Genomic DNA, 54,609 nt, shown 5'->3' with positions numbered 1-54,609 from the left:
GCATGTTCACCGACACGTCCAGCGGCTCGCGGCCCGGGCGCAGGGCGGTGAAGAAGGTACGCATGCCTTCCTGGCGCACATTGATGGCACGCACGTCAGCGTCTTCGGCGAAGCCGTAGGTCACGGTCGGACGGGCCACCTGCGGCAGCAGCTCGCGCACCACCGGATCATCCACGCAAAGCACGGCCAAGCCGTAGAACGGCAGGTTGTGCAGGAATTCGATGAAGGTCTTCTTCAGAACATTGAAGTCGCCGCCATAGGTGCTCATGTGGTCGGCGTCGATGTTGGTGACCACCGAGACCATCGGCTGCAGGTGCAGGAAGCTGGCGTCGCTCTCGTCGGCCTCGGCGATCAGGTAACGGCTGCTACCCAGCTGGGCGTTGGTACCAGCGGCGTTCAGGCGGCCGCCGATGACGAAGGTCGGGTCCAGGCCGCCAGCGGCGAATACCGAGGCCAGCAGGCTGGTGGTGGTGGTCTTGCCATGGGTACCGGCCACGGCTACGCCATGGCGGTAGCGCATCAGCTCGGCGAGCATCTCGGCGCGTGGCACCACCGGAATACGGCGCTCCAGGGCAGTGGCGACTTCCGGGTTGGCAGTATTGATCGCGCTGGATACCACCAGCACGTCGGCCTGCTCGGCGTTCTCGGCGCGGTGGCCGATGAAGATGGTGGCGCCGAAGCTTTCCAGGCGCTCGGTCACGGCCGAGGCCTTGAGGTCGGAGCCGGACACTTCGTAGCCGAGGTTCAGCAGCACCTCGGCGATACCGCACATGCCGGCGCCGCCGATACCGACGAAGTGGATGCGGCGGATGCGGCGCATACGGCGGATTTCCGAACGGGCAGCAGCAGGAGACTTAGCCACGGGCCACCTCCAGGCAGATATCGACCACCGTACGGGTGGCGTCCGGTTTGGCCAGGGTGCGCGCGGTGCGGCCCATGGTCTTGAGTTTTTCAGGGTGCATCAGAACCTCGGTCAACTGCGCGGCGAGCTTGTCCGCGTCAGTGGCATGTTGCGGCAGAAGGATGGCGGCGCCCTCCTTCGCCAGATATTCGGCATTGCGGGTCTGGTGATCGTCGATCGCGTGCGGCAGGGGCACGAGGAACGACGGCAGGCCGGCGGCGGCCAGCTCGCTGACGGTCAGCGCGCCGGCGCGGCAGATCACCAGATCGGCCCAGGCGTATGCACGGGCCATGTCCTTGATGAAGGGCGCGACCTCGGCTTCGACCGCGACTTCGCGATAACGCTCCGCGGTGACTTGATCGTGTTGCTTGCCCGCCTGGTGGAACACCTTCGGGCGCAGCTCGGCCGGCACCTTGGCCAGTGCGGCGGGCAACAATTTGTTCAGCGGCTCGGCGCCCAGGCTGCCGCCCAGCACCAGCAGGCGCGGCTGGCGGCCGGCCAGCGTATCGCGCGGGGTTTCCAGGAACAGTTCCTCGCGCACCGGGTTGCCGGTGGTGCGCAGCTTGGCGCGCTTGCCAAAGGTATTCGGGAAGGCCTCGCACACGCGCTTGGCGATCGGTGCCAGGCTGCGGTTGGCGGTGCCGGCCACTGCGTTCTGCTCGTGGATCACCAGCGGCGCGCCATTGAACTTGGCTGCCAGGCCGCCGGGGCCGGTGACGTAGCCGCCCATGCCCAGCACGCACACCGGCTGCAGCTCGCGCATCACCCGACGTGCCTGGAACAGGGCGCGAACCAGCTGGAACGGCGCCTTGAGCAGGGACAGCTTGCTCTTGCCACGCAGGCCGGAGACCTGGATCAGGTGCAGCGGCAGTTCGGCCGCCGGCACCAGTTCGTTCTCGATGCCGCGCGGGGTGCCAAGCCAGTGCACGGCATAGCCGCGCGCCTTGAACTCGCGGGCGCAGGCCAGGGCCGGGAACACGTGACCGCCGGTGCCGCCAGCCATGATCAGGACGTTACCGCGCATGCTTGACCTCCTCGGTGTCGAAGAAGTCCGACTCGGTGAATTCGACTTCCTCACTGCCCAGCGAGGTACGGCGCTCCCATTCGATGCGCAGGAGCATCGCCAGGCTGACGCAGCAGATGATCAGCGAGCTACCGCCGTAGCTGAGGAACGGCAGGGTCAGGCCCTTGGTCGGCAGCAGGCCGACGTTCACGCCGATGTTGATCAGCACCTGGCCGATCCACTGGATGGCGATGCCGTAGGCCACGTAGGCGGAGAAGAACTGCTTGGACTTCTCGGCCCACAGGCCGATGTACAGGGCGCGCACGGCAACGAAGACGAACAGGCCGACGGTGACCAGCGCGCCGACCATGCCCAGCTCCTCGGCCAGCACGGCGAAGACGAAGTCGGTGTGCGCCTCGGGCAGGTAGAACTGCTTCTGGATGCTGTTGCCCAGGCCGACGCCGAACCACTCGCCGCGACCGAAGGCGATCAGCGCCTGGGACAGCTGGTAGCCGGCGCCGTATTGGTCGGCCCAGGGGTCGACGAAGTTGGTCAGGCGTTCCAGGCGATAGGCCTGGCTGGTCATCACGATCGCGCCGAGCACCAGCACGCAGGCGCCCAGCGGGATGAAGCGCACCAGGTTGATGCCACCGAGGAACAGCATGGCGATGCAGGAGCCGACCAGCACCACGGTAGCGCCGAAGTCCGGCTCGGCCAGCAGCAGCACGGCCATCGGGCCGAGCACCAGCATCGGTTTGAGGAAGCCGGAGAGCTTCTCGCGCACCTCGTCCTGGCGACGCACCAGGTAGCCGGCGATGAACACCACGGTGAACAGCTTGGCCAGCTCGGACGGCTGCACGTTGAACATGCCGAAGCCGATCCAGCGCTTGGCGCCGTTCACTTCGCGACCGATGCCGGGGATCAGCACCATGACCAGCAGGGCGAAGGCGATCAGCAGCAGGCTGGCGCCATAGCGCTGCCAGAAGGCCATCGGGATCATCAGGGTGGCGACAGCGGCGCTGATGCCGATGGCCAGGTAAATCAGGTGGCGGATCATGTGGTACAGCGGGTTGCCCGACAGTGCCGCGGCGACTTCCGAGCTGGCCGAGGTGATCATCACCAGGCCCAGGCCGAGCAGGGCCAGGCAACCGGCCAGCAGCGGGAAGTCGAGATCGATGCCGCGGCGGGTGCGCAGCGGCGACGGAGCGGCGAACAGGCGGGCGAGCAGGGTCATTGCAGGCCCTCCGCTGCCTGGGCGAACAGGCGCCCACGCTCTTCGAAGTTCTTGAACATGTCCAGGCTGGCGCAGGCCGGCGACAGCAGCACGGCATCGCCGGACTCGGCCAGGGAAGCAGCGCTCTGCACCGCCTCGTCCAGGGTCTTCACCCGCACCAGCGGCGCGGCGTCGCCCAGGGCCTCGGCGATCTGCTCGGCATCACGACCGAGCAGCACCACGGCGCGGCAGAACTTGGCCACCGGCGCCTTCAGCGCGGAGAAATCGGCGCCCTTGCCGTCGCCACCGGCGATCAGCACCAGCTTGCCGGCGATATCCGCACCCAGGCCTTCGATGGCGGCCAGGGCGGCACCGACGTTGGTGGCCTTGGAGTCGTCGTAGTAACCCACACCACGCAGCTCGCGCACCCACTGGCAGCGGTGTGCCAGGCCGGCGAAGCTGCGCAGGGTCTGCAGCATGGCCTCGAACGGCAGGCCGACAGCGTGGCCGAGGGCCAGGGCCGCCAGGGCGTTGGACTGGTTGTGTGCACCGCGAACCTTCAGTTCGGCGGTCGGCATCAGGGCCTCGAACTGGAAGGCCAGCTGCTTCTCGCCGTTCTCTTCGATGAGGCCGAAGCGCTTGAAGTCTGGCTTGCCCAGGCCGAAGGACCAGCACGGCACCTGGTCGGCGATCAGCGGACGCGACAGGGCGTCGTCGCGATTCACCACCACCTGCTTGGCGCCACGGAAGATGCGGTGCTTGGCCAGGTGGTAGTGCTGCATGCCGTCGTAGCGGTCCATGTGGTCTTCGCTGACGTTCAGGCAGGTGGCCACTTCGGCATTCAGGCGCTCGGTAGTCTCCAGCTGGAAGCTGGACAGTTCCAGCACGTACAGCTCGACGTCATCGCTCAGCAGGTCCAGCGCCGGGGTACCGATATTGCCGCCGACGGCGACCTTGCGCCCTGCGGCATCGGCCATCTCGCCGACCAGGGTGGTGACGGTGCTCTTGGCGTTGGAGCCGGTGATGGCAATGATCGGCGCCTTGGCGTGGCGGGTGAACAGGTCGATATCACCGGACATCTTCACGCCACGGGCGGCCGCCTCACGCAGCGCCGGGGTGGCCAGGGCCAGGCCGGGGCTCACGTAGAGCTCCGAGGCGCGGCAGAGGAAGTCGACGTCCAGCTCGCCGCAGCGCACTTCCACCTGCGGGTAGTCGCGCTGTAGGGTCGCCAGCTCCGGCGGGTTCGCGCGCGTGTCGGCCACGGCGAAGCGCACGCCCTGCTGCGCGAGGAAGCGCACCAGGGACATGCCGCTCTTGCCGAGGCCGACAACGATGCGGAACTGGTCGGAAGCGATCAGCGACACTCTCTATTACCTCAGCTTCAGGGTGGCCAGGCCGACCAGCACCAGGATCACGGTGATGATCCAGAAGCGCACGATCACGCGCGGCTCGGGCCAGCCTTTGAGTTCGAAGTGGTGATGGATCGGCGCCATGCGGAACACGCGCTTGCCGGTCAGCTTGAAGCTGGCGACCTGGATCATCACCGACAGGGTTTCCATGACGAACACGCCGCCCATGATGAACAGCACCACTTCCTGACGGACGATCACGGCGATGGTGCCCAGCGCGGCGCCGAGGGCCAGAGCGCCGACGTCACCCATGAAGACCTGGGCCGGATAGGTGTTGAACCACAGGAAGCCGAGGCCGGCACCGACCAGAGCGGCACAGAACACGATCAGCTCACCGGCGCCCGGCACATAGGGAATCAGCAGGTATTCGGCGAATTTGATGTTGCCCGACAGGTAGCAGAAGATCGCCAGCGCACCGGCCACCATCACGGTCGGCAGGATGGCCAGGCCGTCGAGGCCGTCGGTCAGGTTGACCGCGTTGCTGGTGCCGACGATGACGAAGTAGGTCAGCACCACGAAGCCCACGCCCAGCGGGATGGCCACATCCTTGAGCACTGGCAGGATCAGGGTGGTCTCCACCGGGCTCTGCGCAGTCATATAAAGGAAGATGGCTGCAGCACCGCCGAACACCGACTGCCAGAAATACTTCCAGCGGCTCGGCAGGCCACGCGAGTTCTTCTCGATCACCTTCCGGTAGTCGTCGACCCAGCCGATGGCACCGAACAGCAGGGTCACGGCCAGCACGGTCCACACGTAGCGGTTGGACAGGTCGGCCCAGAGCAGGGTGCTGACGGCGATGGCGGTGAGGATCAGCGCGCCACCCATGGTCGGCGTGCCCTTCTTCGACAGGTGCGACTGCGGGCCATCGTTACGCACGGCCTGGCCGATCTGGCGGATCTGCAGGGTGCGGATCATCCAGGGGCCGAGCCACAGCGACAGGGCCAGGGCGGTAAGCACGCCGAGGATCCCGCGCAGGGTCAGGTACTGGAACACCCCGAAGCCGGTGTAGAACTGTTGCAGGTACTCCGCCAGCAGCAGCAGCATGATTAGTGAGCCTCCCCGGATGCCCGTTGCAGCAACGCGTCGACGACCTTGTCCATCGCCGCGCTGCGCGAGCCTTTAATTAGAATGGTGGTGTCGCCCGACTCGCTGCGAAGCGCTTCGATCAGGCTGGCTTGATCGGCGAAATGACGGCCATTGCCACCGAAGGCCGCAACGGCATGCGCCATCAGCGGACCCACGGCATAGAGGGCATCGACCTTGCCGGCGGCATGGGCGCCGACGTCGCGATGGCCCTGCTCGGCCCACTCGCCCAACTCGCCCATATCTCCCAGCACCAGAACGGTGCGACCGGAGAAGGCGGCGAGTATATCCACTGCCGCACACATGGACAGCGGGTTGGCGTTGTAGCTGTCATCAATCACCCGCACGCCGTTCGGCGCCAGGTCAGCCACGGCGCGGCCCTTGACCGGTTGCAACGCTTCCAGCCCGGCTTTGATCCCGACCAGCGGCACGCCGAGGGCATGCGCGGCGGCGGCGGAAGCCAGGGCATTGGCCACGCTGTGCTCACCGAGCAGGTTGAGCTGGATGCGCGCCGCACCGGCGATGCCGGCCAGGGCGAAACCGGCACAGCCGCGGGCATCGCGCCACAGCTCGGTGGCATGTACATCGGCAGCCTGATCGCGCAGGGCGAAGCTCAGCACCTGACGCCCCTTGGCACGGGCCTGCCAGGTGGCGAAAGCTTTGTCGTCACGGTTGAGCACGGCGATGCCCTGCTCGCTCAGGCCCTCGAGAATCTCGCCCTTGGCCTCGACGATCTTCTCCGGCCCGCCGAACTCGCCGACATGGGCCAGACCGGCGTTGTTGATGATGGCCACGTCCGGGCGGGTCAGGCCGACGGTGTAGGCGATCTCGCCGACATGGTTGGCGCCCAGCTCGATCACCGCGCCGACGTGCTCGGGAGCCAGCTCCAGCAGGGTCAGCGGCGCGCCGAGGTCGTTGTTCAGGTTGCCACGGGTGGCCAGCACCGGACCGTTGAAGCCGGCGCGCAGGATGCTGGCGAGCATTTCCTTGACCGTGGTCTTGCCGCTGGAGCCGGTGACGGCGGCCAGGGGCTTGGCGAAGGCGGCGCGATTCAGCGCACCGAGCTGGCCCAGGGCGACGCGGGTATCGGCCACGACCAGCTGTGGCAGCGGCGCATCGGCCACTTCGCGCTGCACCAGGGCAGCGACGGCGCCCTTGGCGGCCACTTCGGCCAGGTAGTTGTGGCCGTCGAAGTTCGGCCCGACCAGGGCGATGAACAGCTGGCCGGCCTCGATCTTGCGGCTGTCGGTGGAAACGGCGGAGAACGCCAGGTCGGCGCCCGCCACGTAGCCATCCAGCGCCGGGGCCACTTCGCTCAGCAGCAGCGGCTTAAGCATGGGCGGCCTCCCAGGCCTGCAGGGCCTTGGCGGTTTCATCCAGGTCGGAGAAGGCATGACGCACGCCGGCAATCTCCTGGTAATCCTCATGGCCCTTGCCGGCCAGCAGTACCACATCGCCGACCTGCGCGGCGGCGACCAGACGAGCGATAGCATCGCCACGGCCATGCACGAACTCGACGGCCTCCGGCTTGGCGAAGCCGGCGCGGATGTCGGCCACGATCTGCGCCGGGTCTTCGCTGCGCGGATTGTCATCGGTGACCAGCACGGCATCGGCCAGGCGCTCGGCGACTGCAGCCATCAGCGGGCGCTTGCCACGATCACGATCACCACCACAGCCAAACAGGCACAGCAGGCGGCCGGTGACATGTGGGCGCAGGGCTTCCAGTACTTTTTCCAGGGCATCCGGGGTGTGGGCGTAGTCGACCACCACCAGCGGCAGCTGCTGACCACCGAAGCGTTGCATGCGGCCAACCGGGCCCTGCAGCTGCGGCATCACCGAGAGAATTTCGTCCAGCGGGTAGCCGAGGCCAAGCAGCGTGCCGACCACGGCCAGCAGATTGCTCAGGTTGAAGCGACCGAGCAGCGGGCTGCGCAGCAGGCCTTCTCCCTGCGGAGTCATCAGCCGCGCCTGCACGCCATGGTCGCCGAAGCGCGCCTCCTGGCAGTGCAGATAGGCCGATGCATCACTCAGGCTGTAGCCGATCAGGCGCGATTCATGCGGTACGGCAGCCAGCTGGCGACCGAATTCGTCGTCCAGGTTGATCACCCGGCACTTCAGGTCTGGCCAGGCGAACAGCTTGGCCTTGGCAGCACCGTAGGCTTCCATGCTGCCGTGGTAGTCCAGGTGGTCGCGGGACAGGTTGGTGAACACCGCCAGGCCGAAGTCCAACGCGGCTACGCGACCCTGATCCAGGCCGTGGGAGGAAACCTCCATGGCCACGGCGCGCGCGCCGGCCTGCTTGAGGTCGGCCAGGGTAGCCTGCACCGCGATCGGATCGGGCGTGGTGTGGCGACCGCTCTGCAGGGCGTCGTAGAAACCGGTGCCGAGGGTGCCGACGATGCCGCAGCGCTCGCCCAGCAGGTCCAGCGCCTGAGCCACCAGCTGGCTGACACTGGTCTTGCCGTTGGTGCCGGTGACGCCGACCAGACGCAGCGCACGACTCGGCTCGCCATAGAAGCGCCCGGCGATGGCCGACAGCTGCCCAGCCAACCCTTTGATGGCCACCAGCTCAGAGCCCTTGGCACTGACCACGGAGGAGCCTTCGGCCTCGTAGGCCACGGCGGCAGCGCCGCGGGCAATGGCGTCGGCGATATGGGCACGACCGTCCTGGGCCAGGCCAGGTACGGCGAGGAACAGGTCGCCCGGGCGCACCTTGCGGCTGTCCAGGGTCAGTTCGCGGATCAGTACGGCGCTGTTTGCCTGCGCCAGCAGTTGATTAAGGGGCATGGGCATCAGATTCGCCCTCCCGGAGTGCTGGCCGCAGTGGCAGTCTGCGGCTGAGCCGCGGCCGGGTCGACCGGCGGCGGCAGGTTGTCGGGGGTGATGTTCATCAGGCGCAGAGAGCCGGCCATCACCTTGCTGAAGACGGGCGCGGAAACCAGGCCTCCGAAGTAACCGTCCTTGCTCGGCTCATCCACCACCACAAACATGGCGATGCGCGGATTGGAGCTCGGCGCAAAGCCGGCGAACATCGAGCGATAGGCGTTGGCGGTGTAGCCCTTGGTGCCGACACTGGCCTTACGTGCGGTGCCGCTCTTGCCGGAGACGTGATAGCCCGGAACCTGAGCACGGAACACGCCACGCGGCGCCTCGATCACCTGCTGCAGCATGCCCTGCAGGGTCTTGGCCACTTCCGGCGGTACCACCTGGGCGCCGACCGGCTGACGATCGACGCGGGTCATGGACAACGGCAACACCTGCCCGTTGTTGGCCAGGGTGGCGTAGGCATGGGCCATCTGGATGGCAGTCACCGACACGCCGTAGCCGTAGGACAGGGTGGCGGTCTCGGCCTTGCGCCACTCGCGGTAGCTGGGTAGCTCGCCGACGCGCTCGCCGGGGAAGCCCAGGCCGGTGTCCTGGCCGAAGCCGACCTTGCTCATCATGTCGTGGATGGTCTCGCCACCGATATCGAAGGCGACCTTGCTCATGCCGACGTTGGACGAGTTGATCAGGATGCCGGTTAGGTCCAGCACCGGACCCTGGGTCTTGGACACGTCCTTGATGGTGTAGCGACCGATCTGCAGCGAGCCCGGGTAGACCTCGACCTTGTCTTCCGGCTTCCAGCGCCCGGTCTGCAGGGCGGCGGCCATGGAGATCGGCTTCACGGTCGAACCCGGCTCGAACACGTCGATCATGGCGCGGTTGCGCATCGCGGCGGGCTGCAGGTTGCGGCGGTTGTTCGGGTTGTAGGACGGCTGGTTGACCATGGCGAGGATCTCGCCGGTCTTCACGTCGATCATCACCAGGCTGCCGGCCTTGGCGCCCTGCTCGATCAGCGCGTTGCGCAGCTCGCGATGGGCCAGGTACTGCAGGCGCAGGTCAATGGACAGGGCCAGGGTCTTGCCAGCCTTGGCGTTCTGGGCGACCTGCACGTCCTTGATCAGACGGCCGCGGCGATCCTTGAGCACCTGGCGCTTGCCGGGCACACCGGCCAGCCACTCCTCGAAGGCCAGCTCGACGCCTTCGCGGCCACGATCATCGACATCGGTGAAGCCGACCACGTGGGCCGTCACTTCGCCAGCCGGGTAGAAGCGGCGGAACTCCTCCAGGCCGTAAACGCCCGGCACCTTGAGGTCGAGCACACGCTGGCCCTGCTCGGGGGTCAGGCCACGCACCAGGTACATGAATTCGCGTTCCTGAGCCTGACTCAGGCGCTGGGCGAAGGACTTGGACTCCTGCCCGAGTGCCGCAGCCAGGTCGGCCCAGCGATCCTGCGCCTTGAACAGCTCCTTGCCATTGGCCCACAGGGTGGTCACCGGGGTACTGACGGCCAGCGGCTCGCCATTGCGGTCGGTGATCAGGCCACGGTGCGCCGGAATCGGAATGTGCCGCACGCTGCGCGCATCGCCATGGGCCTGAAGGAAATCGTGGTCGATCACGTGCAGGTCGACGATGCGCCAGGCGATGGCACCGACCATCAGCGCCAGCAGGGCCAGCACCAGGCGGAAGCGCCAGGGATAGAGAGCGCCTTCGAGACCGATCATGGCGCCACCATCTGCACTTCGGTCGGCTCGGGGATACGCATCTTCAGCTGGCCGCTGGCCAGGGCTTCGATACGGTTGTGCGCGGTCCAGGTGCTCTGCTCCAGGACCAGACGGCCCCATTCGGCCTGCACCTTGTCACGCACACTGAGCTCGGTATACAGCGCATTGAGCAACTGGCGGTTCCAGTGCGCGCTGTAGGCAACCGCAATCGCCGACAGCAGCACGGAGCCGAACAGCAACGCCAGCAACAGGCTGCCGGGCGGCAACGGCTTGGCGTAAAGGCGACTCAACGCAGCTTCTCCGCTACGCGCATGACCGCGCTGCGCGAGCGCGGGTTGGCCTTGAGTTCAGCCTCGGAGGCGAACTGCGGTTTGCCCAGCAGCTTGAGACGCGGCTCGAAGGCCTTGGGAATGATCGGCAGGTCGCGCGGCAGGTTGTCCGCCTCGCCCTTGGCCTGGCGCTTCATGAACTGTTTGACGATACGGTCTTCCAGCGAGTGGAAGCTGATCACCACCAGGCGACCACCCACGGCCAGCGACTCGAGAGCGGCATCGAGACCGCGCTCCAGATCACCCAGTTCGTTGTTGACGTGGATACGCAGGCCCTGGAAGGCGCGGGTCGCCGGATTCTTGCCCTTCTCCCAGGCCGGATTGGCCTCGGTCAGCACGGCAGCCAGATCAGCGGTGCGCTCGAACGGCTTCTGCTCGCGGCGCTCGACCACGGCGCGGGCCATGCGCTTGGCGAAGCGTTCCTCGCCATATTCCTTGAAGACCCGGGCAATCTCGTCGGCGCTGGCGGTGGCGATGAACTGGGCGGCGCTGATGCCGGCATCCGGATTCATGCGCATGTCCAGCGGGCCGTCGTTGAGGAAGCTGAAGCCGCGCTCGGCATCGTCCAGCTGCGGCGACGATACGCCGAGGTCGAGCAGCAGACCGTCGATCTTGCCGACCAGGCCACGCGCGACCGCCTCTTCACCCAGCTCGGCGAAGCTGCGCTGTACAACGACGAAGCGGCCGTCTTCGGCCGCCAGTGCATTTCCCGTCGCGATTGCTTGTGGATCCTTGTCGAATCCGAGCAGGCGACCGTCTGGCCCGAGCCTTTGCAGAATCAGCCGACTGTGCCCTCCGCGCCCGAAGGTGCCATCGAGGTAGCAGCCGCCTTCGCGCAAGGCGAGGGCATCGACGGCCTCGTCGAGCAGTACGGTGATATGGCGGAAGCTATTGGTCATGGTCACAGGATCAGGTCGCGCAGGTCGTCCGGCAGAGCACCGGGTTGTTTGATGGCCGCCAGATCGGCGTCGGCAAGCGCGTTCCAGGCATCCTCGTTCCACAGTTGGAATTTGTTCAGTTGGCCGACCAGCATCGCGTGCTTGTCCAGACCCGCATGCGCGCGCAGGCGCGGCGGCACGAGGAAACGGCCACTGCCGTCCAGTTCGATGTCCACGGCATTGCCGATCAGCAAGCGCTGCAGGCGGCGGGTTTCTTCACGCAGAGATGGCAGGTCACGGAGCTTGGCTTCGATCAGCTCCCACTCGGGCAGGGGATAAACACACAGGCAGGGATCTACGGCATCGATGGTGACGATGAGCTGGCCAGAACAACGCGAAACGAGCTCGTCGCGATACCGGCTCGGCATCGCGAGTCGCCCTTTGGCGTCGAGACTGATGGCGTTAGCTCCACGAAACAAGGCTGCGCTTCCCCACTGTAATTAGCTTTCCATGCCCTTATGACCCACTTTTTTCCACTTTGTGCCACTTCGACACACTATAGAAACGCACAACCCTTAGCGTCAAGGCGCGCAAACGGGGAAAAATCCTTATGGGACGGTGATTTAGCGAACTAAGAGGGGATTTTTTAGAAGCAAAACGAGGGGTTTTGGCAGGCGAATTTCAGCGAGCTCATGAAGCTAAACTTCGAACTTAAAGTAATTTCTTAAGAGTAAGAATTTTTCGGTATTGAGAGGCGAAGCGGATAGAAGAGAAAGGAGGAGAGTCGATCTGTAAGCCGGGTTCTGTCGAGGACAGTCATTCCTCTACGACGTACATCACTGCACGCCTCTAGCAACCTACCCGGTTCCAGCGCGGGCCACGCCGATGGAACCCTATTTGGTCTTGCTCCGAGTGGGGTTTGCCTAGCCACGAACTGTTACCAGCCGTGCGGTGCGCTCTTACCGCACCTTTTCACCCTTACCGGCGCCGAAGCGCTTAGGCGGTTATTTTCTGTGGCACTTTCCGTAGGCTCGCGCCTCCCAGGCGTTACCTGGCACTCCGCCCTATGGAGCCCGGACTTTCCTCCCCCTTCAATGAAGAAGGCAGCGACTGTCCGATCGACTCTCCGCCGCCAAGGGTAACGACCCGAGCGCCTCAGGACAAGCTCAAGCGCCCTTCTGCCGATCGAGGGCAGCCTGGTACAGCAGGTTCTTGCGCACGCCAGTGATCTCCGCCGCCAGCGCCGCAGCACGCTTGAGCGGTAGTTCGGCCAACAGCAGATCGAGTACGCGCAGTGCCTCGGCACTGACTGCATCTTCGCCCTCCGGCTCCTGCCAGCCGGAAACCAGGATCACGCACTCGCCGCGCTGCTGGTTGCTGTCGGCAGCCACCCAATCGTGCAGCTCGCCCAGCGGCAGTCCCTTGAGGGTCTCGAAGGTCTTTGTCAGCTCGCGCCCCAGCACGGCCATGCGATCGGCACCGAAGATATCGCGCATGTCAGCCAGGGATTCCAGCAGGCGATGCGGAGCCTCGTAATAGATAAGCGTGCGGCCATCCTCTCTAACCTGCTCCAGGCGCGAGCGGCGCCCGACTGTCTTGGCCGGCAGGAAACCCTCGAAACTGAAGCGATCCGAAGGCAGGCCAGCTGCCGATAGCGCCGCGATCAGCGCACAGGCGCCCGGCACCGGCACCACGCGGATGCCCACCGCTCGCGCGGCACGCACCAGATGGAAGCCGGGATCGGAAATCAGCGGCGTACCGGCGTCGGAGATCAGCGCCACGTCTTCGCCAGACTGCAAGCGAGCGAGGAAACGGCCGCCCTGATCGCGCTCGTTGTGCTCATGACAGGCGGCCAGCGGTGTGCCGATCCCGAAGTGCTGCAGTAGGCGAGCTGAATGACGGGTATCTTCGGCGGCGATCAGCGCCACCTCCGCCAGGATGCGCAAAGCGCGCGCAGTGATGTCATCCAGGTTGCCGATCGGCGTGGCAACCACATACAGCGTGCCAGTGGCGGAAGAAACGGCGGAAGCACTCACGGGCACACCTCACTTGCGGAAAGCGCGCATTGTAGCCCGTTTCACGCCCCCGACATCGCGCCTGCCGTGGGGCTTGGGTACAATCCTGCCTTCTTTCTGATCAGTACCAGGACCGTATTCGATGATCGCCTGCCTGCGCCCGCTCTCCGCCCTCTGCCTCGCCGGCCTGCTCGCCGCTTGTGCCAGCTCGCCCTCGTCCAGCCTGGGCGAATTGCCGCGCACGCCGCAGGCCAGTATCGACCAGCTGCTGCAGCAGGCCGGCCAGAGCCAGCCGGAGCAGGCCGCCCTGCTGCGTCTCTCCGCTGCAGACCTGGCCTACCGCCAGCAGGACATCGGCCGCGCCACGCGCATTCTCGATGAAGTATCGATTGAGGGCCTGAAACCGGCCCAGCAGGTGTTCGCCGCCACGCTGCAGGCCGAACTGGCCTTGGCCCGCAACAAGCCGAAGAGTGCCCTCAAGGCTCTGCAGCACCCGAGCCTGGAACGCCTGGCCGAGCTGCCGGTAGAGCAACAAACCCGCACCCAGCTGGTTCGTGCCCGCGCCCTGGAGGCCGATGGCCAGACTCTCGCCGCCGCTCGCGAGCGGGTATTCATCGCCCCGCTGCTGTCCGGCGAAGCCGCACAGAGCAACCACGAAGCCATCTGGGGCCTGGTCTCCAGCCTGCCGCAGAGCCAGCTGATCAGCTCCGGCGACAGCGATCTCGACGGCTGGCTGAGCCTGGCGTTGGCGACCAAGAGCGCCGGCACCCCGGACCAACAATTGGCCGCCATCGACACCTGGAAGAACCAGCACGCCGGCCATCCGGCAGCCGAACAGCTGCCTCAGGCGCTGGGCAAGCTGAAGGAACTGGCCGGCCAGCCACTGCAGAAGATCGCCCTGCTACTGCCGCAGGATGGCCAGCTCGCCTCGGTAGCCCGCGCCCTGCGTGACGGCTTCCTGGCTGCCCACTATCAGGCGCAGCAGGCCGGGCAGAACCCACCGGAAGTGGTCCTGTACGACAGCGCTCACCTGTCCTCGCTGGACGACTTCTACCGCCAGGCCCAGGCCGATGGCGTACAACTGGTGGTCGGCCCGCTGGAGAAACCGCTGGTCAAACAGCTCAGCGAGCGCCCGCAACTGCCGCTGACCACCCTTGCCCTGAACTACAGCGACGCCGGCCGCGAAGCCCCGGCCCAGCTGTTCCAGTTCGGCCTGGCCGCCGAGGACGAGGCCCGCGAAGTGGCCCGCCGCGCCTGGGCCGATGGCATGCGCAGTGCCGTGGCGCTGGTGCCGCGCGGCGAATGGGGCAATCGCGTACTGGCCGCCTTCCAGCAGAGCTGGCAGGCCGCCGGCGGCAACCTGATCGCCGCCGAGCATGTCGACCAGCCGGTGGAGCTGGCTCAGCAGATCGCCGATCTGCTCCAGCTGCGCCAGAGCGAAGCCCGCGCCAAGCGCCTGCAGAGCACCCTGGGTACCCAGCTGGCCGCCCTGCCGTCGCGCCGCCAGGACATCGACTTCATCTTCCTCGCCGCCACTCCGCAGCAGGCCCAGCAGATCAAGCCGACCCTGGCCTTCCAGTACGCCGGCGACCTGCCGGTCTACGCCACCTCGCACCTCTACACCGGAGGCCAGAACCCGGCGCAGTACCAGGACCTGGAAGGCATCCGTTTCTGCGAGACCCCCTGGCTGCTGGACGCCAACGACGCACTGCGCCAGCAGGTCGACCAGCAATGGCCGCAGGCTGCCGGCAGCCTGGGTCGCCTGTACGCCATGGGTGTCGACGCGTTCCGCCTGGCCCCGCGCCTGAGCCAGCTCAAGGCCCTGCCGGATAGCCAGGTAGAAGGCCTCTCCGGCAACCTGAGCCTGAACCAGGCCCAGCGCGTGGAGCGCCAGCTACCCTGGGCCGAGTTCCGCAACGGCCAGGTCCAGCGCCTGCCGGACGCGATCAATTAAGAGCACCCAGGACAGTGGTCGCAGCGCCGAGGCATTGGCGCGCGACCACCTGCAGCAACAGGGCCTGCGCCTGCTAGCGCAGAACTGGAGCTGCCGCGGCGGCGAGCTCGATCTGGTCATGCTCGACGGCGATACAGTAGTATTCGTCGAAGTCCGCTACCGCAAGCACGCCGCCTGGGGCGGCGCACTGGAGAGCGTCGACGGGCGCAAGCGCCAGCGTCTGATTCTCGCCGCAGAACTGTTCCTGCAACGCGAGAACCGCTGGGGCAAGCAGCCCTGCCGCTTCGACGTGGTGGCGATCGGCCCCGGCAGCAGCGGACTCAACTGGCTACGCAACGCTTTCGAAACGTGAATAAGCCCGATCAAGGATTTCTAGTCGACTCGCGGCGGCGCCCTCAGGTAAAAACTTTTTCAGCAAACGCCACGACGACTTCCGACCCGTTCGGCTGTCTCATCAGCCAGCACACCTAAGGTTTCATTCCATGGACATGCAGAACCGCATCCGCCAGATGTTCCAAGCGAGCATCGACACCAAACAGCAGGCCATGGAAGTCCTGGTCCCCTTCATCGAGCACGCCAGCCAGGTGATGGTCAATTCGCTGCTCCACGAGGGCAAGATCCTCGCCTGTGGTAACGGCGGCTCCGCCGGCGACTCGCAGCACTTCTCCTCCGAGCTGCTCAACCGCTTCGAGCGCGAGCGCCCCAGCCTGCCGGCCATCGCCCTGACCACCGACAGCTCGACCATCACCTCGATCGCCAACGACTACAGCTACAACGAGATCTTCTCCAAGCAGATCCGCGCCCTGGGCCAGCCCGGCGACGTGCTGCTGGCGATCTCCACCAGCGGCAACTCGGCCAACGTCATCCAGGCCATCCAGGCCGCGCACGACCGCGAGATGCTGGTCGTGGCCCTGACCGGTCGCGACGGCGGTGGCATGGCCTCGCTGCTGCTGCCGGAAGACGTGGAAATCCGCGTGCCCTCCAAGGTCACTGCACGCATCCAGGAAGTACACCTGCTGGCAATCCACTGCCTGTGCGACCTGATCGACCGCCAACTTTTCGGGAGTGAAGAATGACCCGCAACCCGCTGATCCTCGTTACCCTCGCCCTCGGCCTGGCCCTGGGCGGCTGCAGCAACCGCAGCATCGGCAACAAGATCGACGACCAGTTCCTCGAGCCCAACGTGGCCAGCGCGATCTCTCGCTCGCACGCCGACCTCACCAGCCCGACCTCGCACATCGTGGTGACCTCCTACAACGGCGTGATCCTGCTGGCCGGCCAGGCCCCACGGGCCGACCTCAAGGAAAAGGCCGGCCAGGTCGCCAACGGCGTGCAGGGCGTGAAGAAGCTGCACAACGAGATCCAGGTGCTGCAGCCCACTTCGGGCCTGGCACGCAGCAACGACGCGCTGATCACCAGTAAGATCAAGACCCTGATGCTGGCCGACAGCGCCGTACCGAGCTCCAAGGTCAAGGTGGTGACCGAGAACGGCATCGTCTACCTGCTGGGCCTGGTCACCCGTGCCGAAGGCGCAGCCGCCACCAATGTGGCCTCCGGCGCTTCCGGCGTGCAGAAGATCGTCACGCTGTATCAGTACACCAACTAAGCCAGCGCAGGCCCTCCTGCGCCACGGCAGACATGCAAAAGGCGATCCTCGGATCGCCTTTTTCTTTGCTACTTGACCACCTTGAGACTGGGGCGCCCGCTGGGTCGTGGCGGCTCGTCATCGGATGGACCGTCACCATCGGGCTCCGGACCCTCCTCGTCGTCATCCACCGGCGGCTCCAGCTCGAAGACCATGCCCTGGCCGTTCTCCCGCGCATAGATCGCCAGCATGGCGCCGGACGGGATATACAGCTGATGGGCCACACCGCCGAAGCGGCCCTCGAAACTCACCGCCTCGTTGTCCATGTGCAGGTTGCGCACGGCGCTGGGCGATACGTTGAGCACGATCTGGCCGTCATTGGCGTAACCAGCCGGCACACGCACCTGCGGAAACTCGGCATTGACCAGCAGATGCGGAGTGCAGTCGTTGTCGACGATCCACTCGTAGAGGGCGCGTACCAGATAGGGACGACTGGAGTTCATGTTGGCCTCCTTCGGCTCAGCGCATGTCGCGCTCGACGGTGGACAGACTGGCCTGGAAGGCCTCGCGGGCAAACATACGCTCCATGTAATCCAGCAGCGGCTTGGCCGGGCGCGGCAGCTCGATGCCCAGCCGCGGCAGACGCCACAGGATCGGCAGCAGGCAGCAGTCCACCAGGCTCAGCTCATCGCTGAGGAAGAACGCCTTGTCAGCGAACAGCGGCGACACGCCGGTGAGGCTCTCGCGCAGCTCCTTGCGCGCCACGGCCTTGTCGGCCTCCTTGGTGCGCGAGTCGAGGATCTGATCGACCAGCTTGACCCAGTCACGCTGGATGCGGTGCATCAGCAGACGGCTCTTGGCCCGGTCGACTGGGTAGACCGGCAGCAATGGCGGGTGCGGATAGCGCTCGTCGAGATACTCCATCACCACGGTGGACTCATACAAAGCCAGGTCGCGATCGACCAGGGTCGGTACGCCGCCGTAGGGGTTGGCGTCGGCCAGCTTGGGCGGGCAGCGCCCGGGCAGGACGTCGATGATCTCGGCACTGACACCCTTCTCGGCCAGCACCAGACGCACGCGATGGGAATAGTGGTCGGCAGGGTCGGAATAACAGGCCAGCTTATTGGTCGCGGCCATGGCGTCCCTCCTCGCTTTTCGATATGGCAGAAACAGAAAAACGCACGCGCCCTTGAGGGGCGCGTGCGTCTACAGCGGTAACGCAGTGTATCAGTGCACGTCCTTCCAGTATTCGCGCTTCAGCAGATAGGCGAATACGAAGAGGAAGGCCAGGTACAGCAGCACGTAGGTACCGATGCGCTGGCTCTCCAGCTTGACCGGGTTGGCCGAGTAGGCGAGGAAGGTCACCAGGTTGTGCACCTTCTCATCGAACTCAGCTTCGGTCAGCTTGCCGGTCTTCGGCACGATGGTCAGCTGATCGCAGGCCTCGTGGGTGATCGGCGCGCCGGTCAGCGGGTCGTACTGCTTCTTGCCGTCCTCGACTACCTGAACCTGCTTGCAACCCACTACCTGACGACCCTGCAGGCCGACCAGCACGTTGGGCATGCCGACGTTCGGGAACACCTTGTTGTTGGCGCCCAGCGGACGAGTCGGATCCTCGTAGAAGGTGCGCAGGTAGGTGTACAGCCAGTCGGTGCCGCGCACGCGGGCAACCAGGGTCAGGTCGGGCGGCGCAGCGCCGAACCAGGACTTGGCGTCCTGCGGCTGCATGCCGATCTTCATGTGGTCGCCGATCTTCGCGCCAGTGAACACCAGGTTCTCCAGCATCAGTTCGTGCGGAATGCCGATGTCATCGGCAACGCGCTCGTAGCGCTGGAACTTGGCGCTGTGGCAACCCATGCAGTAGTTGGCGAAGGTACGCGCGCCATCCTGCAGGGCAGCCTTGTCGGTCAGGTCGATGTCGACCTGATCGAGGTGCACGTCATGGCCACCAGCAGCGAAGGACAGTGCCGGCAGTGCGGCGATAACAAATGCAGCAAATAGCTTTTTCATCAGCCAGTCACCCTTTCCGGAACCGGTTTGGTTTTCTCCATCCGGGTGTAGAACGGCATCAGGATGAAGTAGGCGAAATACAGCGCGGTGCAGATCTGCGACAGCAGGGTGCGGCCCGGAGTCGGAGCCAGTACACCCAGCACGCCGAGGATCACGAAGGACACGCAGAACACCACCAGCCAGATCTTGCTCAGCCAGCCCTTGTAGCGCATGGACTTGACCGGGCTACGGTCCAGCCATGGCAGCACGAACAGAACGGCGATGGCAGCGCCCATGGCGATGACGCCCAGCAGCTTGTCCGGAACGGCGCGCAGAATGGCGTAGAACGGGGTGAAGTACCACACCGGAGCGATGTGCTCAGGAGTCTTGAACGGGTTGGCCTGCTCGAAGTTAGGCTTCTCGAGGAAGTAACCGCCCATCTCCGGGAAGAAGAACACCACGGCACAGAACACGAACAGGAAGACCACCACGCCAACGATGTCTTTCACCGAGTAGTACGGGTGGAAAGCGATGCCGTCGAGCGGAATGCCGTTCTCGTCCTTGTGCTTCTTGATGTCCACGCCGTCCGGGTTGTTCGAGCCAACCTCGTGCAGCGCCAGGATGTGCAGCACGACCAGGCCAAGCAGGACGATCGGCAGGGCGATCACGTGCAAGGCGAAGAAGCGGTTCAGGGTGATACCGGAGATCAGGTAGTCACCGCGGATCCACATGGTCAGGTCATCACCGATCACCGGGATGGCACCGAACAGCGAGATGATCACCTGGGCGCCCCAGTAGGACATCTGACCCCACGGCAGCAGGTAGCCCATGAAGGCTTCGGCCATCAGGCACAGGTAGATCAGCATGCCGAAGATCCACACCAGCTCACGCGGCTTCTGGTAGGAGCCGTAGAGCAGACCGCGGAACATGTGCAGGTAGACCACCACGAAGAACGCGGAAGCACCGGTGGAGTGCAGGTAGCGGATGATCCAGCCGAACTCCACGTCGCGCATGATGTACTCGACGGAAGCGAAGGCTTCCTCGGCGGACGGGGTGAAGCTCATGGTCAGCCAGATGCCGGTGAGGATCTGGTTGACCAGTACCAGCAGGGCCAGCGAGCCGAAGAAGTAGAAGAAGTTGAAGTTCTTCGGTGCGTAGTACTTGCTCAGATGGTCTTCCCACATCTTGGTAGCGGGGAAGCGCGCATCGATCCAGGCCATGAATTTTTCCATCATGCTTTCTCCTGGTCCACGCCGACGATGATGACTTCATCGGACTCGTAGGAATGCGGCGGAACCGGCAGGTTCAGCGGCGCGGGCTGGGCCTTGTAGACACGACCGGCGAGGTCGTAGCGGGAGCCGTGGCACGGGCAGAAGTAGCCACCGACCCACTCCGGACCGAGGTCGGCCGGCGCCACTTCCGGACGGAAGGACGGCGAGCAACCCAGGTGGGTGCACAGGCCGACCAGCACCAGGATTTCCGGCTTGATCGAGCGACTGGTCTTGTCGACGTACTCCGGCTGCACAGAGGAAGCGGATTCCGGGTCAGCCATGCGGTCATGGATCTTGCCCAGGTTAGCCAGGATTTCCTCGGTGCGGTGCACGATGAATACCGGCTGGCCGCGCCATTCGGCGACCATTTGTTGGCCAGGCTCGACCTTGGCGATATTCACTTTCACCGGTGCACCGGCCGCCTTGGCCTTGGCACTGGGGAACCATGACCCCACGAACGGGGTCGCAGCCCCCACCGCTCCGGCAGCACCAACCACCGAAGTGGCCGCCACCAGGAAGCGACGCCGGCCTGCATTCACGCCGTCATTGCTCATTCAGTCGTCTCCCATCAGCTTTGTGGCCTGTTGTTCAGGCCTCTACTAAGTAATAAATCGGGCCGCACAAAAATTTGCCGAATGGTAAAGAAAAGCCCCTTTTCTGACAAGGTAATTACCCGATACAAATTGGTCGCAGCCCTTGCAGACCGGGCCTTCCGCTAATGCGACAGGTTGTCGCACAGAAAAATCAAAGCAATAAAAAACGCCCAGTTCCAAAAGGAAGCTGGGCGTCTTTGAACGTAGCAGCGAATTAACGCTTGGAGTACTGCGGACGCTTACGAGCTTTACGCAGACCCACTTTCTTACGCTCGACTTCACGGGCGTCACGAGTGACGTAGCCGGCTTTACGCAGCGGGCTGCGCAGGCTTTCGTCGTACTCGATCAGAGCGCGGGTGATGCCATGACGGATGGCACCGGCTTGACCGCTGACACCACCACCGAGAACGGTGACGTAGATGTCGAACTTCTCGGTGGTCTCGGTCAGCTCCAGCGGCTGACGCACGACCATGCGAGCGGTCTCGCGGCCGAAGAAGTTATCCAGGCTGCGGTTGTTGATGGAGATTTTGCCAGTACCCGGACGCAGGAAAACGCGTGCGGTTGCAGTCTTGCGACGGCCAGTGCCGTAATTTTGAGTCGCCGACATAATGAACTATTCCGTTAAATCTTCAGTTCTTGGGGCTGCTGAGCGGCGTGCGGGTGGTTGGCACCCTTGTACACCTTCAGCTTGCGATACATGTCGCGACCCAGCGGGTTCTTCGGCAGCATGCCCTTGACCGCGGTCTCGATCACGCGCTCGGGGGCCTTGGCGATCAGCTTCTCGAAGCTGATTTCCTTGATGCCACCCGGGAAACCGGAGTGCGAGTAGTACATTTTGTCGGAGGTCTTGGCGCCAGTTACACGCACCTGCTCGGCGTTGATTACGACGATGTAGTCGCCGGTATCAACGTGCGGGGTGTATTCCGGCTTGTGCTTGCCGCGCAGGCGGCTAGCGATTTCGGTGGCCAGACGACCCAGGGTCTGACCTGCAGCGTCGACGACGTACCAGTCGCGCTTAACAGTTTCCGGTTTTGCAGTAAAAGTCTTCATTCGCTATAGCCTCAGGGGCCGCCCTGAAAATAAGACGGCGGATCTTACTGAATAGTGCTTGCTTTGACAAGGTCAAAGACGGCCGGAAACAGACGCTATCGGGGGCTCGGGTCAGCACGTCCGCTACGGCAGGGGTTGTCGGTGGGCTAGGCATCCCCACCTTCCCTCTCGCATTGGCTAGGCGTGCCGTCGAGAGAGCCGCGGAATTATGCCGATTGCAGCGAAAATAGCAACCTGCTTTATGCTTGGCGCTTCTGCCTGAAACCAAGGAACCGCACATGGAATACCGTCAACTGGGCCGCAGCGACCTCAACGTCAGCGCCCTGTGCCTGGGCAGCATGACCTGGGGCGAGCAGAACAACGAAGCCGAGGGCTTCGCCCAGATCGACCGCGCGCGCGCCGCCGGCATCAATTTCCTCGACACTGCCGAGATGTACCCGGTGCCGCCGCGCGGCGAGACCTACGGCGCCACCGAGCGCATCATCGGCAACTACTTCAAGGCCCGCGGCAACCGCGCCGACTGGGTACTGGCGAGCAAGGTGGCCGGCCCCGGCAACGGCATCGACTACATCCGCGGCGGCAACCTGAAGCACAACCGCCGACATATCGCCGAGGCGCTGGATGCCAGCCTGAAGCGCCTGCAGACCGACTGGATCGATCTGTACCAACTGCACTGGCCGGAGCGCAGCACCAATTTCTTCGGCCAACTCGGCTATCGCCACCAGGAACAGGACTTCACGCCGCTGCAGGAGACCCTCGAGGCGCTCGGCGAGCAGGTCAAGGCCGGCAAGATCCGCCACATCGGCCTGTCCAACGAGACGCCCTGGGGCACCATGAAATTCCTCCAGCTGGCCGACAGCCTCGGCCTACCGCGCGCCGTGTCGATCCAGAACCCCTACAACCTGCTCAACCGCAGCTTCGAGGTCGGCCTGGCCGAGGTAGCCATCCGCGAGCAATGCGGCCTGCTGGCCTACTCGCCGCTGGCCTTCGGCATGCTCTCCGGCAAGTACGAGAACGGCGCCCGTCCGGTGAACGCGCGCATCACCCTGTTCAGCCGCTTCGCCCGCTACACCAATCCACAGGCGCAGGCGGCCTGCGATCGCTACGTACACCTGGCGCGCGGACACGACGTCGATCCGGCGCAGATGGCCCTGGCCTTCGTCACCCGCCAGCCGTTCGTCACCAGCAACATCATCGGCGCCACCACTCTGGAGCAGCTGGAGAGCAATCTCGGCAGCGCTAGCCTGGAGCTAAGCGACGAGCTGCTGGCCGCCATCGAGGCGATCCACCGCGAGCAACCCAACCCGGCCCCGTGAAACGAAAAAGCCCGGCAAGTGCCGGGCTTTTCGCATCCACCGCGCTTACAGGGCGCGACTGATGATCTCCTTCATGATCTCGTTGGTGCCGGCATAGATGCGCTGCACCCGCGAATCCGCCCAGGCGCGGGCGATCGGGTACTCCCACATGTAGCCGTAGCCGCCATGCAGCTGCACGCACTCGTCGATCACCTTGCACTGCAGGTCGGTACCCCAGTACTTGAGCATCGCCGCGGTCGGCACATCGAGCTTCTTGTTCAGGTGCAACTCCAGGCAGCGGTCGACGAACACCCGGCCGATCTGCACTTCGGTGGTCATCTCGGCCAGCTTGAAGCGGGTGTTCTGGAAGTCCGACACGGCCCGGCCAAAGGCCTTGCGCTCACGGGTGTAGTCGAGGGTCCACTTGATCGCCGCCTCGGCCGAGGCGATGGCGCCGACGCCGACGGTCAGGCGCTCCTGTGGCAGCTCCTGCATCAGGTAGATGAAGCCCATACCTTCCTTGCCCAGCAGGTTGCCCTTGGGCACGCGCACATCCTGGAAGAACAGCTCGGAGGTGTCCTGAGCCTTCATGCCCACCTTCTCCAGGCGCTTGCCCTTGGAGAACCCCGGGGTGCTGGCATCCACCAGGAACAGGCTGATGCCCTTGGCACCACCCTTCGGGTCGGTCTTGGCGACCACGATCACCATGTCGGCCAGCCAGCCGTTGGTAATGAAGGTCTTCGAGCCATTGATGACGTACTCGTCGCCATCCAGCACGGCGGTGGTCTTCACGCCTTGCAGGTCGGAACCGGTACCCGGCTCGGTCATGGCGATGGCGGTGACGACTTCGCCGCTGACCATCTTCGGCAGGTAATGCTGCTTCTGCTCTTCCGAACCGTAATGGAGGATGTACGGCGCGGCGATATCCGAATGCAGGGAGAAACCCACGCCGGTCAGGCCCAGGCGCGCCTGCTCCTCGATGACCACGGCGCTGTAGAGGAAGTCCGCAGACATGCCGCCGTACTCTTCCGGAATGTGCGAGCAGAGCATGCCGGCCTCGCCCGCCTTGTTCCACAGCGCGCGATCGATGTGCCCGTCCTTCTCCCACTGAGCGTGGTAGGGCACCGCCTCCTGCTCGAAGAACTTGCGTACGGACTCGCGGAAAAGCTCGTGCTCGGAGCTGAACAGGGTTCTTGGAATCATTGTTGTACCTGCATCTGAGTGGTCATTGGATGGGCCCCACTCTAGGCCAGCGCCCGCAGCGCGGGCACTGGACACATGCGACAAAAAATAAGACGATCCAGCCACCTGATGACCAATTAATCACCAACAAGAACAACAAACATGTCACCTACACGCATCGCCATCCTGGCGACCGATGGCGTCTTCGCCGCCACCCTGATGCAGGCCCGCGACTTCTTCCACATGGCCGCCATGCGCCACAGCAAGCAGCAGGGCCAGAGCCTCGCCTCACTGTTCCAGATTCGCATCCTCAGCCCGGACGGCCAGGCGGTTACCAGCTTCAGCGAGGCGGTCATCCCCGTGGATGGCCCTCTCGACGACGCCGATGTGGTCATCCTGCCGGCCTTCTGGGGTGACTTCGACGCTCTCTGCCAGCGCTATCCGCAGGTGCTGCCCTGGCTGCGCGAGCGCCACGCCGCCGGCCGCGCTATCTGCGGCGAGGCCACCGGGGTGTTCTGGATGGCCCAGGCCGGCCTGCTCGACGGCAAGGAGGCGACCACCTACTGGCGCTTCTTCCGCGAGTTCGGCGAACGCTTCCCCAAGGTGCTGCTCAACCAGGACAAGCACCTGTCGGATGCCGACAACCTGTACTGCGCCGGCGGCGTCACTTCGGCCTGCGATCTGTACATCTACCTGATCGAGCGCTACTGCGGCGCCGGCATCGCCCAGGGCGTATCGCGCGACATCCTCTACGAGACCCAGCGCAGCTACAGCCCCGGGCGCATCGGCTTCGGCGGACAGAAGCTGCACCAGGACGTGGCCATCCTGCAGGTGCAGCAGTGGCTGGAGGAGCACTTCGCCGAGAAATTCCGCATCGAGGACGTGGCGCGCCAGCACGGCATGAGCATCCGCAACTTCATGCGGCGCTTCCAGAGCGCCACCGGCGACAAACCGCTGCACTACCTGCAGCGCCTGCGCATCGAGACGGCCAAGGGCCTGCTCAGCGCCACGCGCAAGAGCATCAAGACCATCAGCTACGAAGTGGGCTATGACGACGCCAGCTTCTTCGCCCGCCTGTTCCGCCAGCATGCCGGGCTGTCGCCCAACCAGTACCGCCGCCAGTTCCTGCATAAGGACGGCGCCTGAGCGCAGGCAGTCCTACGCAGGTCGCCTGAAACGCAGAAGGGCCGCCCATGGGCAGCCCTTCTTGCTTAGCGCACTGCCTATTACGGCTTGTGCGGGCGCGCCAGGAACTCGTGCGACTGCATCTCCAGCAGGCGGCTCAGGGTGCGCTGGAACTCGAAGTTCAGGCGGCCACCGCTGTACAGGTCCTTCAGCTCAACTTCGGCCGAGATGATCAGCTTGACGTTGCGGTCGTAGAACTCGTCCACCAGGTTGATGAAGCGCCGCGCCATGTCGTCCTTGGCCACGCCCATCTGCTCGACGTTGGCCAGGATCACCGCGTGGAAGATCTTGCCCAGCTCGATGTAGTCGTTCTGGCTGCGCGGGCCGTCGCACAGCTCGCGGAACTCGAACCAGGCCACGTCCTCGCAGACGCGTACGGCATTGATCGGGCGGTTCTCGATGATCAGCGCCTCGTTCTCCACCGCCTGGGTGCAGTCCGGCAGCAGGCTCGTGAAGCTGCGCTTCAGGCTGCTCTCGGCGTCGGCGCCGAGCGGGCTGTAGAACAGCTCGGCCTGCTCCAGGGCACGCAGGCGGTAGTCCACGCCGCTGTCGACGTTGACGATCTCGGTGTGCTGCTTGAGCAGGGCGATGGCCGGCAGGAAGCGCGCGCGCTGCAGGCCTTCCTTGTACAGGCCGTCCGGCACGATGTTGGAGGTGGCCACCAGGCTCACGCCGTTCTTGAACAGCTCCTCGAGCAGGGTAGCGAGGATCATGGCGTCGGTGATGTCGCTGACGAAGAACTCGTCGAAGCAGATCACCCGCGCCTCGTCGGAGAAGCGCTTGCCGATGATGGTCAGCGGGTTCTTCTCGCCCTTGAGGGTGCGCATCTCTTCGTGCACGCGCTTCATGAAGCGGTGGAAGTGGGTACGCATCTTCTGCTTGAACGGCAGCGCGTCGAAGAAGGTGTCGACCAGGTAGGTCTTGCCGCGGCCGACGCCGCCCCAGAAATAGATGCCTCTGACCGGGCCCTGCGGCTTCTTGCCGAACAGCTTGCCGAGCAGGCCGGACTTGGCCTGGTCCTGGGCGACCAGATCGTCGTACAGGCGCTGCAGGTGGCGCACAGCGTTTTCCTGCGCAGCGTCGTGGAAGAAGTCCGGCCGCTTCAAATCGGCCTGGTAGCGCTCAAGAGGAGTCATGCTGGGAACTTCGGTAACAAAAACGGGGCGGTCACTTTAGCGACGCGCCCCGTGCTTGGCAATCGGCCAGTAGCCGCGCAGGCCTTTATTCCTGCGGCGTCAGCGCCTCACGCAGGCGAACGATGGCCGCCTCCAGGGCATTGGCATCGGCGAAGGCCGGGCTCTCGCCGATGCGCTCGCCGTCCAGCCACACCGAGAAGACCTGCTCCTCGCCACGCACATCCAGCTCCGCGCCGGACTGCAGGGCCTTGCTGGCCTGGCCAGCGGCCTTGCCGTCGGCGAAGGATTTGGACAGCAGCAGCTGCTCGCCAGCGGCGTCCAGCAGGCGGAAGCGGAAGCTGCCGTCCTCGTCGCGGAAGCTGACGAAACGCGCGCTCTTGGCCGCTTTCTTCTTCTCGCCGCCGGTGGCCTGGACCTGCTCGCGGAAGGAGCGCAGGCCGACCGCCTCGCGCAGCTCGCCGAGGAACGGCGTAGCGATCTTGCGCGCCTTGGCGGCACCGGCCAGGAGGATGTCTTCCAGGTCGGCAGGACGGGTGATCAGCGCGTTGTAGCGCTCGCGGGCCTCGCCCAGCTCATTCTCCAGCAGCTGGCACAGGCGATTCTTCGCCTCGCCCCAGGCCAGGCCGCCTTCCAGTTCGGCGCGGAACTCGGCCTGCTGAGCCTGGGAAGCAAAGGCCTGGTACAGGGTGAACAGGTGCGAGCCGTCGACGTCCTTGGCCTCGCCCGGCAGCTTGGAGTCGGTGACGATGCGCGCGATGGCGTCCTTGAGCTGCTTGGCGGTGCCGAACAGCGGGATGGTGTTGTCGTAGCTCTTGCTCATCTTGCGGCCGTCGAGGCCGGGCAGGGTCGCCACTTCTTCCTCGATCACCGCCTCGGGCAGGGTGAACAGCTCCTTGCCGGCGCCGAACAGGTGGTTGAAGCGCTGGCCGATGTCACGCGCCATCTCCACGTGCTGGATCTGGTCGCGGCCGACCGGCACCTTGTGCGCGTTGAACATCAGGATGTCCGCCGCCATCAGCACCGGGTAGCTGAACAGGCCCATGGTCACGCCGGCGTCCGGGTCCTCGCCCTGCTCGACGTTCTTGTCCACCGAGGCCTTGTAGGCGTGGGCGCGGTTGAGCAGGCCCTTGCCGGCGACGCAGGTGAGCAGCCAGCACAGCTCGGGAATTTCGGGGATGTCGGACTGGCGATAGAAGGTCGCCTTGTCGGTATCCAGCCCCAGGGCCAGCCAGGTGGCGGCGATCTCCAGGCGCGAACGCTGGATGCGCGCCGGGTCGTCGCACTTGATCAGCGCGTGGTAGTCGGCGAGGAAGTAGAAGGAGTCGGCGTCGGCGGCACGGCTGGCGACGATGGCCGGGCGAATCGCGCCGGCGTAGTTGCCCAGGTGCGGGGTGCCGGTAGTGGTGATGCCGGTGAGGATACGAGTGGTCATCTGGGTATTCGCTTCAACTTATTGGAGGCGGGGCTGAACCAGCTCTTTCAGCTCGGGCAGCTTGCCGTGAAAAAAGTGGCCGCATTCTGCCACCTTCAGCAGCTCATGGGCACGCGGCAGCGCTGCCGACCAGGCGTAGACCGCCTCGGGCTCCACCACCTCGTCCTGCTCCGGCTGCACCACCACCAGCTCGCCACCCTGCGGCAGGTGCTCGGGCGCCTGCAGGCGGTGCACCGCCGGCGCCACCATGAACAGCCTGGGAACGGCGATGCCCTGGTCTTCCAGGCGCCCAGCCAGGGCGCCGGCAACGAAGCCGCCGAAGGAGAAGCCGAGCAGGGTCAGCGGCAGCTCGGGGTGCTGCTGGCGCAGCCAGTGCGCCACCGCCTCGGCGTCATCCACCTCGCCACTGCCCATGTCGTGGCTGCCGGCACTGGCGCCGACGCCGCGGTAGTTGAAGCGCAGGGTGTGGTAGCCCATGTCGCGCACCGAGCGCTGCAGGGTGGAGACCACCTTGTTGAGCATGGTGCCGCCCTGGACCGGATTGGGATGGCAGATCAGGGCGACGCCCTGGGCGTCCGGCACTTCACAGAACAGCGCTTCGAGCTGGCCACAAGGACCGTCGAGCAGCAGAGGGTTTTCGCGGATCAACAGCAGGAACTCCGTGACCCCGGGCAGGGTCGACACGTCTTGGTTAGGCACATCGCACAACAGGGCTTTGCCGCGGTATACAGCGCCGGCGAGAGCCGCTACCGTAAAACAAAGCCGCTTTCAGAGGAAGGACTCGTGGAACAATCGCTCACCCCCTGGCTGCTGCCCGCCATCGCCCTGCTGGTTGGCGTCGCCATCGGCTTCCTGGCCGCGCGCCTGCTGCCCAATGCTGCCCCCAGCCGCACCCAGCGTCAGCTGGATGATCTGCAGCAGCGCTTCGACAGCTACCAGAGCGAGGTAGTGACCCACTTCAACACCACCGCCAGCCTGGTGAAGAAACTGACCCAGAGCTACCAGGACGTACAGGAACACCTCTCGCACGGCGCCGACCGCCTGGCCGCCGACGAGGTGACCCGCCAACGCCTGCTGGCCGCCCTGCACGCCGACGACGGCAAGGTGCCGCGCGAACGCCTGACCCCGCCGCGCAGCAACGAGGCGCCCAAGGACTACGCGCCGAAGGAGCCGGACGCCCCCGGCACCCTGGACGAAGGTTTCGGCCTCAAGCGCTAATCGTCAGACATAAAAAAGCCCCGCAGATGCGGGGCTTTTTTTTATTGCGCGGTGCTTAGATGGCGCCGCGGGCACGCAGCAGGTCGAGCACCTGCTTGACGCCCTCCTCCACCGACGAGGACTGGGTGTCGATCACCAGATCGGCATTCAGCGGCACGTCATAGGGGAAAGACTCGCCCGGGATGTTGTCGCCACCAGCGGCGTACAGACCCTGCGGATCACGCTCGCGGCAGGCCGCCGGAGAGGCCTGGACGTACACGGTGACCAGGCGATCGCTGCCGATCAGCGCCTTGGCCTGCTCGCGGCCTTCGGCATCCGGGGCGACGAACGCGGCCAGGGTCAGCAGACCGGCCTCGTTGAACTGACGCGCCACCTGGGCGGCACGACGCCAGTTCTCGGTGCGACCGGCACGATCCTGCGGCAACCCCTTGTTCAGGTCGTGACGCAGGTTCTGGCCATCCAGCACGTACACGGCGCGGCCCATGTCGAACAGCTTGCGCTCCACGGCGTAGGCCAGGGTGCTCTTGCCGGCGCCGGACAGGCCGCTGAACAGCACGGTGGCCGGCTGCTGGCCGAAGCGTGCGGCACGCTCCTCGCTACCGACATGACCGACGGTGTCGCGATGACCATGACCGGCCTGCGGCGCCGCAATGATCATGCCGGCACCGACGGTGCCGTTGGTCAGGCGGTCGATGACGATGAAGGCGCCGGTGGTGCGGTTCTGCCCGTAACCATCGAGGGCGATCGGCGCATCCAGGGCGATCTTGACCTTGGCGATCTCGTTCAGCTGCAGGCTGCTGGCGGCAGTCTCTGCCAGGGTATTCACATCGACCTTGTGGGCGATGCTCGGGATCGAGCCCGGCACGTAGCTGGTGGCGCGCTTGATGTCGTACTTCTTGCCCGGCAGCATCGGCTCCTCGGACATCCACACCAGCATGGCATCGAAGCTGTCGGTGACCTGCGGGCGGTTGTCGGCATGCACCAGCATGTCGCCACGCGATACATCGATCTCGTCCTCCAGGGTCAGGGTGATGGCCTGGCCGGGACCAGCCTGCTCCAGTTCGCCCTCGAAGGTGACGATGGACTTGACCTTGCTGCCCTTGCCCGACGGCAGGGCGATGACTTCGTCACCCTTGCGCACGACGCCACTGGCCAGGGTGCCGGCGAAGCCGCGGAAGTTCAGGTTCGGACGATTGACGTACTGCACCGGGAAGCGCATGTCGTCGAGATTGCGGTCGCCGGAGACCTCCACGGTCTCGAGGATTTCCATCAGCGACTGGCCGCTGTACCAGGGCGAGCGCTCGGACTTGTTGACCACGTTGTCGCCCTTCAGCGCCGACATGGGCACGAAATGCAGCGAATTGGTCTTCAGGTTGATCTTCTCGGCGAACTGCAGGTAGTCGGCCTTGATCTGCTCGAACACGCCCTCGTCGAAGCCCTTGAGGTCCATCTTGTTGATGGCGACGACGATGTGCTTGATGCCCAGCAGCGACGCGATGAAGCTGTGGCGCTTGGTCTGGGTCTGCACGCCGTAGCGGGCATCGATCAGGATGATGGCCAGGTCGCAGTTGGACGCGCCGGTCGCCATGTTGCGGGTGTACTGCTCATGGCCGGGGGTGTCGGCGATGATGAACTTGCGCTTGGTGGTGCTGAAGTAGCGGTACGCCACGTCGATGGTGATGCCTTGCTCGCGCTCGGCCTGCAGGCCGTCGACCAGCAGCGCCAGGTCGATGTCTTCACCGGTGGTGCCGACTTTCTTCGAGTCCTTGGTGATGGCATCCAGATGGTCTTCATAGATCATCTTGGAGTCGTGCAGCAGGCGGCCGATCAGGGTGCTCTTGCCGTCGTCGACGTTGCCGCAGGTGAGGAAGCGCAGCAGCTCTTTACGCTCGTGCTGGGCCAGGTAGGCGAGGATGTCCTCGCTGATCAGTTCGGATTGGTGCGACATAATTAGAAGTACCCCTGACGTTTCTTCTCTTCCATCGAGCCGGAAGAGTCATGGTCGATAACTCGGCCTTGGCGCTCAGAGGTTTTGGCCAACAGCATTTCCTGAATGATTTCCGGCAGGGTGCTGGCGGTGGACTCCACGGCGCCAGTCAGCGGGTAGCAGCCCAGAGTACGGAAGCGCACCATCTTCTTGTGGATGCTGGCTTTCTGATCAGGGGTGAGGTGTTCGAGGATGCGCTCGTCGTCGATCATGATCAGCGCGCCGTTCATCTCGATCACTTCGCGCTCTTCGGCGAAGTACAGCGGCACGATCGGGATCTGCTCCAGATAGATGTACTGCCAGATGTCCAGCTCGGTCCAGTTGGACAGCGGGAACACACGGATCGACTCGCCTTTCTTGACGTTGCCGTTGTACACGTTCCACAGCTCGGGACGCTGGTTCTTCGGGTCCCAGCGGTGCTTGCTGTCGCGGAAGGAGTACACACGCTCCTTGGCACGGGACTTCTCTTCGTCGCGGCGCGCGCCACCGAAGGCGGCATCGAAACCATGCTTGTCCAGCGCCTGCTTGAGGCCCTCGGTCTTCATCACGTCGGTGTGCTTGGCACTGCCGTAGGTGAAGGGGTTCATGTCCTGCGCCACGCCATCGGGGTTGGTGTGGGTGATCAGGTCCAGGCCGTACTCTTTGACCATCTTCTCGCGGAAGCTGTACATCTCCTGGAATTTCCAGCGAGTGTCCACGTGCATGACCGGGAACGGCAGCTTGCCGGGGAAGAACGCCTTGCGCGCCAGATGCAGCATCACGGCGGAATCTTTACCGATGGAATACAGCATCACCGGGTTGTCGAATTCGGCGGCCACTTCACGAATGATGTGGATACTCTCCGCCTCGAGCTGTTTCAGGTGCGTCAGTTTGTCGAGCATGGCTTATCACAGATCTGGGAATGAACGGCCGGCGGGCCGTGGACGAGGGCGCACTCTAGCACAGCGCCCTCTTCTATTCAGGCGAGCGCTTAGAACTAAACGATCTAGTTTTATGCCCGAAAATCAGACGGGATTTGGGCAATCGATAAAGAGATGTTCGATGGCAAAACGCCGCGCCAGATAGTCTCCCAGCGCCTGCACGCCATAGCGCTCAGTGGCATGGTGGCCGGCGGCGATGAAGCTCACGCCGTTCTCGCGGGCGCTGTGGAAAGTCTGCTCCGAAGCCTCGCCGGTGAGGAACAGATCGACCCCGGCGGCGATGGCGTTGTCGATGTAGCCCTGGCCACCACCAGTGCACCAGCCGACCTTGCGCACCATGCCCTCGCCCTCCACCAGCAGCGGCTCGCGGCCCAGCACTTCCTGCACGCGACGAGCGAAGTCACGCGCGCTCAGCGGCTCGGCCAGCGAGCCAAGCAGACCGACTACCTTGGGGTTGTTCGGATCGAGCGGACCTTCCACGGTGATATCCAGCTGACGCGCCAGCTGCACGTTGTTGCCGACCTCCGGGTGCACGTCCAGCGGCAGGTGGTAGGCCAGCAGGCTGATGTCATTGCCCAGCAGGGTCTGCAGGCGGCGGCGCTTCATGCCGGTGATGCAGGCATCCTCACCCTTCCAGAAATAGCCGTGATGGACCAGCACCACGTCGGCCTCGGCCTCCACCGCAGCATCCAGCAGCGCCTGGCTCGCAGTCACGCCACTGACGATGCGGCGCACCTGTGGCCGACCCTCGACCTGCAGGCCGTTCGGGCAGTAGTCGGAGATACGTGCGGCGTTGAGGTAGCGATCGGCTTCCTCTACCAGGGTGGTCAGGGCGATGGCCATGATTTTTCCTCGTCAAACTGATGCCAGCGCTGCCCTTCCGGGCGGTGGCGCCTCTATAATGCCGCCACCTTAAGGGCCGCCTCCGGCCCCCGCAACCCTCAGGATTTCACTTCGATGCTCAAGGCCCTGCGCTTCCTTGGCTGGCCCCTGCTGGTCGGTCTGTTGCTGGCACTGCTGCTGATCCAGCGCTACCCGCAATGGGTCGGCCTGCCCGGCAACGAAGTGCGCCTGCAGCAGGCCCCGCGCTACGGCATCGCCCAGGAAGGGCCAGTGTCCTACGCCGACGCGGTGAGCCGCGCGGCGCCTGCAGTGGCCAACCTGTACACCACCAAGATGGTCAACAAGTCGTCCACCCACCCACTGCTGGAAGACCCGGTGTTCCGCCGTTTCTTCGGCGACAACCTGCCCAAGCAGCGGCGCATGGAATCGAGCCTCGGTTCTGCAGTGATCATGAGCCCGGAAGGCTACCTGCTGACCAACAACCATGTGGTGGCGGACGCCGACCAGATCGTGGTGGCGCTCAAGGACGGCCGCGAGACCCTGGCCCGCCTGATCGGCAGCGACCCGGAGACCGACCTCGCGGTCCTCAAGATCGACCTGAAGAACCTGCCGGCCATCACCCTCGGCCGGTCCGACCAGATCCAGATCGGCGATGTCACCCTGGCCATCGGCAACCCCTTCGGCGTTGGCCAGACCGTGACCATGGGCATCATCAGTGCCACCGGGCGTAACCAGCTGGGCCTGAACACCTACGAGGACTTCATCCAGACCGACGCGGCGATCAACCCCGGCAACTCCGGCGGCGCGCTGGTGGATGCCCACGGCAACTTGATCGGCATCAACACCGCGATCTTCTCCAAGTCCGGCGGCTCGCAGGGCATCGGCTTCGCCATCCCGGTCAAGCTGGCCCGCGATGTGATGAAGGCGATCATCGAGCGCGGCCAGGTGATCCGCGGCTGGCTGGGTATCGAAGTGCAGCCGCTGACGCCGGAGCTGGCCGAGTCCTTCGGCCTGCAGGGCCGTTCGGGCATCCTGGTCGCCGGCATCTACCGCGACGGCCCGGCGCAGAAAGCCGGCCTGCAACCAGGCGACCTGATCCTGAAGATCGCCGACGAGGCCGCCATCGACGGCCGCCGCTCGATGAACCAGGTGGCGCGCACCCAGCCCGGCGAGAGCGTCACCATCGAGGTGCTGCGCGGCGGTGAAACCCTGAAGCTGACCGCCGAGATCGGCGTGCGCCCGCCGGCCGAAGTGCAGCAGCCGCAACAGCCTTAAAAGAAGCGGCCATGAAAAAGGCGCCCCGCGGGGCGCCTTTTTCGTTTCAGCGGCTGTTACAGGATCTGCCCCAAGGCATCCAGCAGCGCCTGGTTCTGCTGCGCATTGCCGATGGTGATGCGCAGGAACTGGGCGATCCGCTGCTGCTTGAAGTGACGCACGATCACGCCGTGCTCGCGCAGCGCCGCGGCCAGTTCGCCGGCATCCTTCTGCGGATGACGGGCGAAGATGAAGTTGGCCGCCGATGGCAGTACTTCGAAGCCCAGGCCGGCGAGCGCGGCAACCACCTGCTCGCGGCTGTCGATGACCTTCTGACAGGTCTCGCGGAAATAGGCCTCGTCCTCGAAGGAGGCCGCCGCACCGACGATGGCCATACGGTCCAGCGGGTAGGAGTTGAAGCTGTTCTTGATCCGCTCCAGCGCCTCGATCAGGTCCGGATGACCGACCGCGATGCCGACCCGCAGGCCTGCCAGCGAACGCGACTTGGACAGGGTCTGGGTCACCAGCAGGTTCGGATAGCGGTCGACCAGCTTGATCGCCGACTCGCCACCGAAGTCGATATAGGCCTCGTCCACCACCACCACGCTGTCCGGGCTGCCCTGCAGCAGGCGCTCGACGGCTTCCAGCGGCAACAGGCAACCGGTCGGCGCGTTGGGGTTGGGGAAGATGATCCCGCCATTCGGCCGCGCATAGTCCTCGGTGTGAATCTGGAACTGTTCGTCCAGCGCCAGCGCCTCGTAGGGAATGCCGTACAGCCCGCAGTAAACCGGGTAGAAGCTGTAGGTCACGTCCGGGAACAGCAGCGGCTTGCCGTTCTGGAACAAACCGTGGAACGCATGCGCCAGCACCTCGTCGGAGCCATTGCCGACGAACACCTGGGCAGTACTCACGCCGTAGTAGTCGGCCACCGCCTGCTTGAGGCGGTCGCTGTTCGGGTCCGGGTACAGACGCAGGCTGTCGCCCAGCTCGGCCTGCATGGCGGCCACCGCCTTGGGCGACGGGCCATAGGGGTTCTCGTTGGTGTTCAGCTTGACCAGCTTGGCCAGTTTCGGCTGCTCGCCCGGTACGTAGGGCACCAGGTCCTTGACGAAGGGGCTCCAGAATTTGCTCATCTGCCCTTCTCTCCTCGATTCGATACTTGAATGAGGCGCGCGCGGCGCGCCTGCGAAAACTCAGTTCTTGATGCGGTACTCAGCACTGCGCGCATGCGCGGTCAGCGACTCGCCACGGGCCAGCACGGAAGCGACCTTACCCAGCTCGGAGGCACCCTCGGCCGAGCAATGAATGATCGACGAGCGTTTCTGGAAGTCGTACACGCCCAGCGGCGAGGAGAAGCGCGCGGTACCGGAAGTCGGCAGCACGTGGTTCGGCCCGGCGCAGTAGTCGCCCAGCGCCTCCGCAGTGTAGCGGCCCATGAAGATGGCGCCGGCATGACGGATCTGCGGCAGGTACTGCTCGGGGTTCTCCACCGACAGCTCCAGGTGCTCCGGCGCGATGCGGTTGGCCACCTCGATGGCCTGGGCCATGTCGGCGACCTGGATCAGCGCGCCACGACCTTCCAGAGAAGTACGGGCGATGGTCTCGCGCTCCAGGGTCGGCAGCAGCTTGGCGATGCTCTCGGCCACGCGGTCGAGGAAGGCGGCGTCCGGGCTGACCAGGATGGACTGGGCATCCTCGTCGTGCTCGGCCTGGGAGAACAGGTCCATGGCGATCCAGTCCGGATCGGTCTGGCCATCGCAGACCACGAGGATTTCCGACGGCCCGGCGATCATGTCGATACCGACCTTGCCGAACACGTGGCGCTTGGCGGTGGCCACATAGATGTTGCCGGGGCCGACGATCTTGTCCACCGGCGGTACGCTCTCGGTACCGTAGGCCAACGCGGCCACGGCCTGGGCGCCACCGATGGTGAACACGCGATCGACGCCCGCCACGCAGGCAGCAGCCAGGACGATCTCGTTGATCTCGCCACGCGGGGTCGGCACCACCATCACCACTTCCGGCACACCGGCGACCTTGGCCGGGATGGCGTTCATCAGTACCGAGGACGGGTAGGACGCCTTGCCGCCCGGCACGTACAGACCGGCGCGATCCAGCGGAGTGACCTTCTGCCCCAGCACCGTGCCGTCGGCCTCGGTGTAGGTCCAGGAGTCCTGCTTCTGCCGCTCATGGTAGATGCGCACGCGCTCGGCGGCCTTCTCCAGAGCCGCGCGCTGCTCGGTGCTGATGCGAGTCAGGGCCAGCTCCAGGCGCTCGCGCGGCAGGATCAGGTCAGCCATGGCGGCGACCTGCAGGCCATCGAACTTCTCGGTGAACTCAACCACGGCAGCATCGCCACGGCTGCGCACGGCATCGATGATATCCAGCACACGCTGGTTGACCGCGTCGTCCGACACGCTTTCCCAGCTCAGCAGATGATCCAGGTGTCGTGCGAAGTCCTGGTCAGCAGCATTGAGTCGGCGGATGGCGATAGGAGCGGTCATAGCGGGCCTCATGTTTGGCTATTGCTCAGGCGCCCGTAGAGTACCAGCCGCCCCGTGCGGGCACCTGAGAATTCTGGCTATGACACGGATAGGCGCGTGCGGCGCAGGGCCGCACTGGAGGTATCAGCTTTGGTGTCGCGCCTCGACGGCGCCACGCAGGGTCTCGATCAGCGCCTGGATGCGGCCATGCTGCATCTTCATCGAGGCCTTGTTGACGATCAGTCGCGAGCTGATGTGGGCGATCAGCTCCTGGGGCTCCAGACCGTTGGCACGCAGGGTGTTGCCGGTGTCGACCACGTCGATGATCTTGTCGGCCAGGCCGACCAGCGGGGCCAACTCCATGGAGCCGTACAGCTTGATCACGTCGACCTGACGGCCCTGCTCGGCGTAGTACCGCTTGGCCACGTTGACGAACTTGGTGGCGACGCGCAGGCGGCCTTTCGGCTCCGGCGCACCGACCTTGCCGGCGGTCATCAGCTTGCAGTTGGCGATCTGCAGGTCGAGCGGCTCGTACAGGCCCTGGCCACCGTACTCCATCAGCACGTCCTTGCCGGCCACGCCGAGGTCGGCGGCGCCGTGCTCGACGTAGGTCGGCACGTCGGTGGCGCGCACGATCAGCAACTGCACGTCATCCTGAGTGGTCGGGATGATCAGCTTGCGGCTCTTTTCCGGATTCTCGGTCGGCTCGATACCTGCCGCGGCGAGCAGCGGCAGGGTGTCGTCGAGAATACGGCCCTTGGACAGCGCGATGGTCAGCATGAAATGCCCTTACTAGCCCGGCACGCGGCGGATCTTGGCGCCGAGCAACTGCAGTTTTTCCTCGATGCACTCGTAACCACGGTCGATGTGGTAGATGCGGTCGATCAGGGTCTCGCCATCGGCGACCAGTGCAGCGATCACCAGGCTGGCGGAGGCACGCAGGTCGGTGGCCATGACCGGAGCGCCCTTGAGCGCCGGCACGCCGGTGACGATGGCGGTGTTGCCTTCGACCAGGATCTGCGCGCCCATGCGGTTCATCTCATAGACGTGCATGAAGCGGTTCTCGAACACGGTCTCGATGACGGTGCCGGTACCCTCGGCGATGGCGTTGAGGGAGATGAACTGGGCCTGCATGTCGGTCGGGAAGGCCGGGTACGGCGCGGTGCGCACGTTGACGGCCTTCGGACGCTTGCCCTTCATGTCCAGTTCGATCCAATCGGCGCCGGTGGTGATCTCGGCGCCCGCCTCCTGCAGCTTGGCCAGCACGGCCTCGAGGATGGTCGGATCGGTGTCCTTGAGCTTGACGCGGCCACCGGTGGCGGCGGCAGCCACCAGGTAGGTGCCGGTTTCGATACGGTCGGGCATCACACTGTAACGACCGCCACCCAGGCGCTCGACGCCTTCGATGGTGATGGTGTCGGTACCGGCACCGCTGACCTTGCCGCCCATGGCGTTGATGAAGTTGGCCAGGTCGACCACCTCAGGCTCGCGCGCGGCGTTTTCCAGCACGGTGCGACCCTTGGCCAGCGCGGCGGCCATCATGATGTTCTCGGTACCGGTCACGCTGACGATATCGAAGAAGAAGTGTGCGCCACGCAGGCCGCCGGCCGGAGCCTTGGCCTTGATGTAGCCGCCCTCGACAGTGATCTCGGCGCCCATGGCTTCGAGGCCACGGATGTGCAGGTCGACCGGACGCGAGCCGATGGCGCAGCCGCCGGGCAGTGCGACTTCGGCTTCGCCGAAGCGCGCGACCATCGGGCCGAGCACCAGGATCGAGGCGCGCATGGTCTTCACCAGTTCATAGGGCGCGACCAGGGTCTTGATGGTGCTGGCATCCACTTCGACGCTGAGTTTCTCGTCGATGATCGGCTGTACGCCCATACGGCCGAACAGCTCGATCATGGTGGTGATGTCGTGCAGGTGCGGCAGGTTGCACACGGTGACCGGGGTGTCGGCCAGCAGGGTGGCTGCAAGGATCGGCAGCGCGGAGTTCTTCGCGCCGGAAATACGGATTTCGCCGTCGAGGCGGATACCGCCGGTGATGATCAGTTTGTCCATTCGAGTCTCGGGCTCAAGAACGCTCGGCCCAGGAGGCCTGGCTGAAGAATTTCATGGTCACGGCGTGGATGGCGCCACTGGCGATCCACTCGTTGAGGTGGGCATAGATCTGTTGCTGGCGCTTGACCGGGCTGAGCGCGGCCAGCTCGTCGCTGATCAGGTTCAGCTGGAAGTTGCAGCCTTCGCCCTCCACCTCTACGCGGGTGTTGGGCAGTTTGGCCTCCAGGAGGTTCTTAACTTCTACGGCCTGCATGCTCAACCTCGATCGGCGCAAAAGAATTCATGGGCGGGCCAAGGCTCGCGGGTCGGCAATCATACAAAAAAGCCCCCCGCCTGCGAAGCCCGGCAGACGGAGGGCTGTGACGAGGCTCAGGCCGGCAGGCCGAGCAGCTCGTGCAGGCCGGAGACTCGGGCGATGCCCTGCATGTCCTGCGGCAGGCCGCGGACGACAAGAGTCTTGCCCGCCGCCTTGGCATCACGCATGAACGCCAGCAGCAGGGAAAGCCCCACGCTGCTGGATTTCGCTACGTCGGCGCAATCGAGCACCAACTCGCGCGCCGGGCTCGCCTTGATCAGCGCACGCCCCTGCTCACGCAGATCCGGGCCGCTGCGATAGTCGAGCACGCCGGCGAGCAGCAGCTCACCGTTCGCGCCCTGACGAATCACGGCGTCGCTCATTGACCACCCGCCTGCTGGCCTTCGGCGCTTTCCTTGGCCTTGGCCACCACTTCGGCCCAGCCGTCGATGGTCTTGTCCAGGTCGTTGCCATTGCGCTGCATGCTGTCGGCGAACTGGTCGCGGAACAGCTTGCCAACGTTGATGCCGTTGATGATCACGTTGCGCAGTTTCCACTGACCGCCAATCTGCACCATGGTGTAGGACACGGGATAGACGGTGCCCTTGCTGTCCTTGACCTCCATGCCGACGCTGGCGCGGTCGGCACCCTCGGCCTTGGCCGGCAGCACGCGAATGCCCTGGTTGTCGTATTCCAGCAGGGCGTTGCCGTAGAACTGCATCAGGCTGCGCTTGAAGTTCTCTTCGAAGCGCTTCAGCTGCTCGTCGCTGGCCTTGCGCGAGTACTTCACGGTCATGATGCTGCGCGAGATGCCTTCGCTGTCGACCACCGGGCCGAGGATGCGCTCCAGGCTGTCGTAGAAGGACTGCGGGTTCTGCTTGTAGGCGGCCTTGTTGGCGGTGAGGTCACCGAGCAGCTGGTCGGTAGTGCCCTTCACCACGTCATGCGCGGTAGGAGCGGCCACGGCCACCAGCGGCAGGCTGGCCAGCAGGATCAGCAGGCCACGACGCAACAGGTTGTAGGTGCTCATTTGCTTTCCTTGTTCACCGAATTCATCAGGAATTTACCGATCAGGTCTTCCAGCACCAGTGCCGACTGGGTGTCATGGATGGTACCGCCATCCTTGAGCAGGTCCTCCTCGCCACCGACGCTGATGCCGATGTACTTCTCGCCGAGCAGGCCGGCGGTCAGGATGGACGCCGTGGAGTCCATCGGCAGGTTGTCGACCCGCTTCTCCAGCTCCATGGTGACCCGACCAGTGTAGCTATCACGGTCCAGATCGATGGCGGTGACCTTGCCGATGGTCACACCCGCCATGGTCACCTTGGCCCTAGTGGTAAGACCGGCGATATTGTCGAAGTTCGCATACAGCTTGTAGGTATCGCCCGAGCCAGCGGGGGACAGGCCGCTGACTCGCAGGGCGAGCAGCAGCAGCGCCAGCAATCCGGCCAGCAGGAACAGGCCGACGCCGATTTCCAGGGAGCGGCTTTGCATCAGAGATCTCCAAACATCAGGGCGGTCAGAATAAAGTCGAGGCCGAGCACGGCGAGGGAGGCGTAGACCACGGTCTTGGTCGTGGCGCGGCTGATGCCCTCGGAGGTCGGCTCGCAGTCATAGCCCTGGAACACGGCGATCCAGGTTACGACGAAGGCGAACACCATGCTCTTGATCACGCCATTGAGCACGTCTTCGGTAAATTGCACGCTGTTCTGCATGTTCGACCAGAACGAGCCTTCATATACGCCCAGCCAGTCGACGGCGACCATAGCCCCGCCCCAGATGCCGACCACGCTGAAGATCGCGGCCAGCAGCGGCATGGAGATGAAGCCGGCCCACAGGCGCGGAGCGATGATGTACTTGAGCGGGTCGACGCCGATCATTTCCAGGCTGGACAGCTGCTCGGTGGACTTCATGTTGCCGATCTCGGCGGTCAGCGCCGAACCGGCGCGACCGGCGAACAGCAGACCGGTCACCACCGGCCCCAGCTCGCGCAACAGAGTCAGGGCAACCATCTGCCCCACGGCCTGCTCGGAGCCATAGCTGGTGAGGATGTTGTAGCCCTGCAGGGCCAGCACCATGCCAATGAACAGGCCAGCGACCACGATGATTGGCAGCGACAGCACACCCACCGAATAGAGCTGACGAATCAGCAACTGGCCGCCATTGCGCAGGCCGCTACGCCCGAACAGCGAGCTGAGCAGGAACAACGCCGAGCGGCCCATGGACTGCACCACGTCGATACCAGCTCGACCCAATAGCGCAATGCGCTCGAGGGGGGACTTCCTACGCATCAGCGCGCTCCCAGCAAATCGTCGATATAGCCCGGCGCCGGGTAGTGGAAGGGAACCGGGCCGTCCGGAATGCCCTTCATGAACTGCTGGATGCGCGGGTTATCGGAATTCATCAGTTCAGCCGGCGTGCCCTGCCCCAGCACCTGGCCATCACCCACCACATAGAGGTAGTCGGCGATGCTCGCGGTCTCGGCCAGGTCGTGGGAAACCACGATACTGGTGATGCCGAGCGCGTCATTGAGCAGGCGAATCAGGCGCACCAATACGCCCATGGCGATAGGGTCCTGACCGACGAACGGCTCGTCGTACATGAGGATCTGCGGGTCCAGGGCGATGGCCCGGGCCAGTGCCACGCGGCGCTTCATGCCACCGGAAAGCTCATCCGGCATCAACTCGACTGCACCGCGCAGCCCCACGGCCTGCAGCTTCATCAGCACGATGTCGCGGATCATCTCGTCAGACAGCTTGGTATGCACCCGCAGCGGAAACGCGACGTTCTCGAACACATCGAGGTCGGTGAACAGCGCACCGCTCTGGAACAGCACACCAAACTGCTTGCGCATATCGAACAGGTCGGCGCGCGACAGGCTCGGCAGATTCTGCCCATTGACCCAGACCTCACCGCTAGCCGGCTTGAGCTGGGCGGCGATCAGGCGCAACAGGGTGGTCTTGCCGCAACCGGAAGGCCCCATGATGCCGGTGACCTTGCCGCGCGGGATGCGAATATCGACGTTGTCGAAGATGTTGCGCGCGCCTCGTTTGAAGGTCAGGCCCTTCAACTCGACGGCATAGGCGTTATCGGCGCTCATCCAAACTCCTTGTTACACAGCCCTTCCTGGGTCAGACGCCGTAACCCGCGACGGGGATACCTGGCGCCGCAGTCAGGGCCGAACAGGGCGCGGAATATAGCACTGGCGGGCCTCCCAGCCCAAGGGCGTGCAACTTTTTCATAACATTCGGTCACAGGATAAGCCTGCCGTCGCGCCCACAGGTGAGCCGACGCGCCTTTGGCGTTATAATCCGCGTCTTTTATGCCGAGCACCGCCAAGTCCCTCATGAGCCAGACCAGCGACCTGATCCAGTCCGCACAGCGCACCATCCGCCTCGAGACCGAGGCTGTGAACAGCCTGCTCAGCCGCATCGACGCCGATTTTGTCCGCGCCTGCGAGATGATCCTGACCTGCAAAGGCCGCGTGGTAGTGGTCGGCATGGGCAAGTCCGGCCATGTCGGCAACAAGATCGCCGCCACCCTAGCCAGCACCGGCACACCCTCCTTCTTCGTCCATCCTGCCGAGGCCAGCCACGGCGACATGGGCATGATCACCCGCGACGACGTGGTTCTGGCCCTGTCCAACTCGGGCTCTACCGCAGAAATCGTCACCCTGCTGCCACTGATCAAGCGCCTGGGCATCCAGCTGATCAGCATGACCGGCAACCCCGAGTCGCCGCTGGCCAAGGCCGCCGAGGTCAACCTGGACGCCCGCGTCGCCCAGGAGGCCTGCCCGCTGAACCTGGCACCAACCTCCTCCACCACCGTTTCCCTGGTACTCGGCGACGCCCTGGCCATCGCCCTGCTGGAGGCCCGCGGCTTCACCGCTGAAGACTTCGCCTTCTCGCATCCGGGTGGCGCCCTCGGCCGTCGCCTGCTGCTGAAAGTGGAAAACGTGATGCACGCCGGCGAGCGACTGCCGCTGGTGCAGCGCGGCACTTCGCTGCGCGAGGCGCTGCTGGAGATGACCCGCAAAGGCCTGGGCATGACCGTGATCGTCGAGGCCGACGGCAAGCTGGCCGGAGTCTTCACCGACGGCGACCTGCGCCGCACCCTGGACAAGGGCATCGACGTACGCGACGCCAGCATCGACCAGGTGATGACCCTGCACGGCAAGACCGCCCGCGCCGAGATGCTCGCCGCCGAGGCCCTGAAAATCATGGAAGACCACAAGATCAACGCACTGGTCGTAGTGGATGCCGAGGACAAGCCCGTGGGCGCCCTCAACATGCACGACCTGCTGCGCGCCGGAGTGCTGTAAATGACTAGCGAACTGCTGCAACGCGCCAAGGCCGTGAAACTGGCCATCTTCGACGTCGATGGCGTGCTGACCGACGGCAAGCTGTACTTCCTCGTCGACGGTAGCGAATTCAAGACCTTCAACACCCTGGACGGCCACGGCATCAAGATGCTGATCAATTCCGGCGTGCGCACCGCCATCATCAGCGGCCGCAAGACCCCGGTGGTCGAACGTCGCGCGCAGAACCTCGGCATCCAGCACCTGTACCAGGGGCGAGAGGACAAGCTGGTCGTTCTCGACGAGCTACTCGGCGAACTGGGCCTGAGCTACGAGCAGGTTGCCTACCTGGGCGATGACCTGCCCGATCTGCCGGTGATCCGCCGCGTCGGTCTCGGCATGGCCGTCGCCAGTGCCGACGGCTTCGTCCGCCAGCACGCCCACGGCGTCACCCAGGCACGTGGCGGCGAAGGCGCCGCACGCGAATTCTGCGAGCTAATCATGCGCGCCCAGGGCAACCTGGAAGCCGCGCAGTCCGCCTACCTCTAGGATCAACCATGAACGGCAAACTGCGTAATTACCTGTTCGCCCTGCTGACCGTCGCCCTGGTCGGCGCGCTCGGCTACTGGAACATTCGCCCGGAGAGCTTCATGGAGCGCCAGGCGGCGGCCGAGGCCGACAACGCCATCGATTTCTACGTGACAGGCGCCAGCACACAGCAGTTCCAGGAAGACGGCAAGCTGCACTACGAGATGACCGCCGATAAGCTCGAGCACATCAAGGCCACCGACATCACTCTGCTGGAAAAACCGGACCTGCAGCTGTACCGAGGCACCCAGTATCCCTGGCACGTGCGCAGCGACAAGGGCGAGGTGGGTCCAGAGGGCAAGCAGGTCGAACTGATCGACAACGTGCGCATCGCCCGCACCGATGCGAAGAACCGCCCGACTGTGATCACCAGCAGCCGCGTCACCGTATTCCCCGATGAGGAATATGCGCAGACCAAGCAAGCCGTTAGAATCGAGGCCGCCAACGGGGTGACCACGGCACAGGGAATGAAAGCGTACATGAACGACGGCAGGATCAACCTGCTGTCCAACGTAAGAGGCCAGCATGAGGTTCGTTAAAACCTTCCCCCTACTGCTCTGCCTGGGCGCCGCGCTCGGAAGCGCCAGCGCCTGGGCCCTGCCCAGCGACCGCGATCAGCCGATCCGCGTGCAGGCAGACAGCGCAGAACTGGATGACAAGCAAGGCGTGGCCGTTTACCGCGGCGGCGTGGTGATCACTCAGGGCACCCTGAAGATCACCGGCGACACCGTGACCATCACCCAAGATGCCAACGGCGAGATCGAGGTCTTCACCTCGGTGGGCAGACCCGCCTACTACGAGCAGAAGCCGTCCGCCGACAAGGACATCGTCAAGGCCTACGGCCTGACCATCCAGTACTACGCGACCAACGAGCGCATCGTGCTGATCGACCAGGCCAAGGTGATCCAGCAGGGCAACACCTTCGAAGGCGAGAAGATCGTCTACGACACCCAGCGCCAGATCGTCAACGCCGGCCGCGCCACGGGCAGCAACGTCTCGGTGCCGCGCCCGCGCATCGACATGATCCTGCAGCCACGCAAGAAGAACGAGCAAGCGGGGCAGGCGCAGTAATGGCGACCCTCAAAGCCCAGCACCTGGCCAAGGCCTACAAGGGCCGCCAGGTGGTCCGTGACGTCAGCCTGTCCATCGACAGCGGCCAGATCGTCGGCCTGCTCGGCCCCAACGGCGCCGGCAAGACCACCTGCTTCTACATGATCGTCGGCCTGGTTCAGGCCGATCAGGGCCGCGTGCTGATCGACAGCGACGACATCAGTCATCAGCCCATGCATGGCCGCGCCCGCTCGGGCATCGGCTACCTGCCGCAGGAAGCCTCGATCTTCCGCAAGCTGTCGGTGGCCGACAACATCATGGCCATCCTCGAGACCCGCAAGGACCTCGACCGCGCCGGCCGCGAGAAGGCCCTGGAAGCCCTGCTGCAGGAATTCCACATCAGCCACATCCGCGACAGCCTCGGCATGAGTCTGTCCGGTGGTGAACGCCGTCGCGTGGAAATTGCCCGCGCCCTGGCCACCGAGCCGAAGTTCATCCTGCTCGACGAACCCTTCGCCGGTGTCGACCCGATCTCGGTCGGCGACATCAAGCAGATCATCCACCACCTCAAGGCCAAGGGCATCGGCGTCCTGATCACCGATCACAACGTGCGCGAGACCCTGGATATCTGCGAGACCGCCTACATCGTCAACGACGGCCAGCTGATCGCCGAGGGCGACGCCGAGACCATCCTGGCCAACCAGCTGGTCAAGGAAGTCTACCTGGGGCACGAGTTCCGCCTCTGAGCACGAGCCCCGCACGGGGCTTGCGCAAAGGGCTAGAATCATTCAAGGTCAGGCATATAATTTGCTTCCTAGGGCGGCCCTCCGCCCTGTAGTGGATGGCGCCGCGCGCCGGCAAGTGAACAAGGTACCCAGCCCCATACCATGAAACCGTCGCTAGTCCTCAAAATGGGCCAGCAGCTGACGATGACTCCGCAGCTGCAACAGGCCATCCGTCTCCTCCAGCTCTCCACTCTGGACCTGCAACAGGAAATCCAGGAGGCCCTGGAATCCAACCCCATGCTGGAGCGCCAGGAAGACGGCGAGGATTTCGACAACTCCGACCCGATGGCTGACGGCGCCGAACAGAACACCCCCTCCCAGCAGGACAGCTCGAACTTCCAGGACAGCACCGTCGCGGTCAACAACACCGAGAGCGCGGAAGATGGCGAGTGGCACGATCGCATCCCCAGCGAGCTGCCGGTGGACACCGCCTGGGAAGACGTTTACCAGACCAGCGCCAGCAGCCTGCCGAGCAACGATGACGACGAGTGGGACTTCACCACCCGCACCTCCGCCGGCGAGAGCCTGCAGAGCCATCTGCTGTGGCAGCTCAACCTGGTGCCGATGTCCGATACCGACAAACTGATCGGCGTCACCATCATCGACTGCATCAACAACCAGGGTTATCTGGAAGAGAGCATCGACGAGATCGTCGAGTCCTTCGATCCGGAACTGGAGATCGAGGCCGATGAAGTCGAAGCAGTCCTGCGCCGCATCCAGCACTTCGAGCCCGCCGGCATCGGTGCCCGCGACCTGCGCGAATGCCTGCTGCTGCAACTGCGCCAGCTGCCAACCAACACCCCTTGGCTGACCGAGGCCCAGCGCCTGGCTGGTGACCACCTCGATCTGCTCGGTGGTCGCGACTACGCGCAACTGATGCGCCGCATGAAGCTCAAGGAAGACGAGCTGCGCCAGATTATCGAGCTGATCCAGAGCCTTAACCCGCGCCCGGGTTCGCAGATCGAGGCCAGCGAGCCGGAGTACGTGGTGCCGGACGTGATCGTGCGCAAGCACAACGAGCGCTGGCTGGTGGAGCTGAACCAGGAATCGGTACCGCGCCTGCGCGTCAACCCACAGTACGCCGGCTTCGTGCGTCGCGCCGACTCCAGCGCCGACAACACCTTCATGCGCAACCAGCTGCAGGAAGCGCGCTGGTTCATCAAGAGCCTGCAGAGCCGCAACGAGACGCTGATGAAGGTGGCGACACAGATCGTCGAGCACCAGCGCGGCTTCCTCGACTACGGCGACGAAGCCATGAAGCCCCTGGTTCTACATGACATCGCCGAGGCGGTGGGCATGCACGAGTCGACCATTTCCCGCGTAACCACGCAGAAATTCATGCATACCCCGCGCGGCATCTACGAGCTGAAGTACTTCTTCTCCAGCCACGTCAGCACCTCCGAGGGTGGCGAATGCTCGTCCACCGCGATCCGCGCCATCATCAAGAAACTGGTGGCCGCGGAAAACGCGAAAAAGCCGTTGAGCGACAGCAAGATCGCTGGTTTACTGGAAGCACAGGGCATTCAGGTAGCCCGCCGCACCGTCGCCAAGTACCGCGAATCGCTCGGCATAGCGCCATCCAGCGAACGCAAGCGACTGATGTAAGCGGCCCTGAGCGGAAGGCTTCTGCACCACCGTACCGAGCGCCAGATACCCTGTCAGGGGGAACCATGGCCCGCAGTGCACCAGCCCTCCCAGCCAACGTGTTACGGCGGCAGGCAAGCTAGTCTGTCTCTTACACCAGGCAACAAGGAGATGCGTTATGCAAGTCAACATCAGTGGACATCAACTGGATGTGACCGACGCCCTGCGCGACTACGTCGGCGAGAAACTCGGCCGACTGGAGCGCCACTTCGACAAGATCACCAATGTGCAGGTCATCATGGAGGTCGAGAAGCTGAAGCAGAAGATCGAAGCGACCCTGCACATCGCCGGCGGTGAAATCGTCGCCAATGCCGAACACGAAGACATGTATGCGGCCATCGACCTGCTGACCGACAAACTCGACCGACAACTGATCAAACACAAGGAAAAGCAGCTGGGCCGCCTGCAAGGCGCCACGGCTCGCTGACACTCCCCACCAAATGATTCGACTCGAAACCATCCTGACTCCCGCACGCTCCCTGGTGAGCGTGCCGGGAGGCAGCAAGAAGCGTGTACTCGAACAGATTGCCAACCTGGTCGCCCGTGATCTCACCGATCTGGACGTCCAGGACATCTTCGAAAACCTGGTCGCCCGCGAGAAGCTCGGCTCTACCGGCTTCGGCAACGGCATCGCCATTCCCCATTGCCGCCTGCCCGGCTGCCAGGCGCCGATCAGCGCCGTGCTGCACCTGGAAGCGGCCGTGGACTTCGACGCCATCGATGGCGCGCCGGTAGATCTGCTGTTCGTCCTGCTGGTACCGGAAGCCGCCACCGACGAGCACCTGGAGCTGCTCCGCCAGATCGCCAGCATGCTCGACCGCAGCGAGGTGCGTGAGCGCCTGCGCCAGGCACAGAGCAGCGAGAGCCTGTATCAGGTGGTCGTCGACGTTCAGAGCGGACACTGAGGCGCGGCGCCATGCGGCTGATCATCGTCAGCGGTCGTTCCGGCTCGGGCAAGAGCACAGCACTCGACGTGCTGGAAGACAACGGTTTCTACTGCATCGACAACCTGCCCGCCGGCCTGCTGCCGGACCTGGCCGAACGCGCCCTGCTGGAAACCGAACTGCTGCACCCGCAGGTCGCGGTGTCGGTTGACGCGCGCAACCTGCCCAGCCAGCTCAAGCGCTTTCCTGAACTACTCGACGAGGTGCGCGCCCGCCACATCCAGTGCGATGTGCTGTACCTCGACGCCGCCGACGAGACCCTGCTCAAGCGCTTCTCCGAGACCCGCCGGCGTCACCCGCTGACCAATCAGGAACGTGCGCTGGCCGAGGCCATTCGTGACGAAGCCACGCTGCTGGCGCCGATCATCGATCTCGCCGACCTGAAGATCGATACCACCCATCTCAACCTCTACCAGCTGCGCGATACCATCAAGCTGCGCCTGCTCAACCAGCCGGAGCCGGGCACCGCCTTCCTGGTCGAGTCGTTCGGCTTCAAACGCGGCATGCCGGTGGACGCCGACCTAGTGTTCGACGTGCGCTGCCTGCCCAATCCGTACTGGAAGCCGGACCTGCGCGACATGTCTGGGCTGGAGGCACCGGTAGCCGAGTACCTGGCCGCGCAGCCGGATGTCGAGGAGATGTACCAGGACATCCACTGCTACCTGAACAAGTGGCTGCCGCGCTTCGCCGCCAGCAACCGCGCCTATGTCACGGTCGCCATCGGCTGCACCGGCGGCCACCACCGCTCGGTGTACCTGGCCAACCGGCTGGGCGAGGCCCTCAAACCCACGCTGAAGAACGTCCAGGTCCGCCACCGCGACCTTGGCTAAGGACTGCAATGCCCGCCCGCGAGATCACCATCATCAACAAGCTCGGCCTGCATGCCCGCGCCGCCGCCAAGTTTGTCGGCGTGGCCAGCGGCTTCCCCTGCCAGGTACGGGTCGGTCGCTCGCCAGAGAGCCTGGTGGACGGCAAGAGCATCATGGCGGTGATGATGCTGGCCGCCGGCAAGGGCACCAACATTCATCTGTTCAGCGAGGGTGAGCGCGAGGACGAGGCGCTCGCCGCGCTGGTCGCGCTGATCGACAACAAGTTCGACGAAGGCGAATAACGCACCCACGGGTTACGAGCCACTGGTTTAAAGCCAGAGCCTCGTAACCCAGGCCCTCAGGCGAGCGCGGTATCCAGCACCATCATCAGGCAGAAGCCACCAGCCAAACCCATGCTCGCCTCGGTGGCGTAGCCCTTGCGGTGGGACTCGGGAATGATCTCGTGGACCACGGCGAACAGCATCGCTCCCGCTGCCAGCGCCAGCCCCCAGGGCAACAGCAGCGCCGAAACGCCCACCAGCCAGGCACAGAGCACGGCGAACAACGGCTCGACCAGCCCCGACGCGGCGCCTATCAACAACGCCTTGCCGCGCCCCATCCCACCGCCAACCAGCACCAGAGCGATGATCAGGCCCTCAGGCAGGTCCTGCAGGGCAATGCCCATGGCCAGGGTGTCCGCCCCTTCCAGCCCGGCACCGGCCGACACGCCGACGGCCATACCCTCGGGAATGTTGTGCAGCACGATCGCCACGACGAACAACAGGATGTTCGGCGCCAGCGCCTGCAACTCGCCATTGCCGGCGCGCATCTGCACCTCGGGCAGGCAGCGTCCCAGGCCGAATAGCGCGCCCGCGCCCAGCAACAGGCCGAAGCTGGCGAGGAAGCCCGCGCCCCACGGGGAGAAGCCCAGTCCCTCGGCCGCCGCCAGCGCCGGGATCAGCAGCGAGAACACGGTGGCCGCCAGCATCACCCCACCACCGAAGCCCAGCAGGGTGTCGGCGAAGCGCGTCGAGATACTGCGCATGAACAACACCGGCAGCGCCCCCAGCGCGGTACCCAGCGCACACAGCAGGCCACCCTGCAGCGCCCGCCAGATCTGTGGCTGGATCGTCTGCTCGGCGATGCTGGTGGCCTGCACCAGCAGCAGGCTGCAGCCGAGCAGTACCACCGAGAAGCCGATCAGGTAACGCAACGTCCGACCTCCGGTCGAAGAAAAGCCGTGCTGCATGCCGTCCATCCCTTCAATCCGCCGCCAGGGCTGCACGGTAGCGCCGCGCCACCTCTGCCCAGTCGACCACGTTGTAGAAGGCGCCAATGTATTCCGGTCGGCGGTTCTGGTACTTCAGGTAGTAGGCGTGCTCCCACACATCCAGGCCGAGGATCGGCGTATTGCCGTGCATCAGCGGGCTGTCTTGGTTGGCACTGCTTTCCACCAGAAGGCGCTTGTCCGGCGCCACGCTGAGCCACGCCCAGCCACTGCCGAAGCGACTCAGCGCCGCCTTGGTGAAGGCCTCCTTGAAGGCCGCGAAGCCACCCAACTGCGTCTCGATGGCCGCTGCCAGCTCGCCAGCAGGCTCACCACCGCCAGTGGGCGACATCACCGTCCAGAACAGCGTGTGGTTGGCATGCCCACCGCCCTGGTTGATCACCGCCGCGTGCAGCGTCTGGGGCAACTCGGCCAGGCGCCCTAGCAGCGCCTCGACCGGCCACTCTGCGTATGACGATCCCTCGAGGGCGGCGTTCAGGTTGTTGATGTAGGTCTGGTGATGCTTGCTGTGGTGGATCTCCATGGTCTGCGCATCGATGTGCGGCTCCAGGGCGTCGTAGGCATAGGGCAACGCAGGCAGGCTGTGGGCCATTGTGTGGCTCTCCTTCAGTGGTAATGACGACCGGGGCTGGTCGCAGTCGGGGTGCGCCGCCAGGCATGCCGTTGCGGCGCGCCGAGCAGCCGATCGGTGCGCGGGAAGGCGCCGTGCTCGGCGATGAACTGCAGCAGTTCGAGATAGGTACGCCGACTGTGATGCATGGCGGCGCTGCGCAGCCCCTCGTGCAAGGCCGCATCGGCCAGGGTCTGCAGCAGCCGCTCGTGACTGGCACAGAGGTTCTCCGCCGCCTCTTCCGGCTGGCCCAGGGTCAGGTGCAGATCGGCCAGGTTGTGATGGGAGATGACGAAGGCCGCCACCGCCATGTCATGGTCGGGCCAGCGCCCATACAGCACCTGGGCCTCGGCCAGCGCCTGCAGGTAGAGCTCGCGGGCCTGCACCCAGTCGCCGTCGATGAAGCAGCGATTGCCCGCCTCGATGGTTCTTTTCCAGTGCTCCATTGCCTGAACTCCTCGCCTTGCCGGCGCTGTAGCGGCCTCAGAGGCCGCCTTCGGTGAGTTTTTCCGGGTTGAGCAGCTGCTCCAGCTGCTGCCGCGACAGGTCGGTGTTTTCCAGCGCCACCTCGATGATTGGCCGCCCCTCGCGGTAGGCCTGCTTGGCGATCTCGGCGGCCTTGAGGTAGCCGATGATCGGGTTGAGCGCGGTGACCAGGATCGGGTTGCGATCCAGCGCCTCACGCAGCTTCGGCTGGTTGACCTTGAAGCTGGCGATGGCGCGGTCGGCCAGCAGGCGGCTGGCGTTGCTCAGCAACTGGATGCTGTGCAGCAGGTTGTCGGCCACCAGCGGCAACATCACGTTCAGTTCGAAGTTGCCGGACTGCCCGGCGATGGCGATGGCGGCGTCGTTGCCGATCACCTGGGCGGCAACCATCGCGGTGGCCTCCGGGATCACCGGGTTGACCTTGCCCGGCATGATCGAGGAGCCCGGCTGCAACGCCTCCAGCTCGATCTCGGCGAGGCCGGCGAGCGGGCCGGAGTTCATCCAGCGCAGGTCGTTGGCGATCTTCATCAGCGACACCGCCACGGTCTTCAGCTGGCCGGAGATGGCCACGGCGGTGTCCTGCGAGCCGATCAGGGCGAAGAAGTTGGTGCCGGTGCTGAAGGGCACGCCGGTCAGCGTGGTCAGTTCGCGGCAGAAGTGCTCGGCGAAGCGCGGATGGGCGTTGACCCCGGTACCCACCGCGGTGCCACCCTGGGCCAGGGCCTGCAGGCTCGGCTGCAGCGCGCGCAGGTGCACGATGTTGGCCTGGATCTGCTGGCCCCAACCGTCCAGCACCTGGCTCATGCGCACCGGCATGGCATCCATCAGGTGGGTGCGCCCGGTCTTCACGTAGGGCTGCACCTCCAGCGACTTCTCACACAGCACGGTGAGCAGGTGGCCAAGAGCCGGCAGCAGGCGCTCATGCAGTTCGATGGCGGCGCTGACGTGGATGGTGGTGGGGATGATGTCGTTGCTGCTCTGCCCGCAGTTGACGTGGTCGTTGGCGCCGACCTTATCGCCGAGGATGCGGCTGGCCAGGGTGGCGATCACCTCGTTGGCGTTCATGTTGGAACTGGTACCAGAGCCGGTCTGGAACACGTCCACCGGGAAGTGCGCCATGAAGTCGCCTTCCAACAGCTGCTGGCAGGCCGCGACGATGGCATCGCCCTGGGCCGGCGAAAGCTGCTCCAGCTCGACGTTGGCCCGCGCCGCCGCGGCCTTGGCCAGGATCAGCGCGCGGATGAAGGGCGCCGGCATGCGTTGCCCGGACACCGGGAAGTTGTTCACCGCACGCTGGGTCTGCGCGCCGTACAGCGCCGCTGCAGGTACTTCCAGCTCGCCCATGCTGTCGCGTTCGATGCGGGTGTCACTCATAGGGATGTCCTTCTAATGGCTCGTTGAATGAGAGGGATGGCGACAGGTTCAGGGTCGCCAACCGGTTGCGCAGGCGAAGGTGCGTGCGCTGCTGTTCGAGGTCGTGAGCGAGGTACTGCAATCCATGCAGCGGCCGCCAGGCGCGGTCGAGGCAGAGGTTGCGCCAGTGCCAGGGCAGCGCCACGTCGCTGGCCGTGTCCAGCAGCAGCTCCAGGGTCAATACCGAGAGCTGCCAGGGCTCTATCCGCCCCTGGGCGGCCAACTGGTGGCCGTGGAACTCGTGCTGATCGAGCAGGCGCGGCTCGTCCGGCAGCAAGGCACAGCGAATGCGGAAGCCTTGCCAGCGCCAGCAATCGAGACAGGGGGTGAAAAATGCAAAGGACATGGGCGTCCACTCTTACCGAATAATGATATTAATTCTTGATTGAGAAGAATAATCAATACACAAAGAGTAGGGACTTGCCAGTCGACAGGCATGAAAAAGCCCGGTGTCCTCACGGAACACCGGGCTTGGCGTGATGCTGCGGGCGATCAGCTGCCGGCGACGGTCATCCGCTCGATCAGCACCGAACCGGTGCGGATGTTGCCGCGCAGTTCCAGATCGCTGCCGACGGCGACGATCTGGCGGAACATCTCGCGCAGGTTGCCGGCGATGGTGACTTCCTGCACCGGGAACTGGATCTCGCCGTTTTCCACCCAGAAGCCGGCGGCGCCGCGCGAGTAGTCACCGGTGACCAGGTTGAGGCCCTGCCCCATCAGCTCGGTAACCAGCAGGCCGCGATCCATGCGCTTGAGCAGCGCCTTCTGGTCCTCGTCGCCGTGACTGACGAACAGGTTGTGCACGCCGCCGGAGTTGGCCGTGCTGGGCATGCCCAGTTTGCGCCCGGAGTAGGTGCCGAGGATGTAGGAGACCAGCTCGCCGCCGGCGACGAAGGGCTTGGCGTAGGTGGCCAGGCCGTCGCCGTCGAAGGTGGCGCTGCCCATGGCGCGTGGGATGTGCGGACGCTCGTCGAGGTTCAGCCATTCGGGGAACAGGCGCTGGCCCAGCGCGCCCTCGAGGAACGAGGAATGGCGATACAGATTGCCGCCGGAGATGGCAGCCATCAGGTGACCGAACAGGCCGGTGGCCAGCTCTGCGGCGAACAGCACCGGTACCTCGCAGGTCGGCACCGGGCGCGCGCCGAGGCGCGCTACGCTGCGCTCGGCGGCGCGGCGACCGATCAGCGCCGGGTCGGCCAGCAGCTCGCCCTGGCGACTCACGTCATACCAGTAGTCGCGCTGCATCTGCCCTTGCGCCTCGGCGATCATCACGCAGCTCAGGCTGTGCCGGGTGCTGGCGTAGCCACCGACGAAGCCGTGGCTGTTGCCATACACGCGACAGCCCTGGTGGGTGCTGAGGCTGGTGCCATCGGCATTGCTGATCCGCTGGTCGGCGGAGAAGGCCGCAGCCTCGCAGGCCAGGGCGCGCTCGATGGCCTGCTCCGGGGTGATGTCCCAGGGATGGAACAGGTCCAGTTCCGGCAGTTCGCGCGCCATCAACGCGGCATCGGCCAGGCCGGCACAGTCGTCCTCGGAGGCATGCTTGGCGATGGCCAGCGCCGCTGCAACGGTCTCGCGAACCGCTGCATC

The 54,609-nt window shown here is 64.9% G+C and carries 60 protein-coding genes and 1 other RNA gene (2 of these 61 running past the window's edge); 18 read left to right on the top strand and 43 right to left on the bottom strand.

Going from position 1 to position 54,609, the window contains the following annotated elements; all coding sequences use genetic code 11:
* From murC to rsmI, 13 genes are all read right to left on the bottom strand, one after another.
* Positions 1-820, bottom strand: the 5' portion of a protein-coding gene (gene murC, locus PTT45_RS22045) for a UDP-N-acetylmuramate--L-alanine ligase (protein WP_273816165.1). It extends 587 nt beyond the left edge of the window; 820 of the gene's 1,407 nt are visible here — the first part of the coding sequence; the start codon lies at positions 818-820; its stop codon lies off the left edge, out of view.
* A gap of 34 nt (positions 821-854) precedes the next feature.
* Complete coding sequence (gene murG, locus PTT45_RS22040) at positions 855-1,925, bottom strand: undecaprenyldiphospho-muramoylpentapeptide beta-N-acetylglucosaminyltransferase (protein ID WP_273816125.1); 1,071 nt, start codon at positions 1,923-1,925, stop codon at positions 855-857.
* A complete protein-coding gene (ftsW, locus tag PTT45_RS22035; protein ID WP_273816124.1) occupies positions 1,915-3,138 on the bottom strand; it encodes a putative lipid II flippase FtsW in 1,224 nt (407 codons plus the stop codon). The genes murG and ftsW overlap by 11 nt, the downstream gene beginning before the upstream one ends.
* On the bottom strand, positions 3,135-4,481 hold the full coding sequence (murD, locus tag PTT45_RS22030; RefSeq protein WP_273816123.1) for a UDP-N-acetylmuramoyl-L-alanine--D-glutamate ligase: 1,347 nt from the start codon (positions 4,479-4,481) through the stop codon (positions 3,135-3,137). The genes ftsW and murD overlap by 4 nt, the downstream gene beginning before the upstream one ends.
* A gap of 6 nt (positions 4,482-4,487) precedes the next feature.
* On the bottom strand, positions 4,488-5,570 hold the full coding sequence (mraY, locus tag PTT45_RS22025; protein WP_043309103.1) for a phospho-N-acetylmuramoyl-pentapeptide-transferase: 1,083 nt from the start codon (positions 5,568-5,570) through the stop codon (positions 4,488-4,490).
* 2 nt (positions 5,571-5,572) lie between these two features.
* A complete protein-coding gene (locus PTT45_RS22020) occupies positions 5,573-6,946 on the bottom strand; it encodes a UDP-N-acetylmuramoyl-tripeptide--D-alanyl-D-alanine ligase (protein ID WP_273816122.1) in 1,374 nt (457 codons plus the stop codon).
* Positions 6,939-8,402 carry a UDP-N-acetylmuramoyl-L-alanyl-D-glutamate--2,6-diaminopimelate ligase gene (gene murE / locus PTT45_RS22015; protein WP_273816121.1) on the bottom strand — a complete coding sequence of 488 codons (1,464 nt, stop codon included), beginning with the start codon at positions 8,400-8,402 and terminating at the stop codon, positions 6,939-6,941. The genes PTT45_RS22020 and murE overlap by 8 nt, the downstream gene beginning before the upstream one ends.
* Positions 8,402-10,153: a peptidoglycan D,D-transpeptidase FtsI family protein gene (locus PTT45_RS22010; RefSeq protein WP_273816120.1), complete on the bottom strand. Its 1,752-nt coding sequence runs from the start codon at positions 10,151-10,153 to the stop codon at positions 8,402-8,404. The genes murE and PTT45_RS22010 overlap by 1 nt, the downstream gene beginning before the upstream one ends.
* Positions 10,150-10,443: a cell division protein FtsL gene (gene ftsL / locus PTT45_RS22005; protein ID WP_273816119.1), complete on the bottom strand. Its 294-nt coding sequence runs from the start codon at positions 10,441-10,443 to the stop codon at positions 10,150-10,152. Before ftsL ends, PTT45_RS22010 begins: the two co-directional genes overlap by 4 nt.
* A complete protein-coding gene (rsmH, locus tag PTT45_RS22000) occupies positions 10,440-11,381 on the bottom strand; it encodes a 16S rRNA (cytosine(1402)-N(4))-methyltransferase RsmH (protein ID WP_273816118.1) in 942 nt (313 codons plus the stop codon). Before rsmH ends, ftsL begins: the two co-directional genes overlap by 4 nt.
* Positions 11,382-11,383: 2 nt before the next feature.
* The gene (gene mraZ / locus PTT45_RS21995; protein WP_043309109.1) at positions 11,384-11,839 is read right to left on the bottom strand and encodes a division/cell wall cluster transcriptional repressor MraZ; all 456 of its coding nucleotides are present in this window, start codon (positions 11,837-11,839) and stop codon (positions 11,384-11,386) included.
* 297 nt (positions 11,840-12,136) lie between these two features.
* Positions 12,137-12,486, bottom strand: an RNA gene (gene rnpB / locus PTT45_RS21990) — RNase P RNA component class A.
* 40 nt (positions 12,487-12,526) lie between these two features.
* The gene (rsmI, locus tag PTT45_RS21985; protein ID WP_273816117.1) at positions 12,527-13,396 is read right to left on the bottom strand and encodes a 16S rRNA (cytidine(1402)-2'-O)-methyltransferase; all 870 of its coding nucleotides are present in this window, start codon (positions 13,394-13,396) and stop codon (positions 12,527-12,529) included.
* A gap of 121 nt (positions 13,397-13,517) precedes the next feature.
* On the opposite strand from rsmI, the gene PTT45_RS21980 reads away from it, so the two are divergent.
* The 4 genes from PTT45_RS21980 (at position 13,518) to PTT45_RS21965 (ending at position 16,935) form a co-directional block, all read left to right on the top strand.
* Positions 13,518-15,329, top strand: a complete 1,812-nt coding sequence (locus PTT45_RS21980; RefSeq protein WP_273816116.1) for a penicillin-binding protein activator — start codon at positions 13,518-13,520, stop codon at positions 15,327-15,329.
* Positions 15,325-15,681, top strand: coding sequence for a YraN family protein (locus PTT45_RS21975; RefSeq protein WP_273816164.1), 357 nt, complete (start codon positions 15,325-15,327; stop codon positions 15,679-15,681). Before PTT45_RS21980 ends, PTT45_RS21975 begins: the two co-directional genes overlap by 5 nt.
* A gap of 130 nt (positions 15,682-15,811) precedes the next feature.
* Positions 15,812-16,405: a phosphoheptose isomerase gene (locus tag PTT45_RS21970; protein ID WP_273816115.1), complete on the top strand. Its 594-nt coding sequence runs from the start codon at positions 15,812-15,814 to the stop codon at positions 16,403-16,405.
* Positions 16,402-16,935, top strand: a complete 534-nt coding sequence (locus PTT45_RS21965) for a BON domain-containing protein (protein ID WP_273816114.1) — start codon at positions 16,402-16,404, stop codon at positions 16,933-16,935. Before PTT45_RS21970 ends, PTT45_RS21965 begins: the two co-directional genes overlap by 4 nt.
* 68 nt (positions 16,936-17,003) lie before the next feature.
* On the opposite strand, the gene PTT45_RS21960 is transcribed toward PTT45_RS21965, so the two are convergent.
* The 7 genes from PTT45_RS21960 to rplM form a co-directional block, all read right to left on the bottom strand.
* Positions 17,004-17,417 (bottom strand): ClpXP protease specificity-enhancing factor, encoded by a 414-nt coding sequence (locus PTT45_RS21960; RefSeq protein WP_273816113.1) that lies wholly within the window; start codon positions 17,415-17,417, stop codon positions 17,004-17,006.
* A gap of 16 nt (positions 17,418-17,433) precedes the next feature.
* A complete protein-coding gene (locus tag PTT45_RS21955) occupies positions 17,434-18,051 on the bottom strand; it encodes a glutathione S-transferase N-terminal domain-containing protein (protein WP_273816112.1) in 618 nt (205 codons plus the stop codon).
* A 90-nt stretch (positions 18,052-18,141) separates the two neighbouring features.
* A complete protein-coding gene (locus PTT45_RS21950; RefSeq protein ID WP_273816111.1) occupies positions 18,142-18,924 on the bottom strand; it encodes a cytochrome c1 in 783 nt (260 codons plus the stop codon).
* On the bottom strand, positions 18,924-20,135 hold the full coding sequence (locus tag PTT45_RS21945) for a cytochrome b (protein WP_273816163.1): 1,212 nt from the start codon (positions 20,133-20,135) through the stop codon (positions 18,924-18,926). Before PTT45_RS21945 ends, PTT45_RS21950 begins: the two co-directional genes overlap by 1 nt.
* Positions 20,135-20,728, bottom strand: a complete 594-nt coding sequence (petA, locus tag PTT45_RS21940) for a ubiquinol-cytochrome c reductase iron-sulfur subunit (protein WP_273816110.1) — start codon at positions 20,726-20,728, stop codon at positions 20,135-20,137. Before petA ends, PTT45_RS21945 begins: the two co-directional genes overlap by 1 nt.
* A gap of 253 nt (positions 20,729-20,981) precedes the next feature.
* Positions 20,982-21,374, bottom strand: coding sequence for a 30S ribosomal protein S9 (gene rpsI, locus PTT45_RS21935; protein WP_021701334.1), 393 nt, complete (start codon positions 21,372-21,374; stop codon positions 20,982-20,984).
* Between the two features lie 14 nt (positions 21,375-21,388).
* Positions 21,389-21,817 carry a 50S ribosomal protein L13 gene (gene rplM, locus PTT45_RS21930; RefSeq protein ID WP_043309119.1) on the bottom strand — a complete coding sequence of 143 codons (429 nt, stop codon included), beginning with the start codon at positions 21,815-21,817 and terminating at the stop codon, positions 21,389-21,391.
* A gap of 278 nt (positions 21,818-22,095) precedes the next feature.
* Between rplM and PTT45_RS21925 the strand changes: the two genes are divergently transcribed.
* Positions 22,096-23,133, top strand: a complete 1,038-nt coding sequence (locus tag PTT45_RS21925; RefSeq protein ID WP_273816109.1) for an NADP(H)-dependent aldo-keto reductase — start codon at positions 22,096-22,098, stop codon at positions 23,131-23,133.
* A gap of 45 nt (positions 23,134-23,178) precedes the next feature.
* Here PTT45_RS21925 and PTT45_RS21920 read toward each other — a convergent pair whose 3' ends face one another.
* Positions 23,179-24,315 (bottom strand): acyl-CoA dehydrogenase family protein, encoded by a 1,137-nt coding sequence (locus PTT45_RS21920; protein WP_273816108.1) that lies wholly within the window; start codon positions 24,313-24,315, stop codon positions 23,179-23,181.
* Positions 24,316-24,537: 222 nt separating this feature from the next.
* Here PTT45_RS21920 and PTT45_RS21915 point away from each other — a divergent pair, with 222 nt between their 5' ends.
* Positions 24,538-25,440 (top strand): GlxA family transcriptional regulator, encoded by a 903-nt coding sequence (locus PTT45_RS21915; protein WP_273816162.1) that lies wholly within the window; start codon positions 24,538-24,540, stop codon positions 25,438-25,440.
* 80 nt (positions 25,441-25,520) lie between these two features.
* Here the strand turns inward: PTT45_RS21915 and zapE are convergent, their stop codons facing one another.
* The 3 genes from zapE to PTT45_RS21900 form a co-directional block, all read right to left on the bottom strand.
* Positions 25,521-26,615, bottom strand: a complete 1,095-nt coding sequence (zapE, locus tag PTT45_RS21910; RefSeq protein ID WP_273816107.1) for a cell division protein ZapE — start codon at positions 26,613-26,615, stop codon at positions 25,521-25,523.
* Positions 26,616-26,700: 85 nt separating this feature from the next.
* Positions 26,701-28,047, bottom strand: coding sequence for a tryptophan--tRNA ligase (locus tag PTT45_RS21905; protein ID WP_273816106.1), 1,347 nt, complete (start codon positions 28,045-28,047; stop codon positions 26,701-26,703).
* 18 nt (positions 28,048-28,065) lie between these two features.
* On the bottom strand, positions 28,066-28,698 hold the full coding sequence (locus PTT45_RS21900) for an alpha/beta hydrolase (protein WP_273816161.1): 633 nt from the start codon (positions 28,696-28,698) through the stop codon (positions 28,066-28,068).
* A 132-nt stretch (positions 28,699-28,830) separates the two neighbouring features.
* Here PTT45_RS21900 and PTT45_RS21895 point away from each other — a divergent pair, with 132 nt between their 5' ends.
* Entirely contained in the window at positions 28,831-29,265 is a 435-nt protein-coding gene (locus tag PTT45_RS21895; protein WP_273816105.1) for a YhcB family protein, read from the top strand.
* Between the two features lie 55 nt (positions 29,266-29,320).
* Here PTT45_RS21895 and cysN read toward each other — a convergent pair whose 3' ends face one another.
* The 3 genes from cysN to PTT45_RS21880 all read right to left on the bottom strand — a co-directional run bounded on the left by cysN (position 29,321) and on the right by PTT45_RS21880 (position 33,015).
* The gene (gene cysN, locus PTT45_RS21890; RefSeq protein ID WP_273816104.1) at positions 29,321-31,213 is read right to left on the bottom strand and encodes a sulfate adenylyltransferase subunit CysN; all 1,893 of its coding nucleotides are present in this window, start codon (positions 31,211-31,213) and stop codon (positions 29,321-29,323) included.
* 2 nt (positions 31,214-31,215) lie between these two features.
* Positions 31,216-32,133 carry a sulfate adenylyltransferase subunit CysD gene (cysD, locus tag PTT45_RS21885; protein WP_273816103.1) on the bottom strand — a complete coding sequence of 306 codons (918 nt, stop codon included), beginning with the start codon at positions 32,131-32,133 and terminating at the stop codon, positions 31,216-31,218.
* A 123-nt stretch (positions 32,134-32,256) separates the two neighbouring features.
* Positions 32,257-33,015 (bottom strand): Nif3-like dinuclear metal center hexameric protein, encoded by a 759-nt coding sequence (locus tag PTT45_RS21880; protein WP_043309128.1) that lies wholly within the window; start codon positions 33,013-33,015, stop codon positions 32,257-32,259.
* Positions 33,016-33,129: 114 nt separating this feature from the next.
* Here PTT45_RS21880 and algW point away from each other — a divergent pair, with 114 nt between their 5' ends.
* The gene (gene algW / locus PTT45_RS21875; RefSeq protein WP_273816102.1) at positions 33,130-34,290 is read left to right on the top strand and encodes a Do family serine endopeptidase AlgW; all 1,161 of its coding nucleotides are present in this window, start codon (positions 33,130-33,132) and stop codon (positions 34,288-34,290) included.
* 56 nt (positions 34,291-34,346) lie between these two features.
* Here the strand turns inward: algW and hisC are convergent, their stop codons facing one another.
* From hisC to PTT45_RS21825, 10 genes are all read right to left on the bottom strand, one after another.
* Entirely contained in the window at positions 34,347-35,402 is a 1,056-nt protein-coding gene (gene hisC, locus PTT45_RS21870; RefSeq protein ID WP_273816101.1) for a histidinol-phosphate transaminase, read from the bottom strand.
* A gap of 60 nt (positions 35,403-35,462) precedes the next feature.
* Positions 35,463-36,773 (bottom strand): histidinol dehydrogenase, encoded by a 1,311-nt coding sequence (hisD, locus tag PTT45_RS21865; RefSeq protein ID WP_273816100.1) that lies wholly within the window; start codon positions 36,771-36,773, stop codon positions 35,463-35,465.
* Positions 36,774-36,896: 123 nt separating this feature from the next.
* Positions 36,897-37,532 carry an ATP phosphoribosyltransferase gene (hisG, locus tag PTT45_RS21860; protein ID WP_043309132.1) on the bottom strand — a complete coding sequence of 212 codons (636 nt, stop codon included), beginning with the start codon at positions 37,530-37,532 and terminating at the stop codon, positions 36,897-36,899.
* Positions 37,533-37,544: 12 nt separating this feature from the next.
* A complete protein-coding gene (gene murA / locus PTT45_RS21855; protein WP_273816099.1) occupies positions 37,545-38,810 on the bottom strand; it encodes a UDP-N-acetylglucosamine 1-carboxyvinyltransferase in 1,266 nt (421 codons plus the stop codon).
* A 13-nt stretch (positions 38,811-38,823) separates the two neighbouring features.
* Positions 38,824-39,063 carry a BolA family protein gene (locus PTT45_RS21850; RefSeq protein ID WP_021701317.1) on the bottom strand — a complete coding sequence of 80 codons (240 nt, stop codon included), beginning with the start codon at positions 39,061-39,063 and terminating at the stop codon, positions 38,824-38,826.
* A 116-nt stretch (positions 39,064-39,179) separates the two neighbouring features.
* Entirely contained in the window at positions 39,180-39,488 is a 309-nt protein-coding gene (locus PTT45_RS21845; protein ID WP_273816098.1) for an STAS domain-containing protein, read from the bottom strand.
* Positions 39,485-40,135, bottom strand: coding sequence for an MlaC/ttg2D family ABC transporter substrate-binding protein (locus tag PTT45_RS21840; RefSeq protein WP_273816097.1), 651 nt, complete (start codon positions 40,133-40,135; stop codon positions 39,485-39,487). Before PTT45_RS21840 ends, PTT45_RS21845 begins: the two co-directional genes overlap by 4 nt.
* The gene (mlaD, locus tag PTT45_RS21835; RefSeq protein ID WP_043309136.1) at positions 40,132-40,599 is read right to left on the bottom strand and encodes an outer membrane lipid asymmetry maintenance protein MlaD; all 468 of its coding nucleotides are present in this window, start codon (positions 40,597-40,599) and stop codon (positions 40,132-40,134) included. Before mlaD ends, PTT45_RS21840 begins: the two co-directional genes overlap by 4 nt.
* Positions 40,599-41,396 (bottom strand): lipid asymmetry maintenance ABC transporter permease subunit MlaE, encoded by a 798-nt coding sequence (mlaE, locus tag PTT45_RS21830; protein ID WP_043309137.1) that lies wholly within the window; start codon positions 41,394-41,396, stop codon positions 40,599-40,601. The genes mlaD and mlaE overlap by 1 nt, the downstream gene beginning before the upstream one ends.
* Positions 41,396-42,205 carry an ABC transporter ATP-binding protein gene (locus PTT45_RS21825; protein WP_273816096.1) on the bottom strand — a complete coding sequence of 270 codons (810 nt, stop codon included), beginning with the start codon at positions 42,203-42,205 and terminating at the stop codon, positions 41,396-41,398. Before PTT45_RS21825 ends, mlaE begins: the two co-directional genes overlap by 1 nt.
* 246 nt (positions 42,206-42,451) lie before the next feature.
* Here PTT45_RS21825 and PTT45_RS21820 point away from each other — a divergent pair, with 246 nt between their 5' ends.
* The 10 genes from PTT45_RS21820 to PTT45_RS21775 all read left to right on the top strand — a co-directional run bounded on the left by PTT45_RS21820 (position 42,452) and on the right by PTT45_RS21775 (position 49,524).
* Positions 42,452-43,426: a KpsF/GutQ family sugar-phosphate isomerase gene (locus PTT45_RS21820; RefSeq protein ID WP_043309139.1), complete on the top strand. Its 975-nt coding sequence runs from the start codon at positions 42,452-42,454 to the stop codon at positions 43,424-43,426.
* On the top strand, positions 43,427-43,951 hold the full coding sequence (locus PTT45_RS21815) for a KdsC family phosphatase (protein ID WP_273816095.1): 525 nt from the start codon (positions 43,427-43,429) through the stop codon (positions 43,949-43,951).
* An 8-nt stretch (positions 43,952-43,959) separates the two neighbouring features.
* On the top strand, positions 43,960-44,529 hold the full coding sequence (gene lptC / locus PTT45_RS21810; RefSeq protein ID WP_273816094.1) for an LPS export ABC transporter periplasmic protein LptC: 570 nt from the start codon (positions 43,960-43,962) through the stop codon (positions 44,527-44,529).
* A complete protein-coding gene (gene lptA, locus PTT45_RS21805) occupies positions 44,516-45,061 on the top strand; it encodes a lipopolysaccharide transport periplasmic protein LptA (protein WP_043309142.1) in 546 nt (181 codons plus the stop codon). The genes lptC and lptA overlap by 14 nt, the downstream gene beginning before the upstream one ends.
* Positions 45,061-45,786 carry an LPS export ABC transporter ATP-binding protein gene (lptB, locus tag PTT45_RS21800; protein WP_273816093.1) on the top strand — a complete coding sequence of 242 codons (726 nt, stop codon included), beginning with the start codon at positions 45,061-45,063 and terminating at the stop codon, positions 45,784-45,786. Before lptA ends, lptB begins: the two co-directional genes overlap by 1 nt.
* Positions 45,787-45,927: 141 nt before the next feature.
* A complete protein-coding gene (locus PTT45_RS21795; protein ID WP_273816092.1) occupies positions 45,928-47,430 on the top strand; it encodes an RNA polymerase factor sigma-54 in 1,503 nt (500 codons plus the stop codon).
* A 157-nt stretch (positions 47,431-47,587) separates the two neighbouring features.
* Complete coding sequence (gene hpf, locus PTT45_RS21790) at positions 47,588-47,896, top strand: ribosome hibernation-promoting factor, HPF/YfiA family (protein WP_273816091.1); 309 nt, start codon at positions 47,588-47,590, stop codon at positions 47,894-47,896.
* A gap of 13 nt (positions 47,897-47,909) precedes the next feature.
* On the top strand, positions 47,910-48,374 hold the full coding sequence (gene ptsN / locus PTT45_RS21785) for a PTS IIA-like nitrogen regulatory protein PtsN (protein ID WP_273816090.1): 465 nt from the start codon (positions 47,910-47,912) through the stop codon (positions 48,372-48,374).
* An 11-nt stretch (positions 48,375-48,385) separates the two neighbouring features.
* Complete coding sequence (rapZ, locus tag PTT45_RS21780; protein WP_273816089.1) at positions 48,386-49,243, top strand: RNase adapter RapZ; 858 nt, start codon at positions 48,386-48,388, stop codon at positions 49,241-49,243.
* Between the two features lie 8 nt (positions 49,244-49,251).
* The gene (locus PTT45_RS21775; protein ID WP_273816088.1) at positions 49,252-49,524 is read left to right on the top strand and encodes an HPr family phosphocarrier protein; all 273 of its coding nucleotides are present in this window, start codon (positions 49,252-49,254) and stop codon (positions 49,522-49,524) included.
* 56 nt (positions 49,525-49,580) lie between these two features.
* On the opposite strand, the gene PTT45_RS21770 is transcribed toward PTT45_RS21775, so the two are convergent.
* The 6 genes from PTT45_RS21770 to pmbA form a co-directional block, all read right to left on the bottom strand.
* Positions 49,581-50,480: a ZIP family metal transporter gene (locus PTT45_RS21770; RefSeq protein ID WP_443218227.1), complete on the bottom strand. Its 900-nt coding sequence runs from the start codon at positions 50,478-50,480 to the stop codon at positions 49,581-49,583.
* Positions 50,481-50,484: 4 nt separating this feature from the next.
* Complete coding sequence (locus PTT45_RS21765; protein ID WP_273816086.1) at positions 50,485-51,102, bottom strand: superoxide dismutase; 618 nt, start codon at positions 51,100-51,102, stop codon at positions 50,485-50,487.
* 14 nt (positions 51,103-51,116) lie between these two features.
* Positions 51,117-51,566: a tetratricopeptide repeat protein gene (locus PTT45_RS21760; protein ID WP_273816085.1), complete on the bottom strand. Its 450-nt coding sequence runs from the start codon at positions 51,564-51,566 to the stop codon at positions 51,117-51,119.
* Positions 51,567-51,603: 37 nt separating this feature from the next.
* Entirely contained in the window at positions 51,604-52,980 is a 1,377-nt protein-coding gene (gene fumC / locus PTT45_RS21755; protein ID WP_273816084.1) for a class II fumarate hydratase FumC, read from the bottom strand.
* On the bottom strand, positions 52,973-53,365 hold the full coding sequence (locus PTT45_RS21750; protein ID WP_273816083.1) for a FagA protein: 393 nt from the start codon (positions 53,363-53,365) through the stop codon (positions 52,973-52,975). The genes fumC and PTT45_RS21750 overlap by 8 nt, the downstream gene beginning before the upstream one ends.
* A 146-nt stretch (positions 53,366-53,511) precedes the next feature.
* Positions 53,512-54,609, bottom strand: partial view of a metalloprotease PmbA gene (gene pmbA / locus PTT45_RS21745; RefSeq protein ID WP_273816082.1) — the 3' portion only. The gene runs 249 nt beyond the window's last position; the window shows 1,098 of its 1,347 coding nt (coding positions 250-1,347); its start codon lies beyond the right edge, outside the window — the gene reads right to left on this strand; it ends in the stop codon at positions 53,512-53,514.

The organism is Pseudomonas sp. Gutcm_11s (assembly GCF_028649395.1).
GTDB lineage: Bacteria > Pseudomonadota > Gammaproteobacteria > Pseudomonadales > Pseudomonadaceae > Aquipseudomonas.
This window is presented reverse-complemented; position numbering and strand designations above follow the sequence as displayed.

Coding starts and splice junctions, on each gene's coding strand:
- murG (WP_273816125.1), bottom strand. CDS start 1,925: ATGCGCGGTAACGTCCTGATCATGGCTGGCGGCACCGGCGGTCACGTG.
- ftsW (WP_273816124.1), bottom strand. CDS start 3,138: ATGACCCTGCTCGCCCGCCTGTTCGCCGCTCCGTCGCCGCTGCGCACC.
- mraY (WP_043309103.1), bottom strand. CDS start 5,570: ATGCTGCTGCTGCTGGCGGAGTACCTGCAACAGTTCTACACCGGCTTC.
- PTT45_RS22020 (WP_273816122.1), bottom strand. CDS start 6,946: ATGCTTAAGCCGCTGCTGCTGAGCGAAGTGGCCCCGGCGCTGGATGGC.
- murE (WP_273816121.1), bottom strand. CDS start 8,402: ATGCCCATGCCCCTTAATCAACTGCTGGCGCAGGCAAACAGCGCCGTA.
- PTT45_RS22010 (WP_273816120.1), bottom strand. CDS start 10,153: ATGATCGGTCTCGAAGGCGCTCTCTATCCCTGGCGCTTCCGCCTGGTG.
- rsmH (WP_273816118.1), bottom strand. CDS start 11,381: ATGACCAATAGCTTCCGCCATATCACCGTACTGCTCGACGAGGCCGTC.
- PTT45_RS21980 (WP_273816116.1), top strand. CDS start 13,518: ATGATCGCCTGCCTGCGCCCGCTCTCCGCCCTCTGCCTCGCCGGCCTG.
- PTT45_RS21970 (WP_273816115.1), top strand. CDS start 15,812: ATGGACATGCAGAACCGCATCCGCCAGATGTTCCAAGCGAGCATCGAC.
- PTT45_RS21965 (WP_273816114.1), top strand. CDS start 16,402: ATGACCCGCAACCCGCTGATCCTCGTTACCCTCGCCCTCGGCCTGGCC.
- PTT45_RS21960 (WP_273816113.1), bottom strand. CDS start 17,417: ATGAACTCCAGTCGTCCCTATCTGGTACGCGCCCTCTACGAGTGGATC.
- PTT45_RS21955 (WP_273816112.1), bottom strand. CDS start 18,051: ATGGCCGCGACCAATAAGCTGGCCTGTTATTCCGACCCTGCCGACCAC.
- PTT45_RS21950 (WP_273816111.1), bottom strand. CDS start 18,924: ATGAAAAAGCTATTTGCTGCATTTGTTATCGCCGCACTGCCGGCACTG.
- PTT45_RS21945 (WP_273816163.1), bottom strand. CDS start 20,135: ATGGAAAAATTCATGGCCTGGATCGATGCGCGCTTCCCCGCTACCAAG.
- petA (WP_273816110.1), bottom strand. CDS start 20,728: ATGAGCAATGACGGCGTGAATGCAGGCCGGCGTCGCTTCCTGGTGGCG.
- rpsI (WP_021701334.1), bottom strand. CDS start 21,374: ATGTCGGCGACTCAAAATTACGGCACTGGCCGTCGCAAGACTGCAACC.
- rplM (WP_043309119.1), bottom strand. CDS start 21,817: ATGAAGACTTTTACTGCAAAACCGGAAACTGTTAAGCGCGACTGGTAC.
- PTT45_RS21925 (WP_273816109.1), top strand. CDS start 22,096: ATGGAATACCGTCAACTGGGCCGCAGCGACCTCAACGTCAGCGCCCTG.
- PTT45_RS21920 (WP_273816108.1), bottom strand. CDS start 24,315: ATGATTCCAAGAACCCTGTTCAGCTCCGAGCACGAGCTTTTCCGCGAG.
- PTT45_RS21915 (WP_273816162.1), top strand. CDS start 24,538: ATGGCCGCCATGCGCCACAGCAAGCAGCAGGGCCAGAGCCTCGCCTCA.
- zapE (WP_273816107.1), bottom strand. CDS start 26,615: ATGACTCCTCTTGAGCGCTACCAGGCCGATTTGAAGCGGCCGGACTTC.
- PTT45_RS21905 (WP_273816106.1), bottom strand. CDS start 28,047: ATGACCACTCGTATCCTCACCGGCATCACCACTACCGGCACCCCGCAC.
- cysN (WP_273816104.1), bottom strand. CDS start 31,213: ATGTCGCACCAATCCGAACTGATCAGCGAGGACATCCTCGCCTACCTG.
- cysD (WP_273816103.1), bottom strand. CDS start 32,133: ATGCTCGACAAACTGACGCACCTGAAACAGCTCGAGGCGGAGAGTATC.
- PTT45_RS21880 (WP_043309128.1), bottom strand. CDS start 33,015: ATGGCCATCGCCCTGACCACCCTGGTAGAGGAAGCCGATCGCTACCTC.
- algW (WP_273816102.1), top strand. CDS start 33,130: ATGCTCAAGGCCCTGCGCTTCCTTGGCTGGCCCCTGCTGGTCGGTCTG.
- hisC (WP_273816101.1), bottom strand. CDS start 35,402: ATGAGCAAATTCTGGAGCCCCTTCGTCAAGGACCTGGTGCCCTACGTA.
- hisD (WP_273816100.1), bottom strand. CDS start 36,773: ATGACCGCTCCTATCGCCATCCGCCGACTCAATGCTGCTGACCAGGAC.
- hisG (WP_043309132.1), bottom strand. CDS start 37,532: ATGCTGACCATCGCGCTGTCCAAGGGCCGTATTCTCGACGACACCCTG.
- murA (WP_273816099.1), bottom strand. CDS start 38,810: ATGGACAAACTGATCATCACCGGCGGTATCCGCCTCGACGGCGAAATC.
- PTT45_RS21850 (WP_021701317.1), bottom strand. CDS start 39,063: ATGCAGGCCGTAGAAGTTAAGAACCTCCTGGAGGCCAAACTGCCCAAC.
- PTT45_RS21845 (WP_273816098.1), bottom strand. CDS start 39,488: ATGAGCGACGCCGTGATTCGTCAGGGCGCGAACGGTGAGCTGCTGCTC.
- PTT45_RS21840 (WP_273816097.1), bottom strand. CDS start 40,135: ATGAGCACCTACAACCTGTTGCGTCGTGGCCTGCTGATCCTGCTGGCC.
- mlaD (WP_043309136.1), bottom strand. CDS start 40,599: ATGCAAAGCCGCTCCCTGGAAATCGGCGTCGGCCTGTTCCTGCTGGCC.
- mlaE (WP_043309137.1), bottom strand. CDS start 41,396: ATGCGTAGGAAGTCCCCCCTCGAGCGCATTGCGCTATTGGGTCGAGCT.
- PTT45_RS21825 (WP_273816096.1), bottom strand. CDS start 42,205: ATGAGCGCCGATAACGCCTATGCCGTCGAGTTGAAGGGCCTGACCTTC.
- PTT45_RS21820 (WP_043309139.1), top strand. CDS start 42,452: ATGAGCCAGACCAGCGACCTGATCCAGTCCGCACAGCGCACCATCCGC.
- PTT45_RS21815 (WP_273816095.1), top strand. CDS start 43,427: ATGACTAGCGAACTGCTGCAACGCGCCAAGGCCGTGAAACTGGCCATC.
- lptC (WP_273816094.1), top strand. CDS start 43,960: ATGAACGGCAAACTGCGTAATTACCTGTTCGCCCTGCTGACCGTCGCC.
- lptA (WP_043309142.1), top strand. CDS start 44,516: ATGAGGTTCGTTAAAACCTTCCCCCTACTGCTCTGCCTGGGCGCCGCG.
- lptB (WP_273816093.1), top strand. CDS start 45,061: ATGGCGACCCTCAAAGCCCAGCACCTGGCCAAGGCCTACAAGGGCCGC.
- PTT45_RS21795 (WP_273816092.1), top strand. CDS start 45,928: ATGAAACCGTCGCTAGTCCTCAAAATGGGCCAGCAGCTGACGATGACT.
- hpf (WP_273816091.1), top strand. CDS start 47,588: ATGCAAGTCAACATCAGTGGACATCAACTGGATGTGACCGACGCCCTG.
- ptsN (WP_273816090.1), top strand. CDS start 47,910: ATGATTCGACTCGAAACCATCCTGACTCCCGCACGCTCCCTGGTGAGC.
- rapZ (WP_273816089.1), top strand. CDS start 48,386: ATGCGGCTGATCATCGTCAGCGGTCGTTCCGGCTCGGGCAAGAGCACA.
- PTT45_RS21775 (WP_273816088.1), top strand. CDS start 49,252: ATGCCCGCCCGCGAGATCACCATCATCAACAAGCTCGGCCTGCATGCC.
- PTT45_RS21770 (WP_443218227.1), bottom strand. CDS start 50,480: ATGGACGGCATGCAGCACGGCTTTTCTTCGACCGGAGGTCGGACGTTG.
- PTT45_RS21765 (WP_273816086.1), bottom strand. CDS start 51,102: ATGGCCCACAGCCTGCCTGCGTTGCCCTATGCCTACGACGCCCTGGAG.
- PTT45_RS21760 (WP_273816085.1), bottom strand. CDS start 51,566: ATGGAGCACTGGAAAAGAACCATCGAGGCGGGCAATCGCTGCTTCATC.
- fumC (WP_273816084.1), bottom strand. CDS start 52,980: ATGAGTGACACCCGCATCGAACGCGACAGCATGGGCGAGCTGGAAGTA.
- PTT45_RS21750 (WP_273816083.1), bottom strand. CDS start 53,365: ATGTCCTTTGCATTTTTCACCCCCTGTCTCGATTGCTGGCGCTGGCAA.